Source organism: Hyphomicrobiales bacterium, from assembly GCA_002869065.1.
Taxonomy (GTDB): Bacteria; Pseudomonadota; Alphaproteobacteria; order Rhizobiales; family Rhodobiaceae; genus Rhodobium.
Window position 1 is genome coordinate 1 of record PKTR01000003.1, and the last position, 57,671, is coordinate 57,671.

39 protein-coding genes, 3 tRNA genes and 6 pseudogenes (1 of these 48 running past the window's edge) are annotated in these 57,671 nt (G+C 63.5%); 13 read left to right on the forward strand and 35 right to left on the reverse strand.

Annotated features, from left to right (window positions below):
* From C0606_10780 to C0606_10855, 16 genes are all read right to left on the reverse strand, one after another.
* A partial coding sequence (locus C0606_10780) for an elongation factor Tu (protein PLX37009.1) occupies nucleotides 1-96 on the reverse strand: 96 nt, incomplete at its 3' end.
* Between the two features lie 50 nt (nucleotides 97-146).
* A complete protein-coding gene (gene fusA, locus C0606_10785; protein ID PLX37010.1) occupies nucleotides 147-2,222 on the reverse strand; it encodes an elongation factor G in 2,076 nt (691 codons plus the stop codon).
* A gap of 24 nt (nucleotides 2,223-2,246) precedes the next feature.
* A complete protein-coding gene (locus tag C0606_10790; protein PLX37011.1) occupies nucleotides 2,247-2,717 on the reverse strand; it encodes a 30S ribosomal protein S7 in 471 nt (156 codons plus the stop codon).
* A gap of 38 nt (nucleotides 2,718-2,755) precedes the next feature.
* The gene (locus C0606_10795; protein PLX37012.1) at nucleotides 2,756-3,127 is read right to left on the reverse strand and encodes a 30S ribosomal protein S12; all 372 of its coding nucleotides are present in this window, start codon (nucleotides 3,125-3,127) and stop codon (nucleotides 2,756-2,758) included.
* 560 nt (nucleotides 3,128-3,687) lie between these two features.
* Entirely contained in the window at nucleotides 3,688-7,893 is a 4,206-nt protein-coding gene (gene rpoC / locus C0606_10800) for a DNA-directed RNA polymerase subunit beta' (protein PLX37013.1), read from the reverse strand.
* Nucleotides 7,894-7,999: 106 nt separating this feature from the next.
* Nucleotides 8,000-12,142, reverse strand: a complete 4,143-nt coding sequence (gene rpoB, locus C0606_10805) for a DNA-directed RNA polymerase subunit beta (protein ID PLX37014.1) — start codon at nucleotides 12,140-12,142, stop codon at nucleotides 8,000-8,002.
* 181 nt (nucleotides 12,143-12,323) lie between these two features.
* Complete coding sequence (locus C0606_10810; protein PLX37015.1) at nucleotides 12,324-12,704, reverse strand: 50S ribosomal protein L7/L12; 381 nt, start codon at nucleotides 12,702-12,704, stop codon at nucleotides 12,324-12,326.
* 54 nt (nucleotides 12,705-12,758) lie between these two features.
* Complete coding sequence (locus C0606_10815; protein ID PLX37016.1) at nucleotides 12,759-13,277, reverse strand: 50S ribosomal protein L10; 519 nt, start codon at nucleotides 13,275-13,277, stop codon at nucleotides 12,759-12,761.
* Nucleotides 13,278-13,623: 346 nt separating this feature from the next.
* Complete coding sequence (locus C0606_10820; GenBank protein ID PLX37017.1) at nucleotides 13,624-14,322, reverse strand: 50S ribosomal protein L1; 699 nt, start codon at nucleotides 14,320-14,322, stop codon at nucleotides 13,624-13,626.
* Between the two features lie 4 nt (nucleotides 14,323-14,326).
* Entirely contained in the window at nucleotides 14,327-14,755 is a 429-nt protein-coding gene (gene rplK, locus C0606_10825) for a 50S ribosomal protein L11 (GenBank protein ID PLX37018.1), read from the reverse strand.
* A gap of 183 nt (nucleotides 14,756-14,938) precedes the next feature.
* Nucleotides 14,939-15,469 (reverse strand): transcription termination/antitermination protein NusG, encoded by a 531-nt coding sequence (locus C0606_10830; GenBank protein PLX37019.1) that lies wholly within the window; start codon nucleotides 15,467-15,469, stop codon nucleotides 14,939-14,941.
* A 36-nt stretch (nucleotides 15,470-15,505) separates the two neighbouring features.
* Entirely contained in the window at nucleotides 15,506-15,703 is a 198-nt protein-coding gene (locus tag C0606_10835) for a preprotein translocase subunit SecE (protein ID PLX37020.1), read from the reverse strand.
* Between the two features lie 133 nt (nucleotides 15,704-15,836).
* Nucleotides 15,837-15,912: transfer RNA gene (locus C0606_10840), tRNA-Trp, on the reverse strand.
* Nucleotides 15,913-15,960: 48 nt separating this feature from the next.
* Nucleotides 15,961-17,136 (reverse strand): elongation factor Tu, encoded by a 1,176-nt coding sequence (gene tuf, locus C0606_10845; GenBank protein ID PLX37021.1) that lies wholly within the window; start codon nucleotides 17,134-17,136, stop codon nucleotides 15,961-15,963.
* A gap of 151 nt (nucleotides 17,137-17,287) precedes the next feature.
* Nucleotides 17,288-17,361: transfer RNA gene (locus C0606_10850), tRNA-Gly, on the reverse strand.
* A 23-nt stretch (nucleotides 17,362-17,384) separates the two neighbouring features.
* Nucleotides 17,385-17,469, reverse strand: a tRNA-Tyr gene (locus C0606_10855).
* A gap of 314 nt (nucleotides 17,470-17,783) precedes the next feature.
* Here C0606_10855 and C0606_10860 point away from each other — a divergent pair.
* Nucleotides 17,784-18,566, forward strand: coding sequence for a 23S rRNA (guanosine(2251)-2'-O)-methyltransferase RlmB (locus C0606_10860; protein PLX37022.1), 783 nt, complete (start codon nucleotides 17,784-17,786; stop codon nucleotides 18,564-18,566).
* Between the two features lie 115 nt (nucleotides 18,567-18,681).
* On the opposite strand, the gene C0606_10865 is transcribed toward C0606_10860, so the two are convergent.
* From C0606_10865 to C0606_10895, 7 genes are all read right to left on the reverse strand, one after another.
* Nucleotides 18,682-19,275, reverse strand: a complete 594-nt coding sequence (locus C0606_10865) for a hypothetical protein (protein ID PLX37311.1) — start codon at nucleotides 19,273-19,275, stop codon at nucleotides 18,682-18,684.
* A 315-nt stretch (nucleotides 19,276-19,590) separates the two neighbouring features.
* On the reverse strand, nucleotides 19,591-19,908 hold the full coding sequence (locus C0606_10870) for a hypothetical protein (GenBank protein PLX37023.1): 318 nt from the start codon (nucleotides 19,906-19,908) through the stop codon (nucleotides 19,591-19,593).
* 58 nt (nucleotides 19,909-19,966) lie between these two features.
* Entirely contained in the window at nucleotides 19,967-25,432 is a 5,466-nt protein-coding gene (locus tag C0606_10875) for a hypothetical protein (GenBank protein PLX37024.1), read from the reverse strand.
* A gap of 364 nt (nucleotides 25,433-25,796) precedes the next feature.
* Nucleotides 25,797-27,236, reverse strand: coding sequence for a homospermidine synthase (locus C0606_10880; protein ID PLX37025.1), 1,440 nt, complete (start codon nucleotides 27,234-27,236; stop codon nucleotides 25,797-25,799).
* Between the two features lie 180 nt (nucleotides 27,237-27,416).
* Nucleotides 27,417-27,998, reverse strand: coding sequence for a GNAT family N-acetyltransferase (locus C0606_10885; protein PLX37026.1), 582 nt, complete (start codon nucleotides 27,996-27,998; stop codon nucleotides 27,417-27,419).
* Between the two features lie 10 nt (nucleotides 27,999-28,008).
* The gene (locus tag C0606_10890; protein ID PLX37027.1) at nucleotides 28,009-29,142 is read right to left on the reverse strand and encodes an ornithine decarboxylase; all 1,134 of its coding nucleotides are present in this window, start codon (nucleotides 29,140-29,142) and stop codon (nucleotides 28,009-28,011) included.
* Between the two features lie 561 nt (nucleotides 29,143-29,703).
* Nucleotides 29,704-30,417 (reverse strand): GntR family transcriptional regulator, encoded by a 714-nt coding sequence (locus C0606_10895; protein ID PLX37312.1) that lies wholly within the window; start codon nucleotides 30,415-30,417, stop codon nucleotides 29,704-29,706.
* A 260-nt stretch (nucleotides 30,418-30,677) separates the two neighbouring features.
* Here C0606_10895 and C0606_10900 point away from each other — a divergent pair, with 260 nt between their 5' ends.
* The 6 genes from C0606_10900 (at nucleotide 30,678) to C0606_10925 (ending at nucleotide 36,355) form a co-directional block, all read left to right on the forward strand.
* Nucleotides 30,678-31,664 (forward strand): Fe3+/spermidine/putrescine ABC transporter ATP-binding protein, encoded by a 987-nt coding sequence (locus C0606_10900; protein ID PLX37028.1) that lies wholly within the window; start codon nucleotides 30,678-30,680, stop codon nucleotides 31,662-31,664.
* Between the two features lie 58 nt (nucleotides 31,665-31,722).
* Nucleotides 31,723-33,015, forward strand: coding sequence for an ABC transporter substrate-binding protein (locus C0606_10905; GenBank protein PLX37029.1), 1,293 nt, complete (start codon nucleotides 31,723-31,725; stop codon nucleotides 33,013-33,015).
* A 77-nt stretch (nucleotides 33,016-33,092) separates the two neighbouring features.
* Nucleotides 33,093-33,944, forward strand: a complete 852-nt coding sequence (locus C0606_10910; protein ID PLX37030.1) for an ABC transporter permease — start codon at nucleotides 33,093-33,095, stop codon at nucleotides 33,942-33,944.
* A gap of 2 nt (nucleotides 33,945-33,946) precedes the next feature.
* The gene (locus C0606_10915; GenBank protein PLX37031.1) at nucleotides 33,947-34,786 is read left to right on the forward strand and encodes an ABC transporter permease; all 840 of its coding nucleotides are present in this window, start codon (nucleotides 33,947-33,949) and stop codon (nucleotides 34,784-34,786) included.
* A gap of 3 nt (nucleotides 34,787-34,789) precedes the next feature.
* A complete protein-coding gene (locus tag C0606_10920) occupies nucleotides 34,790-35,455 on the forward strand; it encodes an Asp/Glu/hydantoin racemase (GenBank protein ID PLX37032.1) in 666 nt (221 codons plus the stop codon).
* A gap of 45 nt (nucleotides 35,456-35,500) precedes the next feature.
* Nucleotides 35,501-36,355 (forward strand): GNAT family N-acetyltransferase, encoded by an 855-nt coding sequence (locus C0606_10925; protein PLX37033.1) that lies wholly within the window; start codon nucleotides 35,501-35,503, stop codon nucleotides 36,353-36,355.
* Nucleotides 36,356-36,463: 108 nt separating this feature from the next.
* On the opposite strand, the gene C0606_10930 is transcribed toward C0606_10925, so the two are convergent.
* Nucleotides 36,464-36,922 (reverse strand): hypothetical protein, encoded by a 459-nt coding sequence (locus tag C0606_10930; GenBank protein PLX37034.1) that lies wholly within the window; start codon nucleotides 36,920-36,922, stop codon nucleotides 36,464-36,466.
* Nucleotides 36,923-37,829: 907 nt separating this feature from the next.
* On the opposite strand from C0606_10930, the gene C0606_10935 reads away from it, so the two are divergent.
* Nucleotides 37,830-38,024, forward strand: coding sequence for a hypothetical protein (locus C0606_10935; protein ID PLX37313.1), 195 nt, complete (start codon nucleotides 37,830-37,832; stop codon nucleotides 38,022-38,024).
* Between the two features lie 1,181 nt (nucleotides 38,025-39,205).
* Here C0606_10935 and C0606_10940 read toward each other — a convergent pair.
* Nucleotides 39,206-40,108: pseudogene (locus tag C0606_10940) on the reverse strand (hypothetical protein).
* Between C0606_10940 and C0606_10945 the strand changes: the two are divergent.
* A pseudogene (locus C0606_10945) lies at nucleotides 40,107-40,286 on the forward strand (hypothetical protein). The pseudogenes C0606_10940 and C0606_10945 overlap by 2 nt on opposite strands.
* A gap of 597 nt (nucleotides 40,287-40,883) precedes the next feature.
* Complete coding sequence (locus C0606_10950; protein PLX37314.1) at nucleotides 40,884-41,075, forward strand: hypothetical protein; 192 nt, start codon at nucleotides 40,884-40,886, stop codon at nucleotides 41,073-41,075.
* A gap of 1,481 nt (nucleotides 41,076-42,556) precedes the next feature.
* Here the strand turns inward: C0606_10950 and C0606_10955 are convergent.
* The 4 pseudogenes from C0606_10955 to C0606_10970 form a co-directional block, all read right to left on the reverse strand.
* Nucleotides 42,557-43,027: pseudogene (locus C0606_10955) on the reverse strand (hypothetical protein).
* A gap of 48 nt (nucleotides 43,028-43,075) precedes the next feature.
* A pseudogene (locus tag C0606_10960) lies at nucleotides 43,076-43,390 on the reverse strand (hypothetical protein).
* 99 nt (nucleotides 43,391-43,489) lie between these two features.
* A pseudogene (locus C0606_10965) lies at nucleotides 43,490-43,816 on the reverse strand (hypothetical protein).
* A 321-nt stretch (nucleotides 43,817-44,137) separates the two neighbouring features.
* Nucleotides 44,138-44,338, reverse strand: a pseudogene (locus tag C0606_10970) (hypothetical protein).
* A 763-nt stretch (nucleotides 44,339-45,101) separates the two neighbouring features.
* On the opposite strand from C0606_10970, the gene C0606_10975 reads away from it, so the two are divergent.
* Nucleotides 45,102-46,406: a UDP-glucose 6-dehydrogenase gene (locus C0606_10975; GenBank protein PLX37035.1), complete on the forward strand. Its 1,305-nt coding sequence runs from the start codon at nucleotides 45,102-45,104 to the stop codon at nucleotides 46,404-46,406.
* Between the two features lie 18 nt (nucleotides 46,407-46,424).
* Here C0606_10975 and C0606_10980 read toward each other — a convergent pair whose 3' ends face one another.
* Both C0606_10980 and C0606_10985 read right to left on the reverse strand, forming a co-directional pair.
* Nucleotides 46,425-48,596, reverse strand: coding sequence for a methyl-accepting chemotaxis protein (locus C0606_10980; protein PLX37036.1), 2,172 nt, complete (start codon nucleotides 48,594-48,596; stop codon nucleotides 46,425-46,427).
* Between the two features lie 269 nt (nucleotides 48,597-48,865).
* Nucleotides 48,866-49,759 carry a LysR family transcriptional regulator gene (locus C0606_10985; GenBank protein PLX37037.1) on the reverse strand — a complete coding sequence of 298 codons (894 nt, stop codon included), beginning with the start codon at nucleotides 49,757-49,759 and terminating at the stop codon, nucleotides 48,866-48,868.
* A gap of 114 nt (nucleotides 49,760-49,873) precedes the next feature.
* On the opposite strand from C0606_10985, the gene mmsA reads away from it, so the two are divergent.
* Nucleotides 49,874-51,373, forward strand: coding sequence for a methylmalonate-semialdehyde dehydrogenase (CoA acylating) (mmsA, locus tag C0606_10990; GenBank protein PLX37315.1), 1,500 nt, complete (start codon nucleotides 49,874-49,876; stop codon nucleotides 51,371-51,373).
* A gap of 103 nt (nucleotides 51,374-51,476) precedes the next feature.
* Nucleotides 51,477-52,370 (forward strand): 3-hydroxyisobutyrate dehydrogenase, encoded by an 894-nt coding sequence (gene mmsB, locus C0606_10995; GenBank protein ID PLX37038.1) that lies wholly within the window; start codon nucleotides 51,477-51,479, stop codon nucleotides 52,368-52,370.
* A 49-nt stretch (nucleotides 52,371-52,419) separates the two neighbouring features.
* Here the strand turns inward: mmsB and C0606_11000 are convergent, their stop codons facing one another.
* The 4 genes in view from C0606_11000 to C0606_11015 are tightly spaced (at most 2 nt apart) and all read right to left on the reverse strand, a layout consistent with a single transcriptional unit that may run on beyond the window.
* Entirely contained in the window at nucleotides 52,420-53,208 is a 789-nt protein-coding gene (locus tag C0606_11000; protein PLX37039.1) for an enoyl-CoA hydratase, read from the reverse strand.
* Entirely contained in the window at nucleotides 53,205-54,083 is an 879-nt protein-coding gene (locus C0606_11005) for a hydroxymethylglutaryl-CoA lyase (protein ID PLX37040.1), read from the reverse strand. Before C0606_11005 ends, C0606_11000 begins: the two co-directional genes overlap by 4 nt.
* Nucleotides 54,080-56,074, reverse strand: coding sequence for a 3-methylcrotonyl-CoA carboxylase (locus tag C0606_11010; GenBank protein PLX37041.1), 1,995 nt, complete (start codon nucleotides 56,072-56,074; stop codon nucleotides 54,080-54,082). The genes C0606_11005 and C0606_11010 overlap by 4 nt, the downstream gene beginning before the upstream one ends.
* A gap of 2 nt (nucleotides 56,075-56,076) precedes the next feature.
* Nucleotides 56,077-57,671, reverse strand: partial view of a methylcrotonoyl-CoA carboxylase gene (locus C0606_11015; GenBank protein ID PLX37042.1) — the 3' portion only. It continues 13 nt past the right edge of the window; only the last 1,595 of its 1,608 coding nucleotides appear in the window; the start codon falls outside the window, past its right edge — the gene reads right to left on this strand; the stop codon is at nucleotides 56,077-56,079.

A 57,671-nucleotide genomic window follows, 5' to 3' on the forward strand; every position in this document is an offset into this window, starting at 1 on the left:
GATCGCCGCCGTCAGCGTCGTCTTGCCATGGTCAACGTGACCAACCGTTCCGATGTTCACATGCGGCTTCGTCCGCTCAAACTTCGCTTTCGCCATCGGAGTACTCCGTTCTCTCTCTAGCGTCTTAAACCTGGGCTCCGTACGCCTTACGCGTAACGGGCCTGAACCTCATCGGCCACCGCTTGCGGGACCTGCTCGTAGTGATCGAAGACCATCGAATACTGCGCCCGACCCTGGCTCATCGAGCGCAGGGAGTTGACGTAGCCAAACATATTGGCCAGCGGCACCATCGCACTGACAACCGTGACGATACCGCGGTTTTCCGTGCCCGTGATCTGACCGCGCCGCGAGTTCAGGTCGCCGATCACGTCGCCCATGTACTCTTCCGGCGTCACCACTTCGACCTTCATCATCGGCTCGAGCAGCTTCGGACCGGCCTTGTGGATGCCTTCGCGGAACGCAGCGCGCGACGCGATTTCGAACGCCAGCACGCTGGAGTCCACGTCGTGGTAGGCACCGTCGATCAGCGTCACCTTGACGTCGACCATCGGGAAGCCAGCCAGCACACCGGACGTCATCACACTCTCGACGCCCTTCTGAACGCCCGGGATGTATTCCCGCGGAACGTTGCCGCCGACGATCTTCGACTCGAACTGGAAACCAGCACCGGCTTCACCCGGCTCGAGCACGATCTTGACCCGCGCGAACTGACCGGAACCACCGGTCTGCTTCTTGTGGGTGTAATCGACTTCGGCCTGCTTGGTGATCGTCTCGCGATAGGCCACCTGGGGCTGACCGATATTGGCTTCGACCTTGAATTCGCGCTTCATGCGATCGACGAGAATGTCGAGATGAAGCTCGCCCATGCCGGCCATGATCGTCTGGCCCGACTCTTCGTCGGTCTTGACGCGGAAGGACGGGTCTTCGGCGGCCAGGCGGTTGAGCGCAATGCCCATCTTCTCCTGGTCGGCCTTGGTCTTCGGCTCGATCGCGATCTCGATGACCGGATCCGGGAATTCCATGCGCTCGAGGATCACCGGCTTCAGCGGGTCGCACAGCGTGTCACCCGTGGTGGTGTCCTTGAGGCCTGCGATCGCGACGATGTCGCCCGCATAGGCTTCCTTGATGTCTTCGCGGTGGTTCGAGTGCATCTGCAGCATACGGCCGATGCGCTCGCGCTTTTCCTTGACCGAGTTCAGCAGCGAAATGCCGGTCTCGAGCTTGCCCGAATAGATGCGCGCGAAGGTCAAGGAACCGACGAACGGGTCGTTCATGATCTTGAACGCCAACATCGAAAGCGGCTCGTCGTCGCTCGACTTGCGAACGGTCTCTTCTTCGGTCTTGGCGTCGATACCGCGGATCGCCGGAACCTCAACCGGGGACGGCAGGAAATCGACGACAGCATCGAGAAGCGGCTGTACACCCTTGTTCTTGAACGCGGTGCCGCAAAGGATCGGCACGAACATGTTCTGACAGGTGCCCTTGCGGATCAGCGCCTTGAGCGTTTCCACACTCGGCTCTTCACCTTCGAGGTAGGCTTCCATCGCGGCTTCGTCGATCTCGACCGCAGTCTCGATCATCTTCTCGCGATATTCAACGGCCTTGTCGGCGAGATCGGCCGGAATGTCTTCCTCGTGGAATTTCGCGCCAAGCGACTCCTCGTCCCAGACAATGGCCTTCATCTTGATCAGATCGACGCAACCGCGGAATTCGGACTCAGCGCCGATCGGCAGCTGCAGCACCATCGGGGTCGCGCCGAGACGCTTCACGATCATGTCGAGGCAGCGGTAGTAGTCGGCGCCGATCTTGTCCATCTTGTTGACGAAGATCATCCGCGGGACTTTGTACTTGTCGGCCTGGCGCCAAACCGTTTCGGTCTGCGGTTCGACACCGGCGTTGGCGTCGAGAAGCGCGATCGCGCCATCGAGAACACGCAGCGAGCGCTCGACTTCAATGGTGAAGTCGACGTGGCCCGGAGTGTCGATGATGTTCAGGCGCTTGCCGTTCCACGACGTGGTGGTGGCGGCAGAGGTGATCGTGATGCCACGCTCCTGCTCCTGCTCCATCCAGTCCATGGTAGCGGCGCCGTCATGAACTTCGCCGATCTTGTGCGAACGACCCGTGTAAAAAAGGATGCGCTCGGTCGTTGTCGTCTTGCCGGCATCAATGTGAGCCATGATGCCGAAGTTGCGATAATCTTCGATGGGATGGGTGCGCGACATGACGGTGTGCTCTCGACCTTCGAATTACCAGCGATAATGCGAAAAGGCGCGGTTAGCTTCCGCCATGCGATGCGTGTCTTCACGCTTCTTCACGGCAGTTCCGCGGTTGTTGGAAGCGTCCAGCAGCTCGCCCGACAGACGCTCGACCATGGTCTTTTCGTTGCGGCTGCGGGCCGCACCAATGAGCCAGCGGATCGCAAGCGCCTGACGGCGATCGGTGCGAACCTCGACCGGCACCTGGTAGGTGGCACCACCGACGCGGCGGGAGCGAACCTCAACCGCCGGCATCACGTTTTCGAGCGCTTGGTGGAAGACCTCGATCGGGTCGTTCCGCATCTTCTCTTCGATGATGTCGAACGCGCCATAGACGATCGACTCGGCGGTCGACTTCTTGCCGTGGCGCATCACGGAATTCATGAACTTGGTCACGATGATATCGCCGAACTTCGGGTCCGGGTTGATCTCGCGTTTTTCAGCTCTGTGACGACGGGACATGCTCGTTTCTCTCGCCTGTAACTCGTAACCGGTCGGGCTTACTTCGGACGCTTGGCGCCGTACTTCGAACGACGCTGCTTGCGATCCTTGACGCCCTGCGTGTCGAGCACGCCGCGGATGATGTGGTAGCGAACGCCCGGAAGGTCCTTCACGCGGCCGCCGCGGATCATGACCACGGAGTGCTCCTGAAGGTTATGACCCTGGCCCGGAATGTAACCGATGACCTCGAAGCCGTTCGTCAGACGAACCTTGGCAACCTTACGAAGCGCCGAGTTCGGCTTCTTCGGCGTCGTCGTATAGACGCGAGTGCACACACCACGCTTCTGCGGGCAGGCCTCCATGGCCGGCACCTTGTTGCGCTTCGGCTTGTCCGTCCGCGGCTTGCGGATCAGCTGTTGAATTGTCGGCATGCCTGCCTTCCCGTACTTCCGCCTATCGATCTCACGTGATGACTCACGCGAACGAACGAGCGCCATTTCCTCAGGTTCCCCGAGAGAAGGCGCTCACAACGAACAGAGGATCACGTGCCTTTAAGGCCGCGATCGTGCGTTCGACTTGTTTCCAATTTGAACGCGACACCGTCTGAACTGCCTTGGTTCTCTTCGTGTCGAAGCGAACGCTGCGAATTCACCGCGTGTCGTGAAAGTGGGCGGAACATATGCGTATCTCTGCGGTGCGTCAACAGCCGACGTGAACTTTTTTGAAAGACTTCGCCGTAACCAGCGGCTGTCGACGCCAACTCAACGCTATTTACCGCAAATCGACGGAAAACCGGGCCGTATCGGGCAGCATACCGCGCCACCCCCGCCGACCTGCACCTGAATGCCGGGAATTCAAAAAGAAAAACGGCGGCGATGAGGTGTCATCGCCGCCGTTGAATGTTTGCCGGATACCGAGTCGAACCAGAAAACGACTCGAATCTGTCGTCAAAGCGCGGGAATCATTTAGTGATTCTCGCCTGCCCCGATTCTCATTCGACCGGCGTTGCCGGCGTCAGATCCTCGAGCGCGGCATTGACGGTCGCTGCCTGCTCCTTGCGACGCTCTTCCAGAATGAGATCGTCGCGCTGGTTGGCCACCTGGCGGATACGGTTGATCATACCGCCGGTACCGGCCGGGATAAGACGGCCGACGATGACGTTTTCCTTCAGGCCCTCAAGCGTATCGGACTTGCCCGAAACCGCGGCTTCGGTGAGAACGCGCGTGGTTTCCTGGAACGATGCCGCCGAGATGAACGACCGGGTCTGCAGGCTCGCCTTGGTGATGCCGAGCAGGACCGGGTTCGCGTGAGCCGGCTTGCGGCCCTCTTCCTCGGCCTTGGCATTGATCTCGTCGAGCTCGATACGGTCGATCTGATCGCCGTTGATCAGGCCGGTTTCGCCCGCATCGGTGATTTCGACCTTCTGCAGCATCTGGCGCACGATCACTTCGATGTGCTTGTCGTTGATGCCCACGCCCTGCAGACGATAGACCTCCTGGATTTCGTCGACCAGGTAGGAGGCCAGAGCCTCCACGCCCTTGATAGCCAGGATGTCGTGCGGCGCCGGGTTGCCGTCGAGAATGTACTCGCCCTTCTCGATGGCGTCGCCGTCCTGCAGATGAAGGTGCTTGCCCTTCGGCAGCAGGTACTCGACCGGCTCCAGACCCTCTTCCTCCGGCTCGATATAGACCCGGCGCTTGTTCTTGTAGTCGCGACCGAAGCGGATCGTGCCGCTGATTTCGGCGATGATCGCGTGGTCCTTCGGACGCCGCGCTTCGAACAGCTCCGCCACCCGCGGCAGACCGCCGGTGATGTCGCGGGTCTTGGCGCTTTCCAGCGGAATACGCGCAAGCACGTCGCCGGCCTTGACCTGGGAACCCGGATCGACCGAGAGGATGACCTCCGGCGACAGCAGGTATCGTGCATCGCTGCCCTTCGGCGTCTTGGACACCTCGCCCTTGGCGTCGAGCAAAACGAGCGCCGGCTTGAGGTCCTGCGTACGTGCAGACGACCGCCAGTCGGTAACCGCACGCTTGGTGATGCCGGTCGCTTCGTCGGTCGATTCCGCCAGCGAAGCACCGTCCACCAGATCCTCGTAGCCGACGACGCCGTCGACTTCGGTCAGGATCGGACGGGTATACGGATCCCATTCGGCGATCCGCTGGCCGCGCTTGACCTCGTCGCCATCGTCGACGAACAGACGCGCACCATAGGTGATGCGATGCACCGCCCGTTCCGTGACGCCGTCCTTGTCGATGACCGAAACGGTCATGTTGCGGCCCATCGCCGTCAGGCGGCCATCGGAGTCGCGAACCAGATTGCGGTTCTTGATCTGGATGGTGCCCGAGAAGTTGGTTTCGATGAACGACTGGTCGACCACCTGCGCCGTACCGCCGATGTGGAAGGTACGCATGGTGAGCTGGGTGCCCGGCTCGCCGATCGACTGCGCCGCGATGACGCCGACCGCTTCGCCCATGTTGACCGGCGTACCACGCGCCAGGTCGCGGCCGTAGCACTTGCCGCAAACGCCGGTGACGGTGTTGCAGGTCAGCACCGAACGGATCTTCATCGCCTGGATGCCGGACGCCTCGATCTGCTCGACATGCGGCTCCTCAATCAGCCCGCCGACCGGAATGATCATCTCGCCCGTCGCCGGGTCGATGACGTCTTCCGCCGCCGTACGGCCAAGCACGCGCTGACCGAGCGAGGCGACGACGTGACCGGAATCGACGACCGACTGCATGGTCAGGCCGCGGTCGGTACCGCAATCGTACTCGGTGACGATCGAGTCCTGCGCCACGTCGACGAGACGACGGGTCAGGTAACCCGAGTTCGCCGTCTTCAGCGCGGTGTCGGCCAGACCCTTACGGGCACCGTGGGTCGAGTTGAAGTACTCGAGAACCGACAGGCCTTCCTTGAAGTTCGAGATGATCGGCGTCTCGATGATCTCGCCCGACGGCTTGGCCATCAGGCCGCGCATGCCGGCGAGCTGCTTCATCTGCGCCGGAGAACCACGGGCGCCGGAGTGGCTCATCATGTAGATCGAGTTGATCTGCTTCTGCCGGTTGGTCTCTTCGTCACGCTGGACCGCGGAAATGCGCTTCATCATTTCCTCGGCGACCCGATCGGTGCACTTCGCCCAGGCGTCGACGACCTTGTTGTACTTCTCGCCCTGGGTGATCAGGCCGTCATTGTACTGCTGCTCGTAATCCTTCGCGAGCTGACGGGTCTCTTCGACCAGGCGTTCCTTGGTGTCCGGAATGACCATGTCGTCCTTGCCGAACGAAATGCCGGCGCGGAACGCGCGGTTGAAGCCGAGCGCCATGATGCGGTCGCAGAAAATGACCGTCTCCTTCTGACCGCAGGCCCGATAGACCGAGTCGATCATTTTGGAGATTTCCTTCTTCGTCATCAGCCTGTTGCAGATGTCGAAGGGCACCTCATGGTGCTTCGGCAGATTGTCGGCGATCAGCAGGCGGCCCGGCGTCGTCTCGTGGATGGCCGACACCTGATTGCCCTCGGCGTCGACCGTCTTGAACCGGCCGCGCACCTTCGCGTGCAGCGACACGGCGCCGGAATCGAGCGCGTGATGCAGCTCGGCCATGTTGCCGAACAGCATGCCCTCGCCCGGCTCGTTTTCCGCCATCTGCGAAACGTAGTAGAGGCCGAGCACGATATCCTGCGACGGCACGATGATCGGCTGACCATTGGCCGGGTGCAGGATGTTGTTGGTCGACATCATCAGCACGCGCGCTTCAAGCTGCGCTTCGAGCGACAGCGGCACGTGGACGGCCATCTGATCACCGTCGAAGTCGGCGTTGAATGCCGCGCAGACGAGCGGATGCAGCTGGATCGCCTTGCCTTCGATCAGCACCGGCTCGAACGCCTGAATGCCGAGGCGATGCAGCGTCGGGGCACGGTTCAGAAGAACCGGATGTTCGCGGATGACCTCGTCGAGGATATCCCAGACTTCCGGCTTTTCCTTTTCGACCAGCTTTTTGGCCTGCTTGACCGTGGACGAATAGCCCTTCGCATCGAGCCGCGAATAGATGAACGGCTTGAACAGTTCGAGCGCCATCTTCTTCGGCAGGCCGCACTGGTGCAGCTTCAGCTCCGGGCCGACCACGATGACCGAACGGCCCGAGTAGTCGACGCGCTTGCCGAGAAGGTTCTGGCGGAAGCGGCCCTGCTTGCCCTTCAGCATATCGCTGAGCGACTTCAGCGGACGCTTGTTGGCGCCGGTGATGACGCGGCCGCGACGGCCGTTGTCGAACAGGGCATCGACGGATTCCTGCAGCATCCGCTTTTCGTTGCGGATGATGATGTCCGGCGCGCGCAGCTCGATCAGCCGCTTCAGACGGTTGTTACGGTTGATGACGCGGCGGTACAGATCGTTCAGATCCGACGTCGCGAAGCGGCCGCCGTCGAGCGGAACCAGCGGACGCAGATCCGGCGGAATGACCGGAACGACGGTCATGATCATCCATTCCGGCTTGTTGCCGGATTCGATGAACGCCTCGATCAGCTTCAGCCGCTTGGCCAGCTTCTTCGGCTTCAGCTCGGTCGTCGCCTCGGCGATCTCGACGCGCAGCTGGTCGGCCAGCTTCGGCAGGTCGAGCGCCATCATCATCTCGCGGATCGCTTCCGCACCGATCATCGCCGTGAACGAGTCCTCACCATACTCTTCCTGAGTGTGGAGATACTCTTCCTCGGACAGCAGCTGGTTCTGCTTGAGCGGCGTCAGGCCCGGCTCGATGACGACGTAGTTCTCGAAGTACAGGATGCGCTCGAGATCTTTCAGCGTCATGTCCATCAGCATGCCGATACGGCTCGGCAGCGACTTCAGGAACCAGATATGCGCGACCGGCGCGGCCAGCTCGATGTGGCCCATGCGCTCGCGGCGCACCCGGCTGAGCGTGACTTCAACGCCGCACTTTTCGCAGATGACGCCCTTGTACTTCATCCGCTTGTACTTGCCGCACAAGCACTCGTAGTCCTTGATGGGGCCGAAAATCCGCGCGCAGAACAGGCCGTCCCGCTCCGGCTTGAAGGTCCGGTAGTTGATCGTTTCCGGCTTCTTGATCTCACCGAAAGACCACGACAGGATCTTCTCCGGGCTGGAGATGGAGATCCGGATCTGGTCGAACGTCTGTGCCTGAGCCTGCGGATTGAAAAGGTTCATGACCTCTTGATTCATCGGCTCTGTCTCCTTCGCTGCGGTTGCCGGTGCCATCCGCCGCTCGTCTGGCACCCACCGCGCTCATCGCAAAATTGAAATCGTCGAAATCCGGCGACGCGGAGGATTACTCCGCCGCGTCGGCCGTGGATTCGTCGTCGCCGCCTTCGATCGCTGGCTGCTTGGTACTGGTCAGCTCGACATTGAGGCCGAGCGAACGCATTTCCTTCACAAGCACGTTGAACGATTCCGGAATGCCAGCCTCGAACGTGTCGTCGCCGCGAACGATGGCTTCGTAGACCTTGGTCCGGCCGGCCACGTCGTCCGACTTCACCGTCAGCATTTCCTGCAGCGTGTACGCCGCGCCGTAAGCCTCCAGCGCCCACACTTCCATTTCACCGAAGCGCTGACCGCCGAACTGCGCCTTACCGCCCAGCGGCTGCTGGGTGACCAGGCTGTACGGACCGATCGAACGGGCATGGATCTTGTCGTCGACCAGATGGTGCAGCTTCAGCATGTAAATATAGCCGACAGTCACCTTACGGTCGAACTGCTCACCGGTACGGCCGTCGAACAGCGTCACCTGACCGCTCGCGTCGAGACCTGCCAGCTCAAGCATATCAACGACATCGGGCTCATGCGCACCGTCGAAGACCGGCGTCGCGATTGCCACACCCTTGGTCATCTGGTCGCCGAGACGCAGCAGCGAATCGTCGTCGAGCTTTTCGATCTCGAGATCGCTGTGCTTGGTGTCGTAGACCTCGGCAATGGTCTTGCGCAGCGGTGCGATGTCGTGCTCGCGCCTGTAGGCGTCGATCATGTCACCGATCTTGCGGCCAAGGCCCGCACAGGCCCAACCCAGATGGGTTTCCAGGATCTGCCCGACGTTCATTCGACTTGGCACGCCAAGTGGATTGAGAACGATGTCGACATGCTCGCCATTGTCGAGGAATGGCATGTCCTCGACCGGAACGATCTTCGACACGACACCCTTGTTGCCGTGACGGCCGGCCATCTTGTCGCCCGGCTGGATCTTGCGCTTCACCGCGACGAAGACCTTGACCATCTTCATCACGCCCGGCGGCAGCTCGTCGCCACGCTGCAGTTTCTCGACCTTGTCGATGAACCGCTGTTCCAGACGCTTGCGCGACTCGTCGTACTGATTGCGCAGCGCCTCGATCTCGCTCATCAGCTTCTCGTCGGCGACGGCAACCTGCCACCACTGGCTGCGCGGATATTCCGACAGCGAGGCGTGGTCGACAATGGCGCCCTTCTTGAAGCCCTTCGGACCGGCCGAAGCTTCCTTGCCGTTCAGCATCTCGATGAGACGACCGTAGACGTTGCGATCGAGGATCGCCTGTTCGTCGTCGCGGTCCTTGGCGAGGCGTTCTATTTCTTCGCGCTCGATCGCCATCGCGCGCTCGTCCTTCTCCACGCCATGGCGGTTGAAGACGCGCACTTCGACGACGGTACCGGCAACACCCGGCGGCAGACGCAGCGAGGTATCGCGCACGTCGGAGGCCTTTTCACCGAAGATCGCCCGCAGGAGCTTTTCTTCCGGCGTCATCGGGCTTTCGCCCTTCGGCGTGATCTTGCCGACCAGGATGTCGCCCGGATGCACTTCGGCGCCGATATAGACGATGCCGGCTTCGTCGAGGTTCTTCAGCGCTTCTTCCGAGACGTTCGGAATATCGCGGGTGATTTCCTCGGGGCCGAGCTTGGTGTCGCGGGCCATCACCTCGAATTCCTCGATATGGATCGAGGTGAACACGTCGTCGCGAACGATGCGTTCGGACAACAGGATCGAGTCTTCGAAGTTGTAGCCGTTCCACGGCATGAACGCGACGAGCACGTTGCGGCCGAGCGCCAGATCGCCGAGCTCCGTCGACGGGCCGTCGGCGATGATGTCGCCCTTGTGGATGACGTCACCGACGGTGACCAGCGGACGCTGGTTGATGCAGGTGTTCTGGTTCGAACGCTGGAACTTCATCAGCCGGTAGATGTCGACGCCCGACTTCGACGGGTCGAGATCTTCCGTGGCGCGGATGACGATACGCGTCGCGTCGACCTGGTCGACCACGCCGCTGCGACGGGCAGCGATCGCCGCACCCGAGTCGCGGGCAACGATCGGTTCCATGCCGGTGCCGACCAGCGGCGCATCGGCGCGCACCAGCGGCACGGCCTGACGCTGCATGTTCGAGCCCATCAGAGCGCGGTTGGCGTCATCGTTTTCCAGGAACGGGATCAGGGCCGCAGCGACCGAAACGAGCTGTTTCGGCGACACGTCCATGTAGTCGACCTTGTCCGACGTGACCATGATCACGTCGCCGGCATGACGGCAGACGATCAGTTCGCCGGCCAGCTTGCCGTTTTCGTCAACTTCCACATTCGCCTGGGCGACGTGGTGCTTGGCCTCTTCCATCGCCGACAGATAGGCGACTTCGTTGGTCAGCTGACCGTCGCGCACACGCCGGTACGGGCTTTCGATGAAGCCGTACTTGTTGACGCGGGCAAAGGTCGCCAGCGAGTTGATGAGGCCGATGTTCGGGCCTTCCGGCGTCTCAATCGGACAGATGCGGCCGTAATGGGTCGGATGCACGTCGCGGACTTCGAAGCCCGCCCGCTCGCGGGTCAGACCGCCCGGGCCAAGAGCCGACAGGCGGCGCTTGTGGGTGATTTCCGACAGCGGGTTGGTCTGGTCCATGAACTGCGACAGCTGCGAGGAACCGAAGAACTCGCGCACGGCGGCGGCCGCCGGCTTGGCGTTGATCAGATCCTGCGGCATGACGGTGTCGATCTCGACCGACGACATGCGCTCCTTGATCGCGCGCTCCATGCGCAGCAGACCGACGCGGTACTGATTTTCCATCAGCTCGCCGACCGAACGAACACGGCGGTTGCCGAGATTGTCGATGTCGTCGATTTCGCCCTTGCCATCGCGCAGTTCGACAAGCGTGCGGATCACCGCAACGATGTCCTCGCGGCGCAGCACGCGCACCGTGTCCTCGGCGTCAAGGTCGAGACGCATGTTCATCTTCACGCGGCCGACGGCCGACAGGTCGTAGCGCTCGGGATCGAAGAACAGCGAGTGGAACATGGCTTCCGCCGTGTCCGGGGTCGGCGGTTCGCCCGGGCGCATCACCCGGTAGATGTCGAACAGCGCGTCCTCGCGGGCTTCGTTCTTGTCGGCGGCCAGCGTGTTGCGGATATAGGCGCCGGTGTTGACGTGGTCGATGTCGAGCACCGGAATCTCGGTGTACCCATACTCCACCAGGTCGTGCAGCATCTTGACGGTCAATTCGTCTCCAGCTTCGGCATAGACCTCACCGGTTTGCGCGTTGACGATGTCTTCCGCCAAATAGCGACCGGCGAGTTCCTCGTCGCTGACGCTGATGGCGGTCACGCCCTTCTCGCCGATCAGGCGCGCCTGGCGCGCGGTCAGCTTGCGTCCGGCCTCGAGGATGACCTCGCCGCTGTCGGCATCGACGAGATCCGTCGTGCCCTTGTAGCCCTTCATGCGCTGCGCGTCGTACGGCATCCGCCATGCATCGCCCGAACGGGTGTACTGGATCCGGCCGTAGAACAGATCGAGGATGTCGTTGGGATCGAAGCCGAGCGCATACAGCAGCGACGTCACCGGAATCTTGCGGCGACGGTAGATACGCGCATAGACGATGTCCTTGGCGTCGAACTCGATGTCGAGCCAGGAACCGCGATACGGGATGATACGGGCGGCAAACAGCAGCTTGCCCGACGAGTGGGTCTTGCCCTTGTCGTGGTCGAAGAACACGCCCGGCGAACGGTGCATCTGACTGACGATGACGCGCTCGGTGCCGTTGATGATGAAGGTACCGTTCGACGTCATGAAGGGCATGTCGCCCATATAGACGTCCTGCTCCTTGATGTCCTTGACCGACTTGGCGCCGGTTTCTTCGTCGACATCGAACACGATCAGGCGCAGCGTCACCTTGAGCGGTGCCGAGAAGGTCATGCCCCGTTGGCGGCACTCGTCGACGTCGTATTTCGGCGCCTCGAACTCATAGGAGACGAACTCCAGAAGAGAGGCCCCCGAGAAATCCGAAATCGGGAAAACAGACTTGAAGACGGCCTGAAGCCCTTCCTCGCCGCGCCCGCCATTGGGCTCGTCGACCTGAAGGAACTGATCGTACGAGGCCTTCTGGACCTCGATCAGGTTAGGCATCTCGGCAACTTCGCGAATGGTACCGAAATACTTGCGAACGCGTCTGCGACCGTTGAACGTCTGTGTCATTCTCGCTCCTCGCATCGCCCAAAAAGGGAAGGCTGTCCGGGTGACCGCTCCGGCGCGGCGCGCCTCGGTCATCGGGATAGCCCTCACTCGGAGGACTGTGTCATACCGCCCCCTCCGGGACGGACGAAGCTCCGGAGGGCCTTTGCCCTCCGGAGCCGTATTCATGTCAAGCAGGCGAAACCTACTTGAGCTCGACGGTGGCGCCAGCCTCTTCGAGCTTCTTCTTGAGTTCTTCGGCTTCGTCCTTGGACGCGCCTTCCTTGACCGCCTTCGGAGCGCCTTCAACGAGATCCTTGGCTTCCTTGAGGCCGAGGCCCGTGATCGCACGGACTTCCTTAATCACGTTGATCTTCTTGTCGCCGGCCGAGGCCAGGATGACGTCGAATTCGGTCTTTTCTTCAGCAGCAGCAGCATCGCCACCGGCAGCACCGCCGACAGCCGCGACCGCGACCGGAGCAGCCGCGGAGACGCCCCACTTCTCTTCGAGCATCTTCGACAGCTCAGCCGCTTCCATGACGGTGAGAGCGGAAAGCTCTTCTACGATTTTTTCCAGATCAGCCATTGTATTGGTTACCTATCAGTTCGAACCGTTGTTATACGTTTTGTCCTTACGGCCTCACGCCGCGTTGCCCTTTTCAGCATAAGCCGACAGCACACGGGCGACCTGACCGCCAGGCGCCGAAAGCACCTGTGCGATACGCGTCGCGGGCGTGCTGATCATGCCGACCAGCTTGGCGCGGAGTTCGTCGATCGACGGCATCGAGGCGAGCGCCTTGACACCTTCTGCATCGAGATTGGTCGTACCGAGCGCACCGCCCAGAACAACGAGCTTGTCGTTGGCCTTGGCGAAGTCCGAAACCACCTTCGGAGCCGCAACCGGATCGTCCGAATAGGCGATGACGGTCGGACCCTCGAAAAGGTCGGTAATGTGCTCGATCTCCGTGCCCTTGAGGGCAAGCTTGACGAGGCGGTTCTTGGCCACTTTGACGGATCCACCCGCCGCCCGCATTTTCGACCGGAGGTCGGTCATCTTGGCGACGTCGAGACCCGCATAGTGGGCAACGACTACAACGCCGGCGCCCGTAAACACCTCGTTGAGCGCCGCAACGAGCTCTTGTTTTTCAGCTCTTTCCACGTGCCTCTCCACAAATGACGGTCGGGCGAGCCCGTCCGTCGGTTGCCTTTGCCGCCGCTCCCGCCGCTACATGCGCATAGGGAACCGGCGACGCTCACATGCCTGCCCCCTTGGCGCGCGATACGGCAACGCAAAGGCTCAACGGATCGAACCGGATACGGAGGCGAACCTCCTGCAATCGGCTCTCTCCCGTCTCATGCAGGCCCGGTAGGCTTAAGCGGCTTGCGCCACACCTGCAGTCTCGGACAGGTTCGGCCCCGCACCGCCCCGGCTGCTGCCGGCATGGCTTGGAGCCTTCCCGCCCGAACCCATAAGGACCCGGGCGGTAATTCTCGGGTACCGGGGCTTAGCCGCCCAGCACGGTACCGATATCGACACGGATACCCGGGCCCATGGTCGAGGAAATCGCCATGCGCTGCATGTAGGTACCCTTGGCGCCGGTCGGCTTCGCCTTGGAAACCGCATCGGTCAGCGCCTTGATGTTCTCGATCAGCGCGTCCGCGGTGAACGACGCCTTGCCGACGCCGGCATGGACGATGCCCGCCTTCTCGACGCGGAACTGGACCGCGCCGCCCTTGGCGTCGTTGACGGCAGCCTTGACGTCGACGGTCACCGTGCCGACCTTCGGGTTCGGCATCATGCCGCGCGGGCCAAGGATCTTGCCGAGACGGCCGACCAGCGGCATCATGTCCGGCGTCGCGATGCAACGGTCGAAATTGATTTCGCCCTTCTGCACCTGCTCCATCAGATCTTCCGCACCGACGATGTCGGCACCCGCCGCCGTCGCCTCTTCGGCCTTGTCGCCGCGGGCGAAAACCGCAACGCGCACCGTACGGCCGGTGCCGTTCGGCAGCACGCAAACGCCGCGAACCATCTGGTCCGCATGACGCGGATCGACGCCGAGATTAAGCGCAATCTCGATGGTCTCGTCGAACTTCGTCTTGGCGCGTTCCTTGACCAGGGTCACCGCTTCTTCGAGCGGGTACGCCTTGGTGCGATCGATGCCCTCGAGGGCCGTGCGAATCCGCTTACCTGCCTTGGCCATCAGATTACTCCACCACCTCGAGGCCCATCGAACGGGCCGAGCCTTCAACCATGCGCATCGCCGATTCAACCGACGCCGCATTCAGATCCTTCATCTTCGCTTCAGCGATCTCGCGCACCTGCGCGGAAGTCACCGAGCCGGCGACCGTGCGGCCCGGGGCAGTCGAGCCCTTCGGCAGCTTGGCGGCCTTCTTCAGGAAGTGGCTGACCGGCGGGGTCTTGATCTCGAACGAGAACGACTTGTCCGTGTAGTACGTGATCACGCACGGGCACGGCGCACCCTTCTCGATATCCTGGCTCTGCGCGTTGAACGCCTTGCAGAATTCCATGATGTTCAGACCGCGCTGACCGAGCGCGGGACCGATCGGCGGCGACGGCGTTGCCGACCCCGCAGGCACCTGAAGCTTCAGGAACCCTTGTACTTTCTTCGCCATTTCATGTCTCCCATATCAGGCACCGGAACGACCGGCTTTGGAAGTGGGCGGTGCGGCCGTCAGACGGCGGCGAAACCGTCTCGTACCTCCCGCCCCTTTGCGAACGAGCGCCTCATGACGAAGCGCGTGCGCCCGGCTCTTTTCGGCACTCCGGCTGAACCGGACCGCCCGGACGGCGACAGCCTACAGCTTGTCGACCTGCCCGTATTCCAGCTCGACCGGGGTCGCCCGGCCGAAAATCGAAACCGCAACCTTGAGCCGCGCGCGCTCTTCGTCGACTTCCTCGACGACGCCGCTGAACGAGGCAAACGGACCGTCCGACACGCGGACCTGCTCGCCGACCTCGAAGCTGATCGACGGCTTCGGCCGATCGACGCCTTCCTGCACCTGATGCAGGATGCGATCCGCTTCGGTATCCGAAATCGGGATCGGCTTCTTGTCGGCACCGAGGAAGCCGGTCACCTTCGGCGTATTCTTGATCAGGTGATAAGCCTCGTCGGTGAGGTCGACCTTGACCAGAACGTAGCCCGGGAAGAACTTGCGCTCGGCGTCCACCTTGCGGCCGCGGCGCACTTCGACGACCTTCTCGGTCGGAACCAGCACAGCCTCGAACAGATCGCCAAGACCCGTCGCGTCGGCTTTTTCCCGAATGGATTCCGCCACCTTCTTTTCGAAATTCGAATAAGCGTGGACGATGTACCAACGCTTGGCCATGATCGTCTAATCCCTGAATTCCATAAAGCCGCAGCTTTAGCCGCCAATGCCGAGCAGCAAACTGATTCCAAAACCCAGCAACTGATCAACGAGCAGGAAGAAAATCGACGCGATGAACACCATCACGAACACCATGACGGTGGTGATGGCGGTCTCACGACGGGTCGGCCACGTCACTTTGGCCGTTTCCGCCCGGACTTGCTGGAAAAATGCTATCGGATTGGTCTTTGCCATACGATCCTGGCCCATTACAGCGCAACGGGCGCGCGGACATGATCCACGCGCCACAATCAGGCTTAATTAAACCCTGAGGAACGACTTATTAAGACGTTCCGTATGATTCCGCAACCCCATCGGGACGGAAGATTGGCAGGGGCAGAGGGACTCGAACCCCCGGCCTACGGTTTTGGAGACCGTCGCTCTACCAGCTGAGCTATACCCCTAAAGGCATCATGGGCGCCGCACCACAAGCGCGGCGCCCAGATAAGTCACTACTCGATGATTTGAGCGACGACGCCGGCGCCGACGGTCCGACCGCCTTCGCGGATGGCGAAGCGAAGCTTCTCTTCCATCGCGATCGGCACGATCAGCTCGACATCCATATGCACGTTGTCGCCCGGCATCACCATCTCGGTGCCTTCCGGCAGATGAACAACACCCGTAACGTCCGTCGTGCGGAAGTAGAACTGCGGGCGATAGTTCGTGAAGAACGGCGTGTGACGGCCACCCTCTTCCTTCGTCAGGATGTACGCCTCGGCCTTGAACTTGGTGTGCGGCGTAACCGAACCCGGCTTGCAGAGAATCTGGCCGCGCTCGACGTCCTCACGCTTCGTGCCACGAAGCAGAACGCCAACGTTGTCGCCGGCCTCGCCCTGGTCGAGAAGCTTGCGGAACATCTCGACGCCCGTGCAGGTCGTCTTCGTCGTCGGACGAATGCCGACAATCTCGACTTCCTCACCAACCTTGACGACGCCACGCTCGACACGGCCGGTCACAACGGTGCCGCGACCCGAGATCGAGAACACGTCTTCGATCGGCAGCAGGAACGGAAGATCCTTCGGACGCTCCGGCTGCGGCACATAGGCGTCAACCTCGGCCATCAGCTCGCGGATCGAATCCTCACCAAGCTTCTTGTCGCCGTCTTCCAGCGCAACCAGCGCCGAACCCTTGACGATCGGAATGTCGTCGCCCGGGAACTCGTACGACGAAAGCAGCTCGCGAACCTCGAGCTCAACAAGCTCGAGAAGCTCCTCGTCGTCGACCTGGTCGCACTTGTTCAGATAAACCACGATCGCCGGAACGCCGACCTGACGCGCAAGCAGGATGTGCTCGCGGGTCTGCGGCATCGGGCCGTCGGCCGCCGAAACCACCAGGATCGCGCCGTCCATCTGCGCCGCACCCGTGATCATGTTCTTCACGTAGTCAGCGTGACCCGGGCAGTCGACGTGCGCATAGTGACGGTTCTCCGTCTCGTACTCGACGTGCGCCGTCGAAATCGTGATGCCGCGAGCCTTCTCTTCCGGCGCAGCGTCGATCTGGTCGTACGCCTTGAACTCACCGAAAAACTTCGTGATCGCCGCCGTCAGCGTCGTCTTGCCATGGTCAACGTGACCAACCGTTCCGATGTTCACATGCGGCTTCGTCCGCTCAAACTTCGCTTTCGCCATCGGCGTCGCTCTCTCGTTTCGTGTCCAACAACAGAATTGGGCGAAGCCGGCAGTCCACCTCATCGGCGGAACCCCGAACCACACCCGGATGACCGTTATCTACTCCCGCCCGACATGGCCCGTTTTCCGGTCAGGCGGCTTGGCTGAATGGTGGAGCGGGTGAAGGGAATCGAACCCTCGTCGTCAGCTTGGAAGGCTGCTGCTCTACCATTGAGCTACACCCGCCCGCCGTATGATTTCGGTTCGGATGGTGGAGGGGGTTGGATTCGAACCAACGTAGGCATAGCCAACGGGTTTACAGCCCGTCCCCTTTAGCCACTCGGGCACCCCTCCGAACACCGCCCCGAAACCAGACAAACAGGATGGCAAAACGGAAACCTCCCCGCCGCAAAGCGGGGTAATCTGGTGCGCGTTTATGGCGGCATGAACCGATGCTGTCAACACGGTAATTTCGGAAATCCGATACGGAATCGACCTTTCTGGAAAATCGGTTTATGCCTGACGCCCGCCGACAACGGCGACAGCCGGACAAAGCCGGGGTAGCTGACCGAGCCGAGCCGGGATTGGCCGGGTTCCTATCGAAAACAGGGGCAACCTCCGGCGCTGCCCGTCGAATCGTTTTCCCGCACAACAAACAGAGCGTTCCCATGACCCGTCCGCCGAGCAACAATCGCAAACAGCGCCCGCACCGGCGCAAGCCGGGCACGGAAACCGCCGAGGGCGGGCCTGCCCTGCTCTATGGCCTGCACACGGTGGCAAGCGCGCTTGCCAATCCCGCCCGCACCAAGTTGCGGCTGATCGCCACCCGCAACGCGCTCGCCCGCCTGCCGCAGGAACTGATCCCTGCCGATCTCCCGATCGAGATCGTCAACACGCCGAAGGACATCGACCGCCGCGTGACCGCCGACGCTGTCCATCAGGGTGTGCTGCTTGAGGCCGAACCGCTGCCCGAGCGCGACCTGACCTCGCTCGGCAAGGCTCGCCTTGTCCTCATCCTCGACCAGACGACCGACCCGCACAATGTCGGCGCGATCATGCGGTCCGCCGCCGCCTTCGCGGTCGACGCCATCATCCTGCCGCGCCGTCACAGCGCCAGCGAGACCGGTGTCCTGGCGAAATCCGCCTCCGGCGCGCTCGACCTGGTGCCTCTGATTTCCGTCGGCAGCCTCGCCGACGCCATCGAACAATTGAAGAAGGAAGGGTTCCTGTGCGTCGGGTTCGACAGCGAGGGACCAAAGCCCTTCGAAGACGTCGACCTGAAAGCACCGCTTGCCCTGGTCATGGGCTCCGAGGGCAAGGGTCTTCGTCCGCGCACCCAGGAAGTCTGCAGCGAGTTGGCCCGCCTAGACATGCCCGGCGAGATCAAGAGCCTGAACGTCTCGAACGCCACCGCGCTCGCGCTCTACATCGCCTCACGCGCGCTTGGGTAAACCGGACACGGAGCCGGCCTCACGTCCCTAGCCCTGGCAAAAGAAAACGGCGGCCTTTCGGCCGCCGTTCTCGTATCTCGGTCTGCGGCATCAGCCGCTTCGAACCCGCAAGCCGTTAGCGGCAGAAGCGCTGCTTGCCCGGCTTGTAGAAGTAGTAGCCGGAGCGCGGGTTGAAGGTGCGATACTTGCTCGCGCAGTAGGCATACCATTCCGGCGTCCACGGACGCGGAGCGTCGTAGTAGTAACGCGGCGGTGCGTCGCGATAGACGACCGACGGCAGGACCACGACACCGCCGAGCCACGCATACGGCCACCAGTCACCACGATAGTAGTAGTAGCGGTGACCACGCCAGTGACGCCACGGACGACCGCCACGCGGCGGACCCCAACGACGCGGCGGACGCGGATAGCGGCGCCACACATTGTGGCGGTTACGCCATGCGGCACGATTGCGGAAGCGCGGCGCCGCCCGGTAGGCCCGGCGCGGCCCGTAGGCACGGCCGGCCCGGAAAGCACGACCGCGATAGGCGCGACCGCCACCGCGATAGAAGCGGCGGGAGTTCCGCCAGCCGCGATTGTAGCCGCCGGCAACCGGAATAACGTTGGTCGAGCCACGTTCCTGGCTCGTTGCAGCGGGAGTTCCATTTCGATCAGGCACGAGTGCGCCGGGGGCAGAACCCGGAACAGCAGCCGATGCCACATCGGCCATCGCCACTACCATGACGACACCGAAAAGATAGGCCACAGCCCGTCCAATCTTCCCAGTCATGGGTTATCTCCTGTTTCCTAGAGTTTCAGGGCCCCTTCATTGGAATAGTGCCACAGGAAAGAGGCGTAATAGCGGCACCTGTGTTCATGTGGCGTTCAGCTTGGAGCACCGCAATCCGCAGTTTTACGCGGTTTTCGACGGTAACCGAGAGGCAAAGAGGTCACCCGATCCGCCACAATTCGGCGCAATGATCCGGCCGCCGATTACCGGATGCCACACCACGCCGATCGACCTGCGAAATACGCCGAAAACCCGTCACCGGCACAGACGCAGATGGCCGTCCGCGGCACGATAGTCACCGGTCTTCGGGTTGAAGGTCGAATAGCGGCGCGAACAGTAACGGAACCATTCGGGCGTCCACGGCGTCGGTCGACCATAGGGCCGCGGCGCGACGAAATTGATGCCGCCGGCGAGCGGCGCCGTGTCGGTGTAGTAGCCGAGCCGGGGCGGACGTTCGTCCATGCGCGTCCAGGCAAGCGCCGACGAGCTCGCGACAAGACAGACCGCAATGGCGCCGAGCCCGGCCAGTGTCCGTTTGCGTATCGTCATCGACTCGTCGCTCCGTTCAGTCATCCAGTGGCCGAAAGACTATCCGCGCCCGCCACGCCCATGCAAGCGCATCGGGTCGGCGCTAGAACCGAATCCCGATTTTCAGACTGCCGGTATGCGATAGGGAATCCTGGCCGATGGCACCGTCGTAACGCAGCTTGGCCTCGACCCGTTCCCCACTAAACAGAGAGAGCCCGGCGGCGAAGGTGGCCTTGATATCCTCGCGATCGACCTCCATCGACGCCCGCGCGCCGCCGAGCGAACCGAGCAGCGACTGCTCGATCGAGTGGTCGGTGACGGCAAACAGTGCACCCGCCTCCAAATAGGGCCGCATCACCGTATGTTCGCCAAAGCGGAACTCGGTGCCGAGAACGACCTTCGGATGCACGTCGAACAGGAAGCTGTCGTCAGCGTGAACGCGCAGTCCGGCACTACCCGCATTGCGCTCGCGATAGCCGTAGTCGTGCACCCACGAAAGGTCGAGGTCGAGGGTGGGGATCGCGTACCACCCATCAAAGGCAAAGGCGCGCGCCGCCCTGAGCCTCGCCGAAGCGGCAAGCGCCCGCTGGTCCGAGAACGCGGTGTAGCGCCGCCCGCCCGCAATGAGCTGGCGCTGCGCGTCCGCCCAGCTGTAGGACGCCGAAAGGGACGCCGAGGCGAGCCACGGACCGTCGGTGTATTTGACCACACCGCCACCATGAACCCGGTAACCGTCGCTCTGGCTCGCGGCACTGCTGAACCGGGTCCGCTCGAATGCACCGCCGAAGCCGACCCGCCAGACATCGTCGAACGCGAATTGCGATCCGGCGGCGAACCCGGTGTCACGGGACTTCATGTTGGCGTCGTTGAGCCGTGTGTAGCCATAGGTGGCCTTCGCCCAGGCGCACTCCCCTTCCCGGATCATCGCCCACGGCCCGTCTTCGACGCCGCAGCTGTGCAGAGTGTCGAGATGGGCAATGGCCGCCGTATGATGCGCGACCGTCAGCCCGTAATGCTGCGAGGCATCGAGCTGGCTCGACAATTGGTCGCGCAGCGTCACGCGGTCCTCGGCATTGGCGGCATCGAGCAGGATCGCATAGAGCTGCCTGTCGCCGGCCGCGACACGCGTACCGTTGATCCACTTGCGCACGACCGGGTCGGCGAGCGCGGCAACCTTGCCCGCATTGCCGCGCAATCCGGGCCGCAGGAAGTCGACATCGACATCGGTGATATTGACCGAACTCCCGCTCGCCACCGCCGTGTAGGCAACGACAGGCGTGTTGACCACCCGCTCGACGATACCGTCCGGCAGCGTCGTGACGTTGATGATCTCGGTCGGCGCGGAAAGCCGAGAAAACTCGGTCAGATACGGGTGAAACGCCCCGCCGACGATCGTCATTTCCTGCGTCGTGATACCGCCCGCCGTTGCAGCCGAGGGGGTCAGCGCGATGAAATGATTGCCGGTGCTCCCGAGCACATAGTTGGCAAGGTTGCGCGCTTCACCGTCGATCCGCCCGTCATTGACGAGCCACACATCGCCAACCCCATCCGACCGGATCGCACCGGTCACCGAACCGGTGTCGGTGACCGTGACGGAGCCGTTGCCGGAGGTCGCGACAGCCATGAACGGCGTGCCATAGGTAATGCCCGGAACCACCACCGTACCGGAAATCCCGACATCGAAACTGCCGAGTTCGTCGCGGACTAGGATCGCCTTTCCTCCGCGACGGGGCATTCTGCCATTTCGGAGCAGATGCCCGGCGGTAACCAGCGCCCCCTCTTCGATCTGGATTGTCGTCGTCTCTATGTTGCCGCAAGCCGCCGGCGGCGCGCCAGGCACCTTGTTGATCGCGCGCACGGCAGCTACCCCGTTGCCGACCGCCGCAACGGTCCCGCCAACCGTGATGTCGATCCCGATCCCGTCGGACTTGTGTGCAAAGGCGCTGATGCCGGTCGCGCCAAATCCTGATGTGAGAACAGTACCGGACTGCGTGATGGTCACCGTCCCCGACTGGCCGCTGCCAGCGCCGCCGAAGACCTTGGTGGTGTTGATGTCCGACTGGAATACTGTCGCGCCGGCCGTCGACATGGCGAAAATGCCATGCGCGTGCAAGCCGGTGGTCTGGATGGTCCCCTGGGCATTGACGGTGACATCGCCGCCGACATCCGCCCCTTCCGAGGCAAGCTCGGTCGTCGTGCGTGTCGTGTTTACAAGATCGCCGCTGAACGTCACCAGACCGCCGCCGCCGCCGACCGACTGCGCAAACACACCGACGGCCCCGGGCCCGGCGGTCGAAACCATGCTGTCGGCGCCAAGCGTTACGTCTACAGCGCCGCCGCCGCCCTGATTACCGACCATGATGTTGGTGGTGTTGGTGAGCGACGAACCGCCGCCTTCAACGGCAACGAGCCCGCCGCTGCCGCCGATCGACTGAGCGATGATGCCGAATGCCTGATCGCCCGTCGTGATGACCGTATCGTCGTCAAGATTGACTTCGACGTTTCCGCCATTGCCACTCGAACGCGCCGACGCGCCCATCGTCGTCGTCAGAGTGACGCTGTCGAGCCCGGAAAGATTGGTGAGCGTCGCCGCCCCACCGCTGCCGCCGATCGACTGGACGACGATGCCGTGCGCGAGGTCTCCGCTGGTCTGGACATAGTCCACATCCTCGACCAGCACGAAACCGCCATTGGCGCCGGATGCGGATTCCCCGCCAACCCCGAGCGTGACCGTACCGCTGTCGCCGGCCGACATCTGATGCGCGATCTCGCCACCGCCGCCGCCGATCGATTGCGCAAGGATACCGAACGATGCCGTTCCTGCGGTGTGGACCGCGTTGAGCCCGGAAACGGTGACCGTACCGCCCGAACCGCTGGCGCCGCTGCTCGGGCCCAGATAGAGGTCCGCGATCTGCTGGGCGATGGAAATCGACGGCAGCGACGAGGTCGATATGCTGCCACCGCCGCCGCCGATCGACTGCGCCATGATGGCGTGGGACTGGTCGTCAAGCGTGATGACGGCCCCGTTCGGGCTCTCATCGGTATCCAGCGCCACACCTTGATCGGCTTCGAGCAACTGCACGGCCACTTCGCCGCCATCGCCGCCGCGTCCGCCCGAGCCACCGATATGAACCGAAATAGATTCCTTCTCCGCGTTGCCGAGCAGGAAGGAACTGGAATGGGCCCGTCCTCCGGTACCGCCGCCACCGCCGATCGACTGCGCGACAACACCCTTCGATCCGGTGCCGGCGGTCATGATGGTTGCTTCGCGGCCGATCTCCACGTCAACATTGTTGCCGTTGCCGCCGCTGCCGCCATTGCCGCCAATGCCGATGTTGAAGTTGTAGGCGGTGTTGCGCTTGGTCGTGGACTCCGTCTCCGGGTCGGGAACCTTCTGACCCTTGCCGAACGTCACCGCGACGACGTGGCCGCCATCGCCGCCGCCGCCGCCGATCGATTGCGCCAGCATGCCGGTCGACAGATTGCCCGAAGTCGAGATCGACGATCCGTCCTCGGCAAACATGTTGACCGCACCGCCATTGCCGCCGGCACCGCCCTTTCCGCCGAGAGCAAGCGTCACCGAGCGCGTCGTGCTGCCTTTTTCGGGCGGCTGTTCACCGCCGGAGGCAAACGCCGTCGTCGCCGAAACCGTGACGACATGGCCGCCGGCACCACCGCCGCCGCCGACCGACTGTGCGACGGCGCCGTGCGAATTCTCGCCCTGGGTAGAGATTGTGCCGGCGTTGGTGGCCGTCACCGTCATGCCGTTGCCGCCAACCGCACCATTGCCGCCGATGCCGACATTGACACTGGCCGCCGTCTCGTCGCCTTCCTCCGACCCCGATCCGATCGCGACGGAGAACGAGTAGACATTGCCGCCGCTGCCGCCACCGCCGCCAATCGACTGCAGCAGCATGCCGGGCGAGCGATGGCCGTTGGTCTCGATCACAGCGCCGGCTTCGTTCTCAAGCTCATTCTTGGGCACGAAGAAGTCGAATGGCGGAGTAAAGGCAATCCATGCACCGCCATCGCCGCCGCTGCCGCCGCTGCCACCAACCGCGACAGACGCCGAGGCGGCCGCTTCGCCGACGCTGGCCGCCACCGAGACCACATTGCCGCCATTGCCGCCGCCACCGCCGATCGCCTGCGCGAGCATGCCCGGTGAGTTGCTTGACCACGTCGTGATGCTGCCGGAATTCGTCCCCTGAACCTCGGTCGCGTGCCCGCCAGAGCCGCCAGAGCCGCCGATGCCGATCGACGCCGAGCCGGCTTCCTCGCCGGCGCTGAGCGCAATGCTGACCGCATTCCCGCCGTGACCACCGCCACCGCCGACCGACTGGATCAGCACACCGGCTGAATTGTGATCGAGCGTTTCGATGGTCCCGGCATTGTCGACCGAAGCGGCTCCGCCCGCTCCGCCGGAGCCGCCGGAGCCGCCGAACGACGCCTGCACCGAAACTTCGCCGACCGCCGCCCCGATGGCGTTGCCGCCAGCGCCGCCGCCGCCGCCAATCGACTGAGCGATCACGCCGGGCGCGTTGGCCGCGCTGGTTGAAATGCTGCCGCTCGCATCGATGCCGACCTCGACCTTGCCGCCGGCACCGCCGCCGCCGCCGCTACCGCCGACCGCAAGGCCGGCCGAAACGCCGACATCGGCCGCATTGCCGCCGTGACCGCCACCGCCGCCGATCGAATGGGCCAGAATGCCCGTGCTGCCGTCCCCCTCGGTCGTGAGCGAGCCGGAATGCTCGACCTTGACGAAGCCGCCATTGCCGCCCTTGCCGCCGGAGGCGCCAAAGGCGAGGAACAATCCGCTGCCCGAACCGCCGTCGCCGCCATTGCCGCCGATGCTCGCCGACAAAATGCCGTAGGAATTCGCGGCCCCCGTCAGCAAGGCGCCGGTATTGGTGACCTCTGCCGATCCGCCATTGTTGCCGTCACCGCCATCGCCGCTGCCGCCGAGCCAGCCGCTGCCGCTGCCATTGCCGCCGCCGCCACCCTTGCTCAGCGCATAGAGCGCATTGCTCGCGTCGCCCTGCGTGGAGACCGAGGCCGCATTGTCGATGGTGACATCGCCGCCATTGCCGCCAACACCGCCGTCATTGCCGGAATTGCCGATACCGGTGCCGGCGCCGCCCGCATTGCCACCCTCGCCGCCATAGGAATTGACGAAGATGCCGTGCGACGACCCGTAGTTCGTCGAGATTGTGCCGGTCGCTTCGTTGGTGACATCGATATCACCGCCATCACCACCGCGCCCGCCGCGTCCGCCGTGCACATGGATGCCGCCGCCCGACTTGCCCCCATTGCCGCCATTGCCGCCCCACGACGACACCCATATTGCGGTTTCCTTGGCGAAAATCAGGAGGAAGTCGCCCATGATGGCCTGAGCGATATTGGTGAAGACCGGCCGGTCGTTACCGATCGGGGAGGAATTGTCGAAGGTTATGTCTGCGCCCGCGTCGCCGGCATGACCGGGATGGCCGGAATGCTCGAAACTGCCGTGGCTACCATTTTCACCGTCGGCGCCGATGGCGAACTGCAGGATGCGGGGAGAGTCGGCAAGCACTTCGGATACCGGCAGAACCGACAGGGAAGCAGTCAGGGAAAGGGCAGCTGCCGCCAGCGTCAGGGAGGAAAGAGACGTACCCGTTTTGAGAGCGGCCTTGCGGAATCCCTCCCGGCAGTCCGCGCTTAAATGCGCGGCCAGCGACTCATTGCTCATGCTGCAACCCACCCATGCCGAAAATATTCACAGCAGGGTGTGCTGATTCGCGAACAAACGTCCAGCGCAGCAAGATCAATTAATTGCTACAAATCAGGTTGTTCTGGAAATTACTTCGCTTGGGCAAAGACTGGAAACGGCGCCGCTGCCAATAGATGTCCGGCCGCCGCGAGATCGATTGTCTGGCGGCGACCGGAGTCTTTATGCGCTACCGAACCAGAACGTTTCGGAACTGCCAGGGATCGTCACGATCGATCTTTTCCGGGAACAACCCGTTGCGGTTCGTCAGCGGCGTCCAGTCCGTGTAGTAGCCCTTCACCGGGCCGAGATAGGGAAGCTGAACCTCGAGGCAGCGGCGATAGTCCATCTCGTCGGTCTCGACGATGCCGGCCTCAGGGTTTTCCAGCGCCCAGACCATGCCGGCAAGCACCGCCGAGGTGACCTGCAGGCCGGTCGCGTTCTGATACGGCGCAAGCTCCCGCGTTTCCTCGATGGAGAGCTGCGAGCCGTACCAGTAGGCGTTCTTCTTGTGGCCGTAGAGCAGCACGCCGAGTTCGTCGATACCGTCGACGATCTCGTTCTCGTCCATGACGCGAAGTTCCGGCTGCGGCGTGCCGCCATTGCCGAACATCTCGTGCAGCGACAGCACCGCGTTATTGGCCGGGTGATAGGCGTAGTGGCAGGTCGGCCGGTAGGCGACGTCGCCATCTGCGTCACGGACGGTGAAATAGTCGGCGATCGAGATCGACTCGTTGTGGGTGACGAGGAAGCCGTACTGCGCGCCCGGCGTCGGGCACCAGGTGCGCACGCGGGTTGCAGCCCCCGGCTGGTCGAGATAGATCGCCGGACCGTGCTTGCCGCCCTGGTGATGGGCGTTCTTCGGCATCCACTTCTCGTGCGTCCCCCAGCCGAGTTCGGCCGGCTGCTGCCCTTCGGAAATGAACCCTTCGACCGACCAGGTGTTGACGAAGACGTTCATCGGCTTCGGATCGACGGAGCGCTGGGTGTCACGCTCGGCGATGTGAATGCCCTTCACGCCGGTGCGCTTCATCAGCTTCGCCCAGCCGTCGCGGTCGGCCGCCGCCGGTTCGTCGAAATCGATACCGCTCGCACTGGCCACATCGACCAGCGCCTGCTTGACGAACCACGACACCATGCCCGGATTGGCACCGCAGCAGGACACCGCCGTGGTGCCGCCCGGCGAGCGCTGCTTTTCCTCGCGAACCGTCTGGCGCAGCGCATAGTTGGTGCGCGCGGCATTGTCCGCGTCGGCGTCGAAATAAAAACCCGCCCACGGCTCGACGACAGTGTCGATGTAGAGCGCGCCGATTTCCCGGCACAGCTTCATGATATCGAGCGAGGACGTATCGACCGAAAGGTTGACGCAAAAACCCTGCCCGCCACCGGCGGTCAGCAGCCCCGGCAGCAAATCGCGGTAGTTCTTGCGGGTGATGGCGAGCTTCTCGAAGCGGAAGCCGCGCTCCTCGACCAGCGCCCGGTCGGTATCGACCGGATCGATAACCACCAGCCGCGCCGGGTCGAAATCGAAATGGCGCTCGATCAGCGGCAGCGTGCCGCGACCGATGGAACCGAAGCCGATCATGACGATCGGGCCGGTGATGGTGCCGTGCTTGGGGTGGGTGGTCATCGGGCGATGCTCCTTGTCTTGCCTTCCACTCCGTGGGCGAGACGCTCTGCTCGTCGACGGAAAAGGTCCCTTTCTTCAAACAAAAAAACGTCCCCGAAGCCGCAGCGCAGCTCCGGTGACGATGGCTCGATACAGTCCGGAGGTTGCAGCCGGCGGTACGAATCCGCCGGCCGCTGGATGTCAGTTCCCGTTGATGGCGCGCTGTTCCGCCTCAAAGGCGAAACGCGGCTGATTGGCCGGGGCGGCGATCGGCAGCGCCGGGGCACCGCTTGGCCGCAAGGTTCCGTGCGCCCGCTCCAGGGCGCCGGGCTTCAGCGCGAGACCGAGCATGCGATGCCGCTCAAACGGTCCCGGCATGGCGAGACGCCGTGCGGTATGGGCCGAAAATCCGAAGCGCCCGTAATACGGCGCATCACCGACCAGGATCACGGCGTCGTAGCTATCAGCCTGTGCCGACTTCAGCGCCATCTCGACCAGACCCGCCGCGATCCCCGCTCCGCGCCAAGCTTCGTCGACGGCAAGCGGGCCGAGCATCAACCCGGCGCCGAGCCCGCAGGCCCGCACGTTCCACAGCCGCACGGTGCCGACGAGCTTCGACCCGGCCATCACCGAAAGGGCAAGCCCCGGCGCCGGCAGCCGGCCTTCGCGAAGCCGCTCGGACGACCGACGGAACCGGATCGGCCCCATCGTGCGGTCGAGTAACGCCTCGCGGGCGACAATATGAGTTTCTGCCTCCTCGACAAAGGCGATCGACTGGTCCATGGCCGCGGCCTCAGATCAGGTAGGTCTGCAGCGGCGGGAAGCCGTTGAACGCAACCGCCGAATAGGTCGTCGTGTAGGCGCCGGCACCCTCGATCAGGATCTCGTCACCGACGGTGAGCGAAATCGGCAGATCGTACGGGGTCTTCTCGTACAGCACGTCGGCGGAATCGCAGGTCGGGCCGGCCAGCACGCACGGTGCCTTGTGGTCGTAATCGCGCGGCGTGCGGATCGGATAGCGGATCGCCTCGTCCATGGTTTCGGCGAGACCGCCGAACTTGCCAATGTCGAGATAGACCCAGCGCATCGTGTCCTCGGCCGACTTCTTCGACACCAGCACCACTTCCGCCTTGATGGCACCGGCGGAGCCGACCATGCCGCGACCCGGCTCGATGATCGTCGCCGGGATGCGATTGCCGAAATGGCGGGTCAGCGCGTCGAAGATGGCGTTGCCATAGGCCTGCGCGGTCGGCACTTCCTTCAGGTAGCGCGCGGGGAAGCCGCCACCGAGATTGACGAGGCCGAGTTCGACGCCGCGCTCGCGCATGGCACCGAAGATCCGCGCGGCTTCGGCAAGTGCCGAATCCCAGGCGTCGATGTTGGTCTGCTGCGAACCGACGTGGAACGACACGCCCCACGGGACGAGGCCGTTTGCACGGGCGTGGTCGAGCACGGTGATGGCCATCTCCGGCTCGCAGCCGAACTTGCGCGACAGCGGCCATTCGGCGCCGGCGCCGTCGCACAGGATGCGGCAGAACACCTTCGCGCCGGGCGCCGCGCGGGACACCTTCTCGACTTCCTCGATCGCGTCGACCGCGAAGAGGTTCACGCCGTGGGCATAGGCGCGCGCGATGTCGCGTTCCTTCTTGATGGTGTTGCCGAACGAGATGCGGTCGGGCGTCGCACCGGCGGCAAGGGCCATCTCGATTTCAGGAACCGAAGCGCAGTCGAACGAGGACCCGAGACCGGCCAGAAGGGTCAGGACCTCCGGCGCCGGATTGGCTTTCACCGCATAGAAGATGCTCGTGCACGGCAGCGCGCTGCGATAGGCCTCGAAATTGTCGCGCACGACGTCGAGGTCGACAACGAGGCACGGGCCTTCCGGGCGTCGTTCGGCAAGGAAGTTCAGAATGCGGTCAGTGGCCATTGTGGGCTCCCAGCGGTTCCAGATCCAACAGGTGAGCACCGACACGACTGCGCGCCGCGACCGCTGTGGAGACGGTCAGCGACATGCAGGCCGATAACGGCGCATGATCCGAACGCCGCGCGAACGCGAACATCCGGTCTGTAACTGCCATTGATTGGAAGGGAGACCCGTCCGCACGTCCGGCAAAGAAGGTGTGCCTCTTTGAAACCCGGCTTTGGACTGCCGGAGGAGACAAAGGGCCCTCACCGTCGTTGCTTCAAGGCGCCCGGCGGGACATCCAACCTTCCCGCCCCGAAACCCTCCGACATATGTCGGCGTTCCGGTTGTACCGTCGACCTGACTACCGCCTGCCCCCTATTTCAGGGGCTCGACCGGCTTCGAAGTTTCGAGCCGATCCGGCGTCCGGGCCGTGGGCGCCCACAGGCACGTGCGACCTAGGGCGACGCGTCTTCTACGCGTTTTGCGACGGAATGCAAGCGGTTTTTTCACGTTGGAATCGTGCAGAAATTCGGGCGAAAACAGCCCGGGCAAAAACCTGAACAAAATCAAGCAAACTACTGATTAGCCGCCAAAAATATCGGCGAGTGACGGCTCCTGCTCGGGCCGCTCGACAAGGTCGAGGCCCGAATGCAGATCGACGATATGGCTTTTCATGATTTCAAAAGCCGCCTGCCCGTCGCCCTCGCCGAACGCCTTCATCAGCGCGTCGTGCGAATGGCTCTCGCAGGTCGTGTCCGGTCGTTTCCAGTAGAGCGCGATGATCAGCGAGGAGCGCGACACCAGCGAACGGATGATGGTCGCCAGAACCTGCCGACCGGAGATGTCGGCGATCGCGATGTGAAAGAGGCCGGAGAGCGACAGCGCCTCGCCCTTGTCGCCGGCTTTCATCGCCCGGTGCTCGGAAGCGATATGCTCGCGCAGACGTTCCATATCCGATGGCGTCATCGCCTCCGCCGCCATCTGCGCCACCCGCGGCTCGATCAGCGCCCGCGCCTCGAACACCTCATGCGCCTCGCGCACCGACGGCCGCGATACGAAGGCACCGCGGTTGCGTTCAATGGTGACGAGAGCGGAATGAGCAAGCGCCTGCAATGCGGCGCGCGCAACGGTCCGGCTGGCGCCGAAGATGCGCCCGACCTCGTCTTCCGAAAGCTTCGTACCGGGCTTCAGGCGATGTTCCAGAATGGCCTTTTGAAGCTGGACGCAGATCGACAGCGCGCGTCCCGGCGGCAGCGAAAACACCGCGTCGAACCCGTTCTCGACTCCCGATCCCATGCGATCCGTCCCGGTCGCCTGCATCGTCTTCATTCTCCGGAATTGCCTTCCGAGATGTAGTCCAAACTGTCCAACAGAGCAATTTGAAATCGTATACAATTTCTAGGCACTTCGTATTTCATTTGCCCATTTTTTTCGCACTCCAGCGCAGCGGGTGCCGCCCTGGATTCGGGTTCCACTTGAGATTCAAACGCTTAAACCCCTCGCGAAAAGTGGCACGCATGTTGCGAACCTGAGGCCAATCGAAACGGGAAGCGCTCATGACCCAGCAAAGTGCCCTCGAACTGGCCTCGGTGACCAAACGCTACGGAGAGATGGTCGCCGTCGACGCGATCTCTCAGAAATTCGCCGGCGGCACCTATGTCTGCCTGCTCGGCCCCTCGGGCTGCGGCAAGTCGACGACGCTGCGTATGATCGCCGGCCACGAAACCGTCACGGACGGCGACATCGCGCTCGGCGGCAACAACATCACCGACCTGGCCCCGGCCAAGCGCGGCACCGCGATGATGTTCCAGAACTATGCCCTGTTCCCGCACCTCACCGTGCTCGACAACGTCGCTTTCAGCCTCAAGATGCGCGGCACCGACAAGGCGACCCGCCACGCCCGCGCCCTCGAACTTCTCGAGCTGGTCCATATGGGCGACTATGCCGGACGTCTGCCGGCGCAGCTTTCCGGTGGCCAGCAGCAGCGCGTCGCACTCGCCCGTGCCCTTATCACCGAGCCTCAGGTTCTCCTGCTCGACGAACCGCTCTCCGCCCTCGACCCGTTCCTGCGCCTGCATATGCGGCTTGAACTGAAGCGGCTGCAGCGCGAACTCGGCATCTCCTTCATCCATGTCACCCACTCGCAGGACGAGGCGCTGGCGCTTGCCGACGAGATCATCGTCATGAATGCCGGCCGCATCGAGCAGGCAGGCTCGCCGCACACCGTCTTCAACGAGCCGCGCACAGAATTCGTTGCCCGCTTCATCGGCGGCCACAACGTGTTGTCCGGCCCGTCCGGGCCGATCGCCGTGCGCGCCGACCGCATCACCCTCGCCCGCGATCAGGCCGCAGGCGCCGTCGGCGCGACCATCCACGACATCGAATATCTCGGCACCACTTTCGCCGTCGCGCTCGAAAGCAGCGAGACCGGACCCATCACCGCCTCGGTCCCCGAAGCGGTCTTTTTCGGCGCGCCGTTCGAGATCGGTGACGCCGTCTTCGCGTCCTGGAACGCCGACGACGCGCATCAGCTTGCGGTTTGACCGCTTCGCCCCTCGGCATCGCGCCGCGGGTCCAACAGGAAGGGAACAGGAGAACCTCATGACGACAGCAAAAGGCAGCAAAGGGATCGACCGCCGCTCGGTACTGAAGGGCGCAGCCGCCACCGCCGGCGCCGCACTCGGCTCGGGCGCCGTCACCGGCTTCCCGACCATCTGGGCGCAGAACATCAAGAACGTCACGCTGCGCCAGTTCGGCACTGGCGTGTCGAACCTCAACGAGGTCGCGGCGAAGGTGAAGGAAGACCTCGGCTTCACGCTCGAAATGACGGCGCTCGACTCCGACGCCGTGACCCAGCGCGCCGCCACCCAGCCCAAGAGCTTCGACATCGCCGACATCGAATACTGGATCTGCAAGAAGGTCTTGCCGGCCGGCAATCTGCAGCCGATGGATGTCTCCAAGATCAAGAATTACGACAAGATCGTCGGCATCTTCAAAAGCGGCAAGCTGACGCCGGAATCGACGATCGCCCAGGGCACCGCGCCGCACACCGTCGGCTTTGTCGACAGCCCGGACGCGACCAGGTTCGCCACCGAAGAGACCGGCTGGATGACCCTCATCCCGACGATCTACAACGCCGACACGCTCGGCATTCGCCCCGACCTCATCGGCCGGCCGATCGAATCCTGGACCGAGCTGCTGAACCCGGAATTCAAGGGCAAGGCCTCGATCCTCGACATCTCCTCGATCGGCATCATGGACGCCGCCATGGTCTGCGAGGCCATGGGTGAGATCAAATACGGCGACAAGGGCAACATGACCCGCGAAGAGATCGACAAGACCATGGCGATCTTCACCGAGGCCAAGAAGGCCGGCCAGTTCCGCGCCTTCTGGAAGACCTTCGACGAGAGCGTCAACCTGATGGCGTCGGGCGAAGTGGTGATCCAGTCGATGTGGTCGCCGGCGATCACCGCCGTGCGTTCCAAGGGCATCCCCTGCGTCTACCAGCCGCTCAAGGAAGGCTATCGCTCGTGGGGCGGCGGCATCGGCCTGTCGAAGAACCTGTCGGGCCTCGAGCTCGAAGCGGCCTACGAGTACATCAACTGGTACCTGTCCGGCTGGGTCGGCGGCTTCCTGATGCGCCAGGGCTACTACTCGGCCGTGCCGGAGACCTCGAAGGACTTCATGTCGGAAGACGAATGGGGCTTCTGGTTCGAGGGCAAGGCGGCACAGGGCGACATCGTCAACCCGCAAGGCAAGGTCATGGAAAAGGCCGGCGCCGTGCGCGACGGCGGCTCCTTCTACGACCGCATGGGCGCGGTCGCCTGCTGGAACGCCGTCATGGACGAGAACCAGTACATGGTCCGCAAGTGGAACGAATTCATCGCCGCCTGACGGCTGCGGTGATGGCCTGCCCGGAGCTCCCGCCGGGCAGGCCGCTTTCCCCCTGACACACCGAGGACATCGCCGCGATGCAGAGTTCCGACAAGGCAAGCTGGTTGCTGGTCAGCCCGATCACCCTCGTCCTCGGCCTGTTCCTCGTCCTGCCGATCCTGACCATCGTCACCGTCAGCTTCTGGCAATACAACGAGTGGACCTTCTATCCGGCCTTTTCGCTGGAAAACTACCAGTATCTGCTGACTTCGAAGGTCACCCTCGACACCTATCTCAAGACCTTCAAATTCGTCATTCTGACCTGGGCGTTCTGCGCCGCGATCGGCTTCACGGTCGCCTATTTCCTCGCCTTCCACGTCCGCTCGCTGACCGTGCAGATCGCGCTCTTCCTCATCTGCACGATCCCATTCTGGACCTCGAACATCATCCGCATGATTTCTTGGATCCCGTTCCTCGGCCGCAACGGCCTGGCGAATTCGGCCCTGATCGCCGCCGGCGTCATCGACGAACCGCTCGACTGGCTGCTGTTCTCCGACTTCGCCGTGGTGCTCGCCTTCGTCCACCTCTACGCGCTGTTCATGGTGGTGCCGGTGTTCAACACCATGATGCGCATCGACAGGTCGCTCATCGAGGCGGCCCGCGACGCCGGCGCCAACGGCCTGCAGATCCTCACCAATGTGATCATCCCGCTGTCGAAGCCCGGCCTGATGATCGGCTCGATCTTCGTCGTTACCCTCGTCATGGGCGACTTCATCACCGTGCGCTTCATGTCAGGCGGCCAGAGCGCCTCCGTCGGCCGCGTCATCTCCAACGAGATCGGCCTCCTGCAATACCCGGCAGCGGCCGCCAGCGCCGTCGTCCTGCTCGTCACCGTCCTCTTGATGATTGCGGTGATGATGCGCTTCGTCGACATCAGGAAGGAGCTTTAGAGATGGAACCCCGCTCCCGCTCCTTCTATTTGCTCGCCGCCTTCTTCGCGCTCTTCGTGCTGTTTCTTTATGGCCCGATCGTCACCATCGGCATCCTCGCCTTTCAGGGCCCGAATGGCGGCCTCACCTTCCCCATGAACGGCGTTTCCGTTCACTGGTTCTTCAACCTGTTCGAGCAGCAGGCCGTCGGCGACTTCTGGGGCGCCTTCAGTCGCTCACTGGTGCTCGGCCTGATGGTGATGGTGACCACCGTGGTGCTCTCGGTGATGGGCGGACTTGCCTACCGCCGCCGCTTCCGCGGCTCGACCGTGTTGTTCTACCTGGTGATCGCCAGCCTGATCATACCCTCCATCCTGATCTCGCTCGGCGTCGGCCTCATCTTCAACATCGCCGACCTCGAGGTGCACTGGTCGACATCGGGCTTCGGCGCCCAGCTGACCTGGACGCTGCCCTTCGGCCTCTTGATCATGTTCGCTGTCTTCAACCGCTTCGACAAAACCTACGAGGAAGCCGCCCGCGACCTCGGCGCCTCGACCTGGCAGACGTTCCGCTATGTGGTGCTGCCGATGATCGCGCCGAGCCTGATTGGCGTAGCCCTGTTCGGCTTCACACTCTCCTATGATGAATTCGCTCGCACCCTGCTGACCTCTGGCTCGTACAACACATTGCCGCTCGAGATCTTCGGCATGACCACCAACGTCACCACGCCGGTGCTCTACGCGCTTGGCACGCTGACGACGATCTTCTCCTTCTTCATCATCGCCACCTTCCTCGCCATCGCGATGATCATGCGCCGCCGCAGAGCCCGTCTCGGCTCGGACGCCGGAAAGGGACTGGTCTGAGCCATGCGTTTTCTCGTCATCAACCCGAACTGCACCGCGAGCATGACCGACACCATCGCGGAAGCCGCAGAAGGCGCCGCCAGCGCTGGAACCCATATCGTCGCCCGCAATCCGGTCGGCGGGCCGGCCGCCATTCAGGGTCCCGAGGATGGCACCGCTGCCCTCCCCGGCCTGTTCGACCTGTTTCGTTCCGAAGTCCTCGACACCGGCGCCTATGACGCCGCGATCATCGCCTGCTTCGATGACACAGGTCTGTGGGAGCTGAAGCAGCGCGCCTCGATCCCCGTCATCGGCATCGGCGAAGCCGCCTTTCATGCCGCCATGCTGGTCGGCCAGCGGTTTTCGGTCGTCACGACGCTCGCGGTCTCGGTGCCAGTGATCGAGGAAAACCTGAAGCGCTATGGCTTTGCCGAACGCTGCGCCCGCGTCCGCGCCTCTGGCGTCCCCGTCCTCGACCTCGAAAACGACCCCGAAAGCTCGATCCGCGCGATCCGCAATGCCATCAGCGCTGCCATCGCCGAAGATAACTGCGATGCAATCGTGCTAGGCTGCGCCGGGATGGCCGATCTCCCCCTCCAACTGACCGAAGAGTTCGGCCTGCCGGTGATCGACGGCGTCGCCGCCGCAATATCGCTCGCCGAGGCCATCCATAATTGCGGAGCGGCCTGAAGGGCTTCCGGCAAACAAAGAGCGCGATAACGGAGATTGCGGGACATGACCGCCCTGACGATCCGCCCCGCCAACGCCGACGAGTTCGCAACCGCCATAGAGTGGGCGGCCGGCGAAGGCTGGAACCCGGGCCTCGACGACCTGCCCGCCTTTCATGCCGCCGACCCGGCCGGCTTCCTGATGGGGTTCCTCGACGGCGAGCCGGTCTCCTCGATCTCCGTCGTGCGCTACGGCGCTACGTTCGGTTTTCTCGGTTTTTACATCGTCCACCCGGACCATCGCGGCAGCGGCATCGGAATTGCGACCTGGAACACCGGCATGACCCATCTCAAAGGCCGCACCATCGGCCTCGACGGCGTGGTCGCCCAACAGGACAACTACCGAAAGAGCGGCTTCGTGCTCGCCGGCCGCAACATCCGCTTTGCCGGCATCCCGACCGCACTGCCAGACAAAACGGTTCCGGTCAGGCTGGCGAGCGCTGCCGACGCGCAAGCCCTCATCGCCTATGACCGCCGGTTCTTTGCCGACGATCGTACCGCCTTCATCCGCGCCTGGGCCGCCCCGCCCACGCCGGCACGGCGCACAACGGTACTGGCAGAGCGCGATGGCGAGATCTCCGGCTACGGCGTCATCCGCCCGTGCCGCGAGGGTTACAAGATCGGACCGTTATTTGCCGACGACGCGGAAAGCGCGAAATCCATCCTCGCCGCGCTCGTCAAAACCCTGCCGGCTGGAGTGACCATCGTTCTCGACCCGCCTGAGGCCAACGCCGCCGCGGTCGCCCTTGCCGAAAGCCTCGGCCTTGAAAATGTCTTTGAAACCGCCCGCATGTATCGCGGGCCGGCGCCCGACCTGCCAATGGCGCGAACCTTCGGCATCACCACCTTCGAACTCGGCTGATCGGCCAGGAACCCACACGTGAAAAACCCGGACCGGCCAATGACGATCCGGGCAAGACTTCTACGTCACGAAAAATCGTGCGCCAATACTGATTGGGATGCCAACCGGCTATTCCTGGAGGCAGCTCTCTTCGAGAGCAGCATAGGCGTCTTCAAGAACCTTGCCTTCCTCGGATTCCGCGTCGAGGTCGCCGCCGATCATCCAGGCTGCCTCGTATTCTGGGCCGAGATCATGCATGAAGGCTACCATAGCGTCTTCTTCTGCCGCGATCTTGGCATCGTCGCCGGTATCGTAGGCGGCGTAGAGCGCCTTGCTGTGCGCGCAATAATCGGTGCGCATCTTTTCGTCGGCCGCAATAGCGGCAAATGCATCGACCGCCGCCCACACGTCGTCGCCGACCGAGCCCGCCGTATCTTCATCAGCGGCCGGCTGTTCCGCCGGCGCGGCGTCAGGTGCCGCCTGCGTGGCAGCTCCGCCCCCCGCCGCGGGCGCCGCATCCGTTGTCTGGGCCACCCCGAGCGTTGTGGCCGCAATCAAAAACACGCCCCCAATGAGCAGTCTCAACATCAACGTATCCTCTCGTAGCGACATTCGCCCGTTTGCCACCATCGGCAACGGGTCGCTGCATCAGCCGTTCCGGGCTCCGCCCGATGGCTGCTTCACGAATGTATGAATGCCGAATCCGCCGACAAGTTGGCGGCGGATGAGAGTGCGCGCGAACGCGTCAAAAGACAACAACAGAAACAATCACAGTAGGTCCGCGATATCGAAGACGTTGCTGCCGAAGCTGACCTTCTCGACGCCGATGAGGATGTCGGTTCCCAAATTGCCGACCGTGTCGACAACACGGATGTTACCGTTGGCAAGTTCGGTGAAGGTGTAGCGACCGGAGCCGCCGACATAAGCCGCGGTATCGACGCCGGCACCACCAATCAACCGATCGTTGGCAGCGCCGCCGACAAGCACGTCGTTGCCGCCGCCGCCATCGAGCGTGTCGCGACCGCCGCCGCCGACAAGGCGGTCGGCTTGCGCGCCGCCGAACAGGAGGTCGTTCCCAAGCATCCCGTTCAGCGTATCGGCGCCGACGTCACCGCGCAGCGTATCCGCTCCGCCGCCGCCATTGATCGTATCGCTGCCGCCGCTGCCGGCCAGATCGTTGTTGCCGCCATTGCCGATGATTCTGTTGGCGAGATTGTTGCCGGTGCCGTCGACGTTGCTCGCACCGATCAGGATGAGGTCTTCGACATTGGCACCGAGCAGGAAGTTCGCCGACGAGCGGACGACGTCATGGCCATCGCCGGCGTTCTCGACGACACGGTCGTTGGCCCGGTCGACGAAATAGACGTCGTTGCCCGCGCCGCCGCGCATCGTGTCGACCCCGGCATCGCCATTGAGCGTATCCGATCCGGCGTCGCCAACCAGAAAATCATTGCCGCCCTCGCCGCGCAGAACGTCGTTCTGACTGCCGCCATCCATCCGGTCGTTTCCGTTACCGCCGAATATCGTATCCTTGCCGCCACTGCCCTGGAGCGTGTCGTTGCCGCCCTCGCCGCGCAGTTCGTTGTGGCGACCATTACCTGTGATCGCATTGGCCGCGTTGTTGCCGGTCCCGTCGATGTTGCCGGCACCCGTCAGGATGAGGTCTTCCACATTTGCGCCAAGGACGTAGTCAACCGACGAACGGACAACGTCATGGCCATCGCCGGCGTTCTCCAGGGCGCGATCGTTGCTCTGCGCGACGAAGTAGGTATCGTCTCCGCTGCCACCGCGCATCGTATCGACTCCGGCATCGCCGTTCAGCGTATCCGCCCCGGCTCCGCCGACGAGGAAATCGTTGCCGTCATTGCCGCGCAGAACATCGTCCTGAGTGCCGCCGTTCAGCGTGTCGTTTCCTGCGCCGCCAACGAGCGTGTCTTCGCCGGCATCGCCGAACAGCGAGTCGTTGCCGCCATTGCCGCGAAGTTCGTCCGCGCTGCCGAATCCGCGCAGCGTATTCGCCGATCCCGTGCCTATGATCAGATTGGCCTGGGCGTTGCCGGTGCCATCGATCGCCCCGCCCAAAAGCACGAGCGTCTCGATATGGGCCGACAGGACGAAGCTCGCCGTCGCCTCGACCCGGTCGTCGCCACCACCGGCATCCTCGACGACGACATCGCCGGAATCGTCGACGCGATAGGTGTCGTCGCCGGTGCCACCGGTCATGCTGTCGGCGCCCGTGCCGCCGGTCAGCGTATCCTTGCCGGCCCCGCCATCGAGCGTGTCGGCACCGGCCGCGCCAGCAAGCGCGTTGTGGCCGGAATTGCCGATCAGCTCGTTTGCCTCTGCGTTGCCGGTACCGCTCAGGTTCGCCGCACCGAGAAGGGTCAGGTTTTCGACATCCGCGCCGAGCACGAAGTCGATGGTCGAGCGCACCTCGTCGGTGCCGCCGCTGGCAATCTCGGTAACCGTGTCGCCGACATTGTCGACATAGTACGTGTCGTTGCCAACGCTGCCCGACATGGAGTCGGCGCCCGTACCGCCGTCCAGAACGTCGTCATGGGCGTCGCCGTTCAGCGTGTCGTTGCCGGCGCCGCCCTCGAGCGTGTCGTTGCCATTGTCGCCGTTCAGCGTGTTGTCGCCGTCATTGCCGATCAGCTTGTTGTCGAACAGGTTGCCCGAGCCGGAACTGTTAGCAGACCCCATCAGCTCAAGATTTTCGACCCCGACCCCGAGCGTGTAGTCCATCAGCGCGGAGCGAACCGTGTCATCGCCGGCCTGCGCGCCTTCGTTGACCACGTCGTTGGCATTGTCGACAACGTAGACGTCATTGCCGGTGCCGCCGGTCATGTGATCCTGGCCGGCGCCGCCGTCGAGCGTATCGCTGCCGGCATCGCCATAAAGCGTATCGTTGCCCGAATTGCCGGTCAGCTTGTTATCACTGGTGGTGCCAGCGCCGTTGCTGTCGCTCGAGGAGGTGAATTCCAGGTTTTCGAGATTGTTCGACAGGCTGAACGATGTCAGTGACGTTTCGACGGTATCTGTGCCGTCGCCGAAGGACTCCGTGATCGTGTCGGACACGTCGTCGACAATATAGCGGTCGTCGCCCGCGCCGCCCGACATGCTGTCCACGCCGGTACCGCCGTTGAGCGTGTCGTTGCCCTGACCGCCGACAAGCGTATCGTTGTCGGCGCCGCCTTCCAGCTCGTCGTTGCCGTTGCCGCCATCGAGTTCGTCGGCGCCATCGTCGCCCTGCAGCGTATCGGCACCGCCATTGCCGGAAATCGTATCGGCGCCTTCAGCGCCCGTGAGATGGTTGGCCCCCGAATTGCCGATGATCACGTTGGCGACGACAGAACCGTCGCCGTCGATATCCGCGGTGCCGATCAGCGTCAGGTTCTCAACGCTGCTGATCGTGTCGAGAGAAAAGCTGATCGAAGCCTCGATCGTATCGTTGCCGCTGTATTCGCCCTCGATGCTGTCGTTGACGTTGTCGATGACGTAGACGTCGTCGCCGTCACGGCCGGACAGCGTATCGGCACCGGCACCACCGTCGAGCCGGTTGTTGCCGGTATTGCCGGCGATGTAGTTGTCGCCGCTGTTGCCGGTGCCATCGATATTGCTGGTGCCGGTCAGCAGGTACAGCGCCTCGATGTTCTCCGACAGGGTGAAGGACACCGAGGTGGTCACATAATCGTAGCCTTCATTGGCGTTCTCGGTGACCGTGTCGCCCGCATCGTCAACGGTATAGGTGTCATTGCCGTCGCCGCCGACCATGCTGTCGGCGCCGGCCTGACCGAGCAGCGTATCGTCGCCGTCACCACCGATCAGCGTGTCGTTGCCGTCATCGCCGCGAAGGTCGTTGTTGCCGATATTGCCGGTGATCAGATTGTCTTCGGTGTTGCCGGTCCCGTTGAAATCGCCGCTGCCGGTCAACGTGAGGTTTTCAACATAGTCCATGCTGGTGAGGAAAAGCGTGGCCGAACTGATGACCGTGTCCGTGCCCTCACCGGCATATTCGTAGATCGATTCCGTCGCGCTATCGACGTAGTAGACGTCGTCGCCGGCACCACCGTAGTAGCCGTCCGATCCCGCCCCACCGTCGAGCGTGTTGTTGCCGCTGTTGCCGAAGAGAACGTTGTTGGCGCTGTTGCCCGTGCCGGTCAGATCAGCGGTCCCGGTCAGCTGCAGTCGTTCGAAATTGGCGCCGAGCGTGAAACTCCGGTTGATGATGACCGTGTCGTAGCCTTCATTGGCGTTTTCGGTGATGACGTCGTCGAGCGAATTGACGACATAGGTGTCGTTCCCGTCGCCGCCGGCCATCGTGTCTGCACCGGTGTCGCCGTCGAGAACGTTGTTGCCGGAATTGCCGGTCAGCACGTTGTCGAGGCTGTTACCTGTGGCGTCGACGCTGAAGGTCCCGATTAGTTCGAGGTCCTCGACATTGGCCGAAAGCGTATAGGTCGCCGTGGACTGAACAGTGTCATCGCCCTGCCCGGCCAGTTCGACGACAACATCGTTTGTGTTGTCGACGACATAGACATCATCGCCGGTGCCGCCCACCATACTGTCGGCGCCGGCGCCGCCATCGAGCGTATCATTGCCGCCATTACCCACCAGCGTATCGTCGCTCGACCCGGCATCGAGATTGTTGTTGCCGGAATTGCCGGTCAGCGTATTGGCGTTGTTGTTGCCGGTGGCATCAATGTTGCCGGTGCCGGTCAGCGTCAGGTTCTCGACGTGAAGATCGATCTCGATACTGAACGTGACCGACGCCTCGACCGTGTCGTCGCCCTCGCCGGTCAATTCGCCGATCTGATCGCCCGCATCGTCGACGATATAGGTGTCGTCGCCGGTGCCGCCCTGCATGTTGTCGGCGCCGGTTCCACCGTTGAGCGTATCGTTGCCGCCCTGGCCGTAGAGCGAGTCGACACCGCTGCCGCCATTCAGCGAGTCGTTGCCCTCGCCGCCATAGAGCGTGTCGCCACCGCCCGCGCCCGACAGGGTATTGGCGCCCGAATTGCCGGTAATTGTGTTCGCTTCGCCATTGCCGGTGCCGTCGATATCCGCGGTCCCGGTCAGCTCGAGATCCTCGACATTGGCCGACAGCGTATAGCTCGCCGACGCTTGGACGGTATCCGTGCCCTCGGCCGCATTCTCGGTGACGACATCGCTCGTATTGTCGACGATATAGGTGTCGTCGCCGTCTCCGCCGATCAGCGTATCGACGCCCGCGCCACCATCCAGCGTATTGGCAGCCGCATTGCCGGTGATCGAGTTGTCGGATGCGTTGCCGACCAGCGTCGACGTGTTGGTTCCCGTCTGGATGAGGTGTTCGACATTGGCCGAAAGCACGTAGCCGTAAACCGACTGCACCGTGTCGTCGCCACCGCCGATACCTTCGGTCACGACATCGGAGCCGCCGGCGATATAGGTATCGTTGCCATCACCGCCGACGAGCGTATCGGTCCCGCCCGATCCGCCGCTCAGGACGTTGTCTCCGGAATTGCCGGTGATGAGATTGCTGGCGTTGTCGCCGGTCGCGTCGATATTCGCCGTGCCGAGCAGGGTCACGTTTTCGATGTAGCTGTTGCTGCCGAGCGCGATCGTGATCGTGCTCAGAATCGTGTCCGTACCCTCATTGAAGTTCTCGTCGGCGACGTCGCCCGCGTTGTCGACGTAATAGGTGTCGTCGCCCTCGCCGCCCGTCATTGTGTCGGCGCCGACCCCACCATCGAGCGTGTTGTTACCCGAATTGCCGACCAGCGTGTTGTCGGCGGAATTGCCAGTCCCCGAAAGGTTGGCCGTGCCGGTCAGCTCCAACCCCTCGACATTGGCGCCTAGCGTATAGTCGAAGCTTGCCTGAACCGTATCGGTTCCTTCGCCCACACCCTCGGTGACGACGTCGCCGGCATTGTCGACCACATAGGTGTCGTTGCCGAGCCCGCCGACCATGGTGTCGGCGCCGGCCCCGCCATCGATGATGTTGTCGAACTGGTTGCCGGTGATGTGGTCGTCGCCGGAGCTGCCGGTTCCACTCAACACCGCGCCGCTGTTGTAGAACACCATGTATTCCACATTGTCAGCGAGCGTCATGCCGTTCGCATAGGCCTCAAGCGTGTCGATGCCGGCACCAGCAGCCTCGATGATCGTATCGTTGATGCTGGCCCGATAGACGTCATTGCCGGTACCGCCCTGCAGGAGATTGGTACCGCCCTGGCCGCGTAGCGTATCGTTGCCGCTGCCGCCGAAGATGGTGTCGTTGCCGGTGCTTCCTGCACCGCCATCGAGGGAGTCGTTGCCGGCGCCGCCGAACAGCGAGTCGCTGCCGTAACTGCCGTCGAGCGTATCGTCGTTGTCGCCGCCATAAAGAACGTCGTCGTGATTGCCGCCGTTGAGGCTGTCGTTGCCACCGTCGCCATAGAGCGTGTCGGCGCCGTTCAGCCCGTTCAGCGTGTCGCCAAAGGCTCCCCCGCGGATCACCTGATCGGCATTTCCGCCCGACCGCGTCACGGCGGTCGTCGGCGCACGGCCGTAGACAACATAGGCAGCGCCGGCACCACCGTTCGCATTCGAGCCGCCGACGATGAGATCGTCGAAGCCGTCATCATTGACGTCGCCGGCAGTCGACACCGAACTGCCGGAAAGGTCGCCCGCCGCAACGCCATCGAGGCGGAATCCGTTGGTGCCGTTCAGCGTGGAAAGGTCAAGGCTGAGCGTCGAGCCATACCCGCTACTGCCGAAGACGACATAGGCGGCGCCTTCGTTACCGAGCCCATTGGGATCGGCTTCGGTTCCGCCGACGACGACATCGTCGAAGCCGTCGCCATTGAGATCGCCGGCCGTCGAAACCGAAACGCCGGCCAGATCGCCGGAGCCGATGCCGTCGAGCCGGAGGCCTTCGGAGGCGGTCAGCGCAGCAAGATCGTAGGACGCCGAATAGCCGGAAGCCTTGCCGAAGATGATGTAGGCGGTGCCGCTCGCGGTATCGCCCGGCGCCCCGATGATCAGGTCGTCGTAGCCGTCGCCGTTGAAGTCGCCTGCCGAGGACACCGACATGCCGGCGAGATCAGTCGCACCGGCCCCCTCGATCATGAAGCCGTTGGTGCCGTTGAGGCTCGACAGATCCATATCGGCGGAATAGCTCGACGCGCCGAACACCACATAGGCCGCGCCTTCGACGGTCCCGCCCGGATCGGCCGACGGCGCGCCGATGATGAGGTCCGCCTTGCCGTCGCCGTTGATGTCGCCCGCCGAAGAGACCGAGGCGCCCGTTTCGTCGCCGCCGGCAACGCCATCGAGCCGGAACCCGTTGCTGCCGTTCAGCGACGAAAGGTCGAAGTCGAAGGAAAAGCCGCCGCCGTTGCCGAACACGACATAGGAAACGCCCTTGTCGGCCTTGCCATCGACATCGAAGGTCGGCGCGCCAATGATGAAGTCGTCGATACCGTCGCCATTGACGTCGCCGGCGCCCGAAACCGTCAGATCCGAGACATCGTCGAGCACGCTGTCGATCAGGCGGAATCCGTCCCCGGTTCCCAGGTCGAGATAGCTGAAATCCTTCGGAAAACCGGAATCGTTGCCATACACAACGTAGGTGTAGCCGCCGTTGTTGCCGGAACCGGACGCCGCGACCGGCTCGGTGACGGCAAAATCGTCGATGCCGTCCTTGTTGACGTCGCCGATACCCGAGACCGAAAAGCCGCTCGAGGTCAGGTCATCGATACCGTAGATGACGAAGCCGTTGCTGCCGTCGAGCGACGCCAGATCAATGGGACCGCCGAAGCCGCCGGACTGGCCGTAGACGACATAGGTGAGGCCGGAATCCGTGCCGTTATCGTCGGCACCGGGCGCGCCGATGATGATATCGGCAATGCCGTCACCATTGATATCGCCGGCATAGCTGACCGAATAACCGGTCAAGTTCCCGCCCGCCGTACCGTTTATCGTGGCACCGGTCGAGGAGCTGAGCGAAGACAAGTCGATTGTCGCAGTAAAATCGGCCATTACGAATCCACATTTCTCTTACGCAAATCGGATCCGCGCGTCGCCCAATACGCGGAGCTGCGGCATTTTGACCGCACGTGGCGAGACTAAATAATTAACAAAACGTTTGCACCCGAAAATTGTCCTAAGGGTAACCGTGGCGTCTGTGACTGTATATTCATCGGAATTCCTCCCCACATCGCGAGAGCAAAGCGGCCGAAACCGACCGCGTCTCCCGCACCAACCCCGCGGGCCACACCCGCCGCGCGAAGTTGCATCCAATCCCTGTCGTCGAGTGTGGAGGGTGCCGGAAACCGGCGACGTGATCCGCGTCACGGCTTTCCGGTTTTCACCTTTTCGCCGAGTCCCCTCGCCGAACCTCTCCACGCCGACGCCGCCCACGCATCCGCGCACGGAGTCGAACCGTCACCCTTCGCGGAGCCTAGTGCGGACCGAAAACGCACGCATACCCCAATCGCAGTAGAACCACGTATCGCCCTGCGCCAACCGTATAGGGCCACGAAAACAGCGCACTACCGCACCCATCAAACTGTCATATGCGAGTGCTATGGCGGCGATGGAGTTCGGACGACTCGGCCTACAGCATGGCGAGCACGGACCGCGAGCCGGCCCCGGTCACCATGTGCGGCTACCGCGGTTGCGGAAAAGGTCCCATGGCGGGAACGCACATGCTAAGACGGCTAAAACCGGAAACGATCCGTGCCGCGCACGCCGAAATCGCCGGAGAAACTGACGACCCCCTACCCTCCCAAGAGGCGCCCTGATGAAAATTGCAATGATCGGTTCGGGCTATGTCGGCTTGGTGTCCGGCGCCTGCTTCGCGGATTTCGGCCACGACGTCGTCTGCGTCGATACCGCCGACGACAAGATCGAGGCGTTGAAGCGCGGCGAAATCCCGATCTACGAGCCTGGGCTCGAAGCCATCGTGAGCGACAACGCCGAAGCCGGACGGCTGTTATTCACCACCGAACTTGCCAGCGCGGTCGCCGAGGCCGATGCCGTCTTCATCGCCGTCGGCACCCCGTCGCGCCGCGGCGACGGACACGCCGACCTGTCCTATGTCTACGCTGCAGCCCGGGAAATCGCGCACGCGGTCAAGGGCTTCACCGTCGTCGCGACGAAATCGACCGTACCCGTCGGCACCGGTGACGAGGTCGAACGTATCATCGCCGAGGAAAACCCCGATGCCGACGTCGCCGTCGTTTCCAATCCGGAATTCTTGCGCGAAGGGGCTGCCATTGACGACTTCAAGCGGCCCGACCGCATCGTCATAGGCCTCAATGACGAACGCGCCCGCTCGGTCATGACCGAAGTCTACCGGCCGCTCTATCTGAACCAGGCGCCGCTGCTGTTCACCAGTCGCCGCACCTCGGAGCTGACCAAATACGCCGCCAACGCCTTTCTCGCCATGAAGATCACCTTCATCAACGAAATGGCCGATCTGTGCGAGCATGTCGGCGGCGACGTGCAGGACGTGGCGCGCGGCATCGGGCTTGATGGCCGCATCGGTTCAAAGTTCCTCCACGCCGGTCCCGGCTATGGCGGCTCGTGCTTTCCGAAAGACACGCTGGCTCTGGTCAAGACCGCACAGGACCACGAAAGCCCGGTGCGCCTCATCGAGACCACCGTCGCCGTCAACGATCTGAGAAAACGCGCCATGGGCCGCAAGGTCATCGCGGCGGCCGGCGGCAATGTGCGCGGTAAGAAGGTCGCCATTCTCGGCCTGACCTTCAAACCCCAGACCGACGACATGCGCGACAGCCCGGCGATCGCCATCGTGCGAACCCTGCAGGACGCTGGCGCGGCGGTCACGGGTTACGACCCTGAAGGCATGAAAAACGCCCGCGAGGTGATCGACGGCATGGACTATGCGACCGGCCCTTACGAAGCGGCTTCCGGCGCCGACGCGCTTGTCATCGTCACCGAATGGAACCAGTTCCGCGCCCTCGACCTGCCACGCCTGAAGTCGGTGATGAAGGCCCCGGTCCTCGTCGATCTGCGCAACATCTACCGCCGCGACGAGGTCGAAAAGCACGGCTTCGAATATTCCTGCGTCGGCCGGAGCTAGAGCGAACGGCGCACGCCGTCAGGCCGCGGTGACGTTCTTCAGGAACGAGGCAATGGTCGCGTCGAGCCGGCCCGTTTCGGCCTGAACGCTCTCCGCCGCCACCCGCACGTCGTTGGCCGACTGCGAGGTTTCACCCGTCGCCGTGGTCACGCCGGTGATATTCTCCACCACCGATTGGGTGCCGACAGCCGCCTGCGCGACATTGTGGCTGATGTCGGCGGTGGCCGCCCCCTGCTGGTCCATCACCTGCGAAATCATCGACATGTTGCGATTGACCTCGCCCATGGTGCTGGCGATCTCCTCGATCGCGCTGACCACATCGCCTGTCGACGACTGGATCGCGGTGATCTGCATCGAGATGTCTTCCGTCGCCTTCGCCGTCTGGGTGGCGAGTTCCTTCACTTCCGAGGCCACGACGGCAAACCCCTTGCCGGCGTCGCCCGCGCGCGCCGCTTCGATGGTCGCGTTGAGCGCCAGAAGATTGGTCTGCTCGGCAATCGCCTGGATGAGCGCGATGACGGCGCCGATCTTGTTGGCGCCTTCGGCCAGTGCGGCAACCTTTTCGTTGGTCGAAACCGCGTTTTCAGACGCCGTGTTGACCACCGACGTTGTCGTGTCGATCTGGTTCGAGATCTCGCCGATCGATGCCGAGAGCTGCTGGGCGGCTTCCGCCACCGTCTGCACATTAACGGACGCCTCTTCCGACGCGGCTGCGACCGAGGTCGCCTGCTCGCTGGTTCCCCCGGCGAGATGGGTTAGGGTTTCCGCTGTCGCCGTCATCTTCGAGGCGTTTTCGGCAACCGCATGAAGCCCGTTCTGAACATCTGCGCGGAACTGGGTGATCATATCGTCGATCCGCTTCTCGCGCTCACGCCGAGCTTCATTGGCATCGGCACTTTCGGCCTCGAGGCGCTGGCGCTCGATCTGGTTGTCGCGGAACACGGCGACCGCCTTGGTCATGTCGCCGATCTCGTCACCGCGCCTGGCGCCGTCGAGGCCGATATCCGTATCGCCTTTGGCGAGCCGCGACATTTCCCCGACGAGAGCACCGATCGGTCGCGTCACGCCGCGCGAGGCAAAGAAACCGACCACACCGACGATGAACAAAAGAACCGTCCCGATGATCGCCATCTGGTCGCGGATCGCGGCGACGGGAAGCAGAGCCTCATGGTCCGACTCCATCGCCACCACTGCGTAGTGCGCACCACGATAATTGAAACCGACGGCACTGATGTCCATCGGCTCGCCACGATAGAGCGGTGCGATCCCGCCCACCTTTCCATTTGAGAACACATCCGTCAGGAACTCGGCGTCAAGACGGGTGGTGAGGATGTCGTTGACCTCCGGCGTATGCGCACTGTCGGTCCGCATCAGCATGTCGTCGCCGATCAGCACGATCTCGCCGGTCTCGCCGATGCCCATGTCGGCGGCAAATACCTTGTTAATGGCGTCGACCGGCATCTGGAAGGCGAGCACGCCGAGCGTCTTGCCGTCCGCATCTTGAACCGGATAGGCGATAAAGCTGGCCGCCGCGCCGCTGCTCGGGCCATAGGCCTCGAAATCCTCGAACGCGATCGGGTCCTTGCCATTCTCATTGCCGGCCTTCAGCGCGGCGCGAAAGACATTGCCGAGATCGGTGTTCGCCCACTCGCCGCCCTTGTCGGCGGCAAAATTGGTTGCGTAGTCGGCCTCCTTGAACACCGAATAGACGAGATTGCCCTCGGTATCGAACAGGAACACATCGTAGTAGCCGCTGTCCTGCTGCAGGGCGCGGAACCACGGATGATATTTCGCATGCACCGTGTCGTAGTGGCTACCGGTCTCGGCCCGGTCGAGCAGATGCTTCGAGCCGACCGGGTTCGGATTCTTCTCCACATAGGCCGCCTTCAGCTCCTTCTGCGGATCGCCGCCGAACATCGCCCAGCCCTTCCAGGTCCCGGCGAACTCCTTCAGCGCGTCGATCGTCAGCGGGCTGGTGGCAACGAGCTTCAGCTCTTTCTCGATCCCTTGCAGATAGCCTTTGAAGTTTTCCTCGCCGATCCGGGCTGCCGCCGCGAGCCTCTCGCCCGCCGCCTCTTTCAGCTGCGAAGACGCGGTGAAATAGCTGGCAATGCCGATGCCGAGACCAACCACCAGCGCGCCCCCCAGAACCAGAAGGGGCAGCTTGGTCGACAGGCGCAGGTTTTTCATCAAAGGGGCCCTCGAGTTTATTGCTATTTGTTTCTGAATACCGAAGGCGGCTAAATTAAAAGTAAAAATACGGACAAATACAACTAACGTCGCAGAGGCCGCGACGTAAGCCACAGACAGAGACTGCAAGAAGATCCGCTAGATTATTCCGGCGCAGCAAAAAAATAGTCTGTTTTTCGGAATATTATTTGATTTCTTTAGGATGCACGAATCCGGCACCGGATCGGCATGTGCAACCACAGTGAATGATGCGCATCGCCTCCGCACATTCACGAAGCAAACAGGTGTTTCGACTGCTTCACCTGTTCGCTGATGAAGGCGATGACGGTCTGAATGCGCGTTGAATCGCGCGAGTCCAAGTGGGCCATGATCCAGAAGCTACGGGTCAACTCGACCCGCTCGGGAAGCACGGGCACGAGGCCGGAGCGGCCATCGACAAGGAAATCGGGAAGGATACACAGACCGCCCCCCGCCTCGGCCGCATACATCTGGGCAAAGAGATTGGAGCTCGAAAGATGCGGCGCCGAGATTTCGGCGACCTTGTTCAGATAGTCGAGTTCCGGCATCGCGATCAGGTCCGGGATATAGCCGATGAAATGGTGCTTGCGGAAATCCTCCGGACTGTCGATCGGCCCGGCGTCTGCCAGATACCCCGGCGCGGCGTAGAGGTGCAGCCGGTAGTCGATGAGTTTCTTGGAGAACAGCCGGCCCTTGTCCGGCCGGGCGAGGCCAATCGCGATGTCGGCCTCTCGCTTCGACAGGCTGAAAATGCGCGGCATGGTGACGATCTGCAGCTCGAGCTGCGGGTGCCGCGCGCTCAGCTCGGCTAGACGTGGCGCCAGGAAGAACGCACCGAACGCGTCCGGAGCGCCGATCCGCACCGACCCGCTCAGCGAAAACTTCTCTCCCGCGATCTCGTTTTGCGCGTGCGCCGCGGAACTCTCCATCGCCTCGGCATGCATCAACAGTCGCTCGCCGGTATCGGTCAGCGAATAGCCACGCGGCGAGCGTGTGAACAGCGTCGCCCCGAGTTTTTGTTCAAGCGAGGTGACGCGACGGCTGACGGTCGCGTGGTCGGTGCCCATCCGCCGCGCGGCCGCCGTCAACCGGCCGGTTCGCGCGACCGACAGGAAGTAACGCAGATCGTTCCAGTCAAAGCTCATGGCTCCTCATTTCAGTGCGAGCATAAGCGCACAACAGCTTGGCATTCAATCCCATAGATTTGCACAAACAAACTTATAGGATGGCTCCCAAACATCATGCCCAAGGAGCACATCATGTACGAGATCGGCCATTTCATCGGCAGCGAGCGCGTTGCGGGAACGAGCGGACGCACGGCGCCTATCTTCAACCCGGCAACCGGCGAAGTGCAGGGTAACGTCGCACTGGCGAGTGCCGGCGAACTGGCTGCGGCGATCGCCAATGCCAAGGCGGCGCAGCCCGCCTGGGCAGCGACCAACCCGCAGAAGCGCGCGCGCGTGATGATGAAGTTCGTCGACCTCCTGCATCGCGACATGGACAAGCTCGCCGAGGCGCTGTCGCGCGAGCACGGCAAGACGCTGCCGGACGCCAAGGGCGACGTCATCCGCGGTCTCGAGGTCGCCGAATTCTGCATCGGTGCGCCGCACCTCTTGAAGGGCGAATTCACCGAAGGCGCGGGCCCGGGCATTGACCTGCATTCGGTGCGCCAGCCGCTTGGCATCGCCGCCGGCATCACGCCGTTCAACTTCCCCGCCATGATCCCGATGTGGAAGTTCTGCCCGGCGATCGCGGCCGGCAACGCCTTCATCCTGAAGCCGTCCGAGCGCGACCCGTCGGTGCCGATCATGCTCGCCGAGCTGATGATCGAAGCCGGCCTGCCGGCCGGCATCCTCAATGTCGTCAACGGTGACAAGGAAGCCGTCGACGGCATTCTCGAGCATCCCGACATCGCCGCCATTGGCTTCGTCGGCTCCACCGCGATCGCCGAATACGTCTACACGCGCGGCTGCGCGCACGGCAAACGGGTGCAGGCCTTCGGTGGCGCCAAGAACCACATGCTGATCATGCCGGACGCGGACATCGACCAGGCGGTGAACGCCCTGATCGGTGCCGGCTACGGCGCGGCCGGCGAGCGCTGCATGGCGATCTCGGTCGCCGTTCCGGTTGGCGAAGGCACGGCGGAACGGCTGATGGAGAAGCTGATCCCGCGCGTCGAAAGCCTGAAGATCGCCCCCTATACCGCCGGCGACGATGCCGATTTCGGTCCGTTGGTGACGGCGGAGGCACGAAACCGCGTGCTTGGCTATGTCGATAAGGGTGTCGAGGAAGGCGCCGATCTGGTCGTCGACGGCCGCGACTTCAAGATGCAGGGCTACGAGAACGGCAATTTCGTCGGTGGCTGCCTGTTCGACAACGTCACCAAGGACATGACGATCTACAAGGAAGAGATCTTCGGTCCCGTGCTGTCGGTGGTGCGCGCCAAGACCTATGACGAAGCGCTCGACCTCGCCATGACCCACGAATACGGCAACGGCGTCGCCATCTTCACCCGCGACGGCGACACGGCGCGCGATTTCGCCTCGCGCATCAACATCGGCATGGTCGGCATCAACGTGCCGATCCCGGTGCCGCTTGCCTACTACACCTTCGGCGGCTGGAAGCGCTCCGGCTTCGGCGACATCAACCAGCACGGCCCCGACGCCTTCCGCTTCTACACCCGCACCAAGACGATCACCGCGCGCTGGCCGTCCGGCATCAAGGAAGGCGCTGAGTTCGTCATCCCAACCATGAGCTAAGGCGGGCTTACACCCGGCAGGATCGCGTCGACTGGAAAGCAATCGGCGCGATCCTGGCTCCATGCGGAGCGGACAAACGAAATCTGCGACAGGAGGAAAAGGCATGAGCCGGATCGCATTCATCGGCCTTGGCAATATGGGTCTGCCGATGGCCATCAATCTGACCAAAGCCGGCCATGCGGTCACCGCCTTCGACACGGTGCCCGAGGCAATGGAAAAGGCGCAGGCGGAAGGCATGACGGTCGCGCCGAGTGCGGCCGAGGCGGTTGCCGATGCCGAAACCATCATCACCATGTTGCCGAATGGCAGCATCGTTCTGAAGGTCTACGAGACGATCGTGCCGGCCGCGAAGCCCGGCGCGGTGATCATCGACTGCTCGACGATCGATGTTGCGAGCGCCCGTCAGGCGCACGAGATCGCTGAAGCGGCCGGACTGCTGCCGCTCGACGCACCGGTTTCCGGCGGCACCGGCGGCGCGACGGCCGGCACGCTCACCTTCATGACCGGCGGGTCGCGCGAGGCGTTCGACAAGGCATCGCCGGTTCTCGATGTGATGGGCGGCAAGCTGGTCCATTGCGGCACCGGCGGCGCCGGCCAGGCGGCAAAGATCTGCAACAACATGCTGCTCGGCATTTCGATGATCGGCGCCTGCGAAGCCTTCGCGCTCGCCGAAAAGCTCGGCCTGTCACAACAGGCCGCCTTCGACGTGATCTCGACCTCGTCGGGCTTCTGCTGGTCGGTCAACACCTATTGCCCGGTGCCGGGCGTCGGGCCGACGAGCCCCGCCGACAACGACTACAAGCCGGGTTTTGCAGCAGAGCTGATGTTGAAGGACCTCTGCCTTTCGCAGCAGGCAGCCGCCAATGCCACGCAGGCAACGCCGATGGGCGAGCATGCCATGCAGCTCTTCCGCCAGTTCATCGACAATGGCGGGGCCGGCAAGGATTTCTCGGGCATCATCGAATATCTGAAGACCGCGAAGCGGGCCGGCGAGTAACGACGATCGTACCAGCCTTAATGCGAAGACCTGGGCGGCGGATAGCCGCTCAGGCATTCCGCCAGGACGGCGTCTCCTTGTTGAAGAAGGCGGCGATGCCCTCTTGCGTCTCCGCCGTTTCCCAGCGGTCGGCGAGCGCATTGGCCGTCAGATCGGCGAAGCTCGCCGGATCGTTGCCGGCAAGCTTGCGGCACAGCGCCTTGGCAGCAGCCACCGCGCCGGGCGCGCATTGCAGGATGGCAGCGACCTGCTCCTCGACCGCCGCGTCCAGCTCGTCTGCCGGACAGGACCGCGCGACGAGACCAACCCGCATCAGGAAGGCGGCATCGAACGCGCTTGCGGTGAAGAACACCTGGCGCGCAAAGGCCTCGCCCATGCGGCGCACCACGAAGGGGCCGATGGTCGCCGGGATCAGCCCAAGCCGCGTTTCGGTGAGCGCAAAGCGGGTGTTTTCTTCCGCGACGACCACGTCGCAGACGGCGATCAGACCGAGCCCGCCGCCATAGGCCGCGCCGTGCACGCACCCGATAAGCGGTTTCGGCAACGCGTCCCAGAGCCCGAGCATATCGGCCAGCGCGCGCGCTTCGCCGATCTTGCCGGCGCGGTCCTTGTCGGCCTGCGCCCGCATCCAGCCGAGATCGCCACCGGCGCAGAAGATACGCCCCTCGCCCGACAGCACGACCGCGCGGACGCTATCGTCCGCAGCCAGCGCCGAGGCCGCATCCGACAGTTCGGCGATCATCTGGGCATTCATGGCGTTGTGCTTTTCGGCCCGGCACAACACGACGCTGGCAATGCCGCGCGCATCGCGCTCGACGCGGATGGTCTCGTAGCTCATTGGCCGTTCTCCCCGTTGCCTGCAGCGGCGGCGAAGCCGGCGACGAGCCGTCCTGCTTCGGCCAGAAGGTCACGGTCGATGCCGGTGTGAAACCCGCGCCCTTCAAGCATCGTGACCAGTGTGGACGTGGCAAGGTTGCCCTTGGCGCCGGGCGCGTAGGGACAGCCGCCGAGCCCGCCGACGGCGCTGTCGAAGACCCGCAATCCCATTTCCAGTGCGACGGCAACATTGGCGAGCGCGTTGCCGCCGGTGTCGTGGAAGTGTCCGGCGAGACTGTCGACCGGCAGCCGTTCGGCGACGGCTTCGATCATGCGCTCGGTGCCATCCGGCGTTGCCCGGCCGATCGTGTCGCCGAGCGAGATCTCGTAGCAGCCCATCGTGGCCAGCGCCTCGGCGACATCGGCGACCGCTGAGGGACTGATCAGCCCGGAATAGGGGCACTCGACGACGCAGGAGACGTAGCCGCGCACGGCGACGCCGGCGTCGCGGGCGGCCTCGATGACCGGGCGGAAACGCACCAGGCTCTCGGCAATCGAGCAGTTGATGTTTTTCTGGCTGAACTCTTCGGACGCGGCGGCGAAGACTGCGATTTCATCGGCCCCGGCTGCAAGCGCCCGCTCGAAGCCCTTCATGTTCGGCGTCAGCACCGCGTAGTCGACGGCGTCGCGGCGCTTGATGCCGGCCATGACCTCGGCGGCGTCGGCCAGTTGCGGCACCCATTTGGGCGACACGAAGCTCGTTGCCTCTATCTTTTCAAAGCCGGCGCGCGACAGCAGATCGATCAGCGCGATCTTTTTTGCCGTCGGAATCAGCGCCTTCTCGTTCTGCAGACCGTCGCGCGGCCCGACCTCGTAGATGCGGACATGCTCGCTCATTCAGAAACATCCTCCTCGAAGCTGACGAGGACGCTGCCGCCCTCGACCGCGTCGCCGACCGCGCAATGCAGCTCGGCAATCGTTCCCGCGCAGGGCGCGATGAGCGCGGTCTCCATCTTCATCGCTTCCATGATGCCGATGGCGGTACCGGCCTCGACCGTGTCGCCAACCGCCACATCGAGGCGGACGATGGTTCCGGTCATCGGCGCCACCACGGCATCGCCTTCGTGACCCGTGGCAGCGCCGACCGTCCGGGGGTCAGGGAGAAAGAGGTCGCGAACCACCCCCCGGGAGAGAACGGAAACCAGCCGGCCGCCATCGCGCTCGCTGAAGTGGACGCGCGCTTCGACCAGCGTGTCGGCATCGCCGGTGCGCGCGGAAAGGCGCATCCCGTCGATGGTCAGCTCGCGCAGCGTCAACGGCGCGCTCTCGGCACCGGTCAGCGTGACCGAACCGTCGTCGTTCAGCGTCAGGCGGCGAACGAGCGGTGTGCCGTCGAACACCACCATCAGATCGTGTTCGGCCGCACCCCACAGGCGCCAGCCGAAATGTGGCGTTGCCGGATCGATATCGAACGCGGCGACGGCGGCGAACGCGATATGGGTTTCCGACAGCGGCGCGACGGCCGTCAGCGCATCGAGACTTCTGTCGATGACGCCGGTGTCGAAATGTCCGGCGACGAAGCCGTCATGCTGGACCAGCGCGGTGAGGAATTCCGCGTTGGTGGTGGTGCCGGCGACGTGGGTGTGCCGAAGTGCATCGAGCAGCGTTTCGAGCGCCCTGCCCCGCGTCGACCCGTGGCTGATCACCTTGGCGATCATCGGGTCGTAGAACGGGCTGATGACATCGCCGCCGCGCACGCCTGTGTCGTTGCGGGCCCGCCCGCTGAACTCCAGATGCTCTAGCTTGCCGGTCGCCGGCAGGAAGCCCTTGGTCGGATCCTCGGCGTAGAGCCGCGCCTCGAAAGCGTGGCCGTCGATTGCCAGCTCGTCCTGGATCAGCGGCAGCGGTTCGCCGGCGGCAACCCGTAACTGCCACTCGACCAGATCGACGCCGGTGATCGCCTCGGTGACCGGGTGTTCCACCTGCAGGCGGGTGTTCATTTCCATGAACCAGAAGCCGTCCTCGCGCAGCGGACCGGAGCCGTCGACGATGAATTCGATGGTGCCGGCGCCGCAATAGGAGATCGCCTCGGCGGCCTTCACCGCGGCGCTCGTCATGGCGCGGCGCATCGCATCCGTCATGCCCGGTGCCGGTGCTTCCTCGATGACCTTCTGATGGCGCCGCTGCAGCGAGCAGTCGCGCTCGAACAGATGCACCACATTGCCGTGGCTGTCGCCGAAGACCTGCACCTCGATATGGCGCGGCGAGGTGATGAATTTCTCGATCAGCACATGCGGATCACCGAACGACGCCTGCCCCTCACGTTGCGCCGAAGCGAGCGCCTCGCGGAACGCCTCCGGCACGTCGACCTTGCGCATGCCCTTGCCGCCACCACCGGCGCGGGCCTTGATGAGAACCGGATATCCGATCTGCTCGGCCTCGCCGGCGAGGAAATCAGGATCCTGGCTGTCGCCCTGGTAACCCGGCACGACCGGCACGCCGGCTGCCGCCATCAGATCCTTTGCCGCGTCCTTCAGGCCCATCGCGCGGATCGCCTTTGCAGACGGCCCGACGAAGGCGAGCCCGGCGGCCTCGACGGCCTCGACGAAGCCGGGGTTCTCCGACAGGAAGCCGTAGCCCGGATGAATGGCTTCGGCACCGGTTGAAAGCGCCGCCCCGATGATGCGCTCGGCAACGAGATAGCTCTCGGCCGCTGGCGAAGCGCCGATATGGACGGCTTCATCGGCCATCTTCACATGCAGGGCGCGGGCATCGGCGTCGGAATAGACGGCAACCGTTTTCACGCCGAGGCGGGCGGCGGTGCGGATGACGCGGCAGGCGATCTCGCCGCGATTTGCGATCAGAATCTTGGAAAAGGGCTTCGTCATCGTCACATCCTGAAGAGGCCGAACTTGGTGTCCTGAACCGGCGCGTTGAGCGCCGCGCGGAGCGAAAGGGCGACGACGTCGCGCGTCTTGCGCGGATCGATGATGCCGTCGTCCCAAAGCCGCGCGGAGGCGTAAAGCGGCTGCGACTGGCGCTCGAACATGTCGATGGTCGGCTGTTTGAAGGCCGCCTCGTCTTGTGCCGACCAGCTTCCGCCCTTGGCCTCGATCGCGGCGCGGCGCACGTCCGCCAGCACGCCGGAGGCCTGCGCGCCGCCCATCACGGCGATGCGGGCGTTCGGCCACATCCACACGAAGCGAGGCCCGAAGGCGCGGCCGCACATGCCGTAATTGCCGGCACCATAGGAGCCGCCGACGACGACGGTGACCTTCGGCACCGAGGCGGTGGAAACCGCCGTCACCAGCTTGGCGCCGTCCTTGGCAATGCCGCCGGCCTCGTATTTCGAACCGACCATGAAGCCGGTGATGTTCTGCAGGAACAGGATCGGAATCTTGCGCTGGCAGCACAGCTCGATAAAGTGCGCGCCCTTGACCGAGCTTTCGGAAAACAGCACGCCGTTGTTGGCGATGATGCCGACCGGCACGCCGTCGATATGGGCAAAGCCGGTGACCAGCGTCGTACCGTAGCGCGGCTTGAATTCGGCGAAGTCCGAGCCGTCGACCAGACGCGCGATGATCTCGCGCGCGTCGTAGGGCGTCTTGTCGTTGGCCGGCACGACACCCATGATTTCATTTGCCGGGTAGAGCGGCCCCTTCGGCACACGGAAATCGACGCTCGGACGCGGCACCGGACCGAGATGGGCAACGATCTCGCGAGCGAGCGCCAGCGCGTGGCGGTCGTCGTCGGCGAGATAGTCGGCGACGCCCGACTGGCGCGTATGGGTGTCACCGCCACCGAGCGTTTCGGCGTCGATGATCTCACCGGTGGCCACCTTCACCAGCGGCGGACCGGCGAGGAAGATGGTGCCCTGCTCGCGCACGATGATGGTCTGGTCGCTCATCGCCGGCACATAGGCGCCGCCTGCGGTGCACGACCCCATCACCACCGAGATCTGCGCAATGCCGCGCGCCGACATCTGCGCCTGATTGAAGAAGATGCGGCCGAAATGCTCGCGGTCGGGGAAGACCTCATCCTGATTGTTGAGATTGGCGCCGCCGGAATCGACCAGATAGATGCACGGCAGGTTGTTTTCCGCAGCCACTTCCTGCGCGCGCAGGTGCTTCTTCACCGTGATCGGGAAGTAGGTGCCACCCTTCACCGTGGCGTCGTTGCACATGATCATGCAATCGCGACCCTCGACGCGGCCGATGCCGGCGATCGCGCCAGCCGACGGCACTTCGTCATTGTAGAGGCCGGAAGCAGCGAAGAAGCCAACCTCGAGGAACGGCGAACCGGGATCAAGCAGCGTCGCGATACGATCCCGCGGCAGCAGCTTGCCGCGCGAGACGTGGCGCTGGCGGGACGCTTCGGTACCGCCCTTGAGGATACGCGCCGCCTCGTCGGCCACCTTTGCGTATTGCGCCTCCATCGCCCGGGCGTTCTCGGCAAACTCCGGCGAGTTCGTCTCGAGGCTGGTTT

Excerpts from the sequence above, each read along its gene's own strand:
- C0606_10790 (PLX37011.1), bottom strand. The coding sequence starts at position 2,717 with ATGTCCCGTCGTCACAGAGCTGAAAAACGCGAGATCAACCCGGACCCG.
- C0606_10795 (PLX37012.1), bottom strand. The coding sequence starts at position 3,127 with ATGCCGACAATTCAACAGCTGATCCGCAAGCCGCGGACGGACAAGCCG.
- C0606_10985 (PLX37037.1), bottom strand. The coding sequence starts at position 49,759 with ATGAGCTTTGACTGGAACGATCTGCGTTACTTCCTGTCGGTCGCGCGA.
- C0606_10915 (PLX37031.1), top strand. The coding sequence starts at position 33,947 with ATGGAACCCCGCTCCCGCTCCTTCTATTTGCTCGCCGCCTTCTTCGCG.
- C0606_10980 (PLX37036.1), bottom strand. The coding sequence starts at position 48,596 with ATGAAAAACCTGCGCCTGTCGACCAAGCTGCCCCTTCTGGTTCTGGGG.
- C0606_10885 (PLX37026.1), bottom strand. The coding sequence starts at position 27,998 with ATGGACCAGTCGATCGCCTTTGTCGAGGAGGCAGAAACTCATATTGTC.
- C0606_11000 (PLX37039.1), bottom strand. The coding sequence starts at position 53,208 with ATGAGCTACGAGACCATCCGCGTCGAGCGCGATGCGCGCGGCATTGCC.
- mmsB (PLX37038.1), top strand. The coding sequence starts at position 51,477 with ATGAGCCGGATCGCATTCATCGGCCTTGGCAATATGGGTCTGCCGATG.
- C0606_10905 (PLX37029.1), top strand. The coding sequence starts at position 31,723 with ATGACGACAGCAAAAGGCAGCAAAGGGATCGACCGCCGCTCGGTACTG.
- fusA (PLX37010.1), bottom strand. The coding sequence starts at position 2,222 with ATGTCGCGCACCCATCCCATCGAAGATTATCGCAACTTCGGCATCATG.
- C0606_10870 (PLX37023.1), bottom strand. The coding sequence starts at position 19,908 with ATGACTGAACGGAGCGACGAGTCGATGACGATACGCAAACGGACACTG.
- C0606_10930 (PLX37034.1), bottom strand. The coding sequence starts at position 36,922 with ATGTTGAGACTGCTCATTGGGGGCGTGTTTTTGATTGCGGCCACAACG.
- C0606_10895 (PLX37312.1), bottom strand. The coding sequence starts at position 30,417 with ATGGGATCGGGAGTCGAGAACGGGTTCGACGCGGTGTTTTCGCTGCCG.
- C0606_10820 (PLX37017.1), bottom strand. The coding sequence starts at position 14,322 with ATGGCCAAGGCAGGTAAGCGGATTCGCACGGCCCTCGAGGGCATCGAT.
- C0606_11005 (PLX37040.1), bottom strand. The coding sequence starts at position 54,083 with ATGAGCGAGCATGTCCGCATCTACGAGGTCGGGCCGCGCGACGGTCTG.
- C0606_10975 (PLX37035.1), top strand. The coding sequence starts at position 45,102 with ATGAAAATTGCAATGATCGGTTCGGGCTATGTCGGCTTGGTGTCCGGC.
- rplK (PLX37018.1), bottom strand. The coding sequence starts at position 14,755 with ATGGCGAAGAAAGTACAAGGGTTCCTGAAGCTTCAGGTGCCTGCGGGG.
- rpoB (PLX37014.1), bottom strand. The coding sequence starts at position 12,142 with ATGACACAGACGTTCAACGGTCGCAGACGCGTTCGCAAGTATTTCGGT.
- rpoC (PLX37013.1), bottom strand. The coding sequence starts at position 7,893 with ATGAATCAAGAGGTCATGAACCTTTTCAATCCGCAGGCTCAGGCACAG.
- C0606_10890 (PLX37027.1), bottom strand. The coding sequence starts at position 29,142 with ATGGCCACTGACCGCATTCTGAACTTCCTTGCCGAACGACGCCCGGAA.
- C0606_10925 (PLX37033.1), top strand. The coding sequence starts at position 35,501 with ATGACCGCCCTGACGATCCGCCCCGCCAACGCCGACGAGTTCGCAACC.
- C0606_10860 (PLX37022.1), top strand. The coding sequence starts at position 17,784 with ATGACCCGTCCGCCGAGCAACAATCGCAAACAGCGCCCGCACCGGCGC.
- C0606_10810 (PLX37015.1), bottom strand. The coding sequence starts at position 12,704 with ATGGCTGATCTGGAAAAAATCGTAGAAGAGCTTTCCGCTCTCACCGTC.
- C0606_10910 (PLX37030.1), top strand. The coding sequence starts at position 33,093 with ATGCAGAGTTCCGACAAGGCAAGCTGGTTGCTGGTCAGCCCGATCACC.
- tuf (PLX37021.1), bottom strand. The coding sequence starts at position 17,136 with ATGGCGAAAGCGAAGTTTGAGCGGACGAAGCCGCATGTGAACATCGGA.
- C0606_11010 (PLX37041.1), bottom strand. The coding sequence starts at position 56,074 with ATGACGAAGCCCTTTTCCAAGATTCTGATCGCAAATCGCGGCGAGATC.
- mmsA (PLX37315.1), top strand. The coding sequence starts at position 49,874 with ATGTACGAGATCGGCCATTTCATCGGCAGCGAGCGCGTTGCGGGAACG.
- C0606_10920 (PLX37032.1), top strand. The coding sequence starts at position 34,790 with ATGCGTTTTCTCGTCATCAACCCGAACTGCACCGCGAGCATGACCGAC.
- C0606_10830 (PLX37019.1), bottom strand. The coding sequence starts at position 15,469 with ATGGCCAAGCGTTGGTACATCGTCCACGCTTATTCGAATTTCGAAAAG.
- C0606_10835 (PLX37020.1), bottom strand. The coding sequence starts at position 15,703 with ATGGCAAAGACCAATCCGATAGCATTTTTCCAGCAAGTCCGGGCGGAA.
- C0606_10900 (PLX37028.1), top strand. The coding sequence starts at position 30,678 with ATGACCCAGCAAAGTGCCCTCGAACTGGCCTCGGTGACCAAACGCTAC.
- C0606_10880 (PLX37025.1), bottom strand. The coding sequence starts at position 27,236 with ATGACCACCCACCCCAAGCACGGCACCATCACCGGCCCGATCGTCATG.
- C0606_10865 (PLX37311.1), bottom strand. The coding sequence starts at position 19,275 with ATGGCCGATGTGGCATCGGCTGCTGTTCCGGGTTCTGCCCCCGGCGCA.